The 57,671-nt window shown below is 42.2% G+C and carries 40 protein-coding genes and 2 pseudogenes (1 of these 42 running past the window's edge); 21 read left to right on the top strand and 21 right to left on the bottom strand.

Annotated features, from left to right (window positions below; translation table 11 throughout):
* Together prpR and PR800_RS16600 are read left to right on the top strand one after the other, a co-directional pair.
* Positions 1 to 716 carry the end of a propionate catabolism operon regulatory protein PrpR gene (gene prpR / locus PR800_RS16605; RefSeq protein ID WP_246501307.1) on the top strand. 874 nt of this gene lie to the left of the window's left edge, so only the last 716 of its 1,590 coding nucleotides appear in the window; the start codon falls outside the window, past its left edge; it ends in the stop codon at positions 714 to 716.
* Positions 717 to 1,306: 590 nt separating this feature from the next.
* Entirely contained in the window at positions 1,307 to 2,449 is a 1,143-nt protein-coding gene (locus tag PR800_RS16600; protein WP_102137449.1) for an MFS transporter, read from the top strand.
* A gap of 68 nt (positions 2,450 to 2,517) precedes the next feature.
* On the opposite strand, the gene PR800_RS16595 is transcribed toward PR800_RS16600, so the two are convergent.
* Entirely contained in the window at positions 2,518 to 3,462 is a 945-nt protein-coding gene (locus PR800_RS16595) for an ATP-grasp fold amidoligase family protein (protein ID WP_102137450.1), read from the bottom strand.
* A 371-nt stretch (positions 3,463 to 3,833) separates the two neighbouring features.
* Positions 3,834 to 4,931, bottom strand: coding sequence for a fatty acid desaturase family protein (locus PR800_RS16590; protein ID WP_102137451.1), 1,098 nt, complete (start codon positions 4,929 to 4,931; stop codon positions 3,834 to 3,836).
* 556 nt (positions 4,932 to 5,487) lie between these two features.
* Here PR800_RS16590 and PR800_RS16585 point away from each other — a divergent pair.
* The 5 genes from PR800_RS16585 (at position 5,488) to fghA (ending at position 9,333) form a co-directional block, all read left to right on the top strand.
* A complete protein-coding gene (locus PR800_RS16585) occupies positions 5,488 to 5,814 on the top strand; it encodes a DUF1090 family protein (protein WP_195697514.1) in 327 nt (108 codons plus the stop codon).
* Between the two features lie 185 nt (positions 5,815 to 5,999).
* Positions 6,000 to 6,917 (top strand): bestrophin family protein, encoded by a 918-nt coding sequence (locus tag PR800_RS16580; protein WP_195697513.1) that lies wholly within the window; start codon positions 6,000 to 6,002, stop codon positions 6,915 to 6,917.
* 168 nt (positions 6,918 to 7,085) lie between these two features.
* Entirely contained in the window at positions 7,086 to 7,358 is a 273-nt protein-coding gene (frmR, locus tag PR800_RS16575) for a formaldehyde-responsive transcriptional repressor FrmR (RefSeq protein WP_004261729.1), read from the top strand.
* Between the two features lie 15 nt (positions 7,359 to 7,373).
* A complete protein-coding gene (locus tag PR800_RS16570) occupies positions 7,374 to 8,486 on the top strand; it encodes an S-(hydroxymethyl)glutathione dehydrogenase/class III alcohol dehydrogenase (RefSeq protein ID WP_102137454.1) in 1,113 nt (370 codons plus the stop codon).
* A gap of 10 nt (positions 8,487 to 8,496) precedes the next feature.
* Positions 8,497 to 9,333, top strand: a complete 837-nt coding sequence (gene fghA, locus PR800_RS16565; RefSeq protein ID WP_166267940.1) for an S-formylglutathione hydrolase — start codon at positions 8,497 to 8,499, stop codon at positions 9,331 to 9,333.
* A 93-nt stretch (positions 9,334 to 9,426) separates the two neighbouring features.
* Here fghA and PR800_RS16560 read toward each other — a convergent pair whose 3' ends face one another.
* From PR800_RS16560 to hemP, 8 genes are all read right to left on the bottom strand, one after another.
* A complete protein-coding gene (locus PR800_RS16560) occupies positions 9,427 to 9,645 on the bottom strand; it encodes a HEAT repeat domain-containing protein (protein ID WP_102137456.1) in 219 nt (72 codons plus the stop codon).
* Positions 9,646 to 9,918: 273 nt separating this feature from the next.
* Positions 9,919 to 10,131: a HEAT repeat domain-containing protein gene (locus PR800_RS16555; RefSeq protein ID WP_102137457.1), complete on the bottom strand. Its 213-nt coding sequence runs from the start codon at positions 10,129 to 10,131 to the stop codon at positions 9,919 to 9,921.
* Between the two features lie 302 nt (positions 10,132 to 10,433).
* Positions 10,434 to 11,222, bottom strand: a complete 789-nt coding sequence (locus tag PR800_RS16550) for a heme ABC transporter ATP-binding protein (RefSeq protein ID WP_232368237.1) — start codon at positions 11,220 to 11,222, stop codon at positions 10,434 to 10,436.
* 2 nt (positions 11,223 to 11,224) lie between these two features.
* Positions 11,225 to 12,226 carry a FecCD family ABC transporter permease gene (locus PR800_RS16545; RefSeq protein WP_272531159.1) on the bottom strand — a complete coding sequence of 334 codons (1,002 nt, stop codon included), beginning with the start codon at positions 12,224 to 12,226 and terminating at the stop codon, positions 11,225 to 11,227.
* Positions 12,223 to 13,044, bottom strand: a complete 822-nt coding sequence (locus tag PR800_RS16540) for a heme/hemin ABC transporter substrate-binding protein (protein ID WP_102137460.1) — start codon at positions 13,042 to 13,044, stop codon at positions 12,223 to 12,225. Before PR800_RS16540 ends, PR800_RS16545 begins: the two co-directional genes overlap by 4 nt.
* A gap of 15 nt (positions 13,045 to 13,059) precedes the next feature.
* Complete coding sequence (locus PR800_RS16535; protein ID WP_166267934.1) at positions 13,060 to 14,109, bottom strand: hemin-degrading factor; 1,050 nt, start codon at positions 14,107 to 14,109, stop codon at positions 13,060 to 13,062.
* A gap of 25 nt (positions 14,110 to 14,134) precedes the next feature.
* Positions 14,135 to 16,150 (bottom strand): TonB-dependent hemoglobin/transferrin/lactoferrin family receptor, encoded by a 2,016-nt coding sequence (locus PR800_RS16530; protein WP_272531158.1) that lies wholly within the window; start codon positions 16,148 to 16,150, stop codon positions 14,135 to 14,137.
* A 430-nt stretch (positions 16,151 to 16,580) separates the two neighbouring features.
* Positions 16,581 to 16,754 (bottom strand): hemin uptake protein HemP, encoded by a 174-nt coding sequence (gene hemP, locus PR800_RS16525; protein ID WP_229597470.1) that lies wholly within the window; start codon positions 16,752 to 16,754, stop codon positions 16,581 to 16,583.
* Between the two features lie 209 nt (positions 16,755 to 16,963).
* Between hemP and PR800_RS16520 the strand changes: the two genes are divergently transcribed.
* Positions 16,964 to 17,593 carry an NAD(P)H-binding protein gene (locus tag PR800_RS16520; RefSeq protein WP_166267930.1) on the top strand — a complete coding sequence of 210 codons (630 nt, stop codon included), beginning with the start codon at positions 16,964 to 16,966 and terminating at the stop codon, positions 17,591 to 17,593.
* Between the two features lie 184 nt (positions 17,594 to 17,777).
* Positions 17,778 to 19,103, top strand: a complete 1,326-nt coding sequence (gene uhpC, locus PR800_RS16515) for an MFS transporter family glucose-6-phosphate receptor UhpC (protein ID WP_164455324.1) — start codon at positions 17,778 to 17,780, stop codon at positions 19,101 to 19,103.
* Positions 19,104 to 19,160: 57 nt separating this feature from the next.
* Here the strand turns inward: uhpC and PR800_RS16510 are convergent, their stop codons facing one another.
* The 5 genes from PR800_RS16510 to PR800_RS16490 all read right to left on the bottom strand — a co-directional run bounded on the left by PR800_RS16510 (position 19,161) and on the right by PR800_RS16490 (position 24,452).
* A complete protein-coding gene (locus tag PR800_RS16510) occupies positions 19,161 to 20,105 on the bottom strand; it encodes a DUF1177 domain-containing protein (protein ID WP_231068372.1) in 945 nt (314 codons plus the stop codon).
* A complete protein-coding gene (pepE, locus tag PR800_RS16505; RefSeq protein WP_210844667.1) occupies positions 20,105 to 20,830 on the bottom strand; it encodes a dipeptidase PepE in 726 nt (241 codons plus the stop codon). Before pepE ends, PR800_RS16510 begins: the two co-directional genes overlap by 1 nt.
* Positions 20,823 to 22,028, bottom strand: a complete 1,206-nt coding sequence (locus PR800_RS16500) for an aminotransferase class V-fold PLP-dependent enzyme (RefSeq protein WP_102137467.1) — start codon at positions 22,026 to 22,028, stop codon at positions 20,823 to 20,825. Before PR800_RS16500 ends, pepE begins: the two co-directional genes overlap by 8 nt.
* Before the next feature lie 17 nt (positions 22,029 to 22,045).
* On the bottom strand, positions 22,046 to 23,674 hold the full coding sequence (locus PR800_RS16495) for an OPT/YSL family transporter (RefSeq protein ID WP_206276075.1): 1,629 nt from the start codon (positions 23,672 to 23,674) through the stop codon (positions 22,046 to 22,048).
* Positions 23,675 to 23,738: 64 nt separating this feature from the next.
* Positions 23,739 to 24,452, bottom strand: coding sequence for an IclR family transcriptional regulator (locus PR800_RS16490; protein ID WP_102137469.1), 714 nt, complete (start codon positions 24,450 to 24,452; stop codon positions 23,739 to 23,741).
* Between the two features lie 494 nt (positions 24,453 to 24,946).
* On the opposite strand from PR800_RS16490, the gene galE reads away from it, so the two are divergent.
* The 6 genes from galE to PR800_RS16460 all read left to right on the top strand — a co-directional run bounded on the left by galE (position 24,947) and on the right by PR800_RS16460 (position 32,400).
* Entirely contained in the window at positions 24,947 to 25,972 is a 1,026-nt protein-coding gene (gene galE, locus PR800_RS16485) for a UDP-glucose 4-epimerase GalE (protein ID WP_272531157.1), read from the top strand.
* Between the two features lie 12 nt (positions 25,973 to 25,984).
* Entirely contained in the window at positions 25,985 to 27,037 is a 1,053-nt protein-coding gene (locus PR800_RS16480; RefSeq protein ID WP_272531156.1) for a UDP-glucose--hexose-1-phosphate uridylyltransferase, read from the top strand.
* An 80-nt stretch (positions 27,038 to 27,117) separates the two neighbouring features.
* Entirely contained in the window at positions 27,118 to 28,272 is a 1,155-nt protein-coding gene (galK, locus tag PR800_RS16475) for a galactokinase (RefSeq protein ID WP_272531155.1), read from the top strand.
* A gap of 34 nt (positions 28,273 to 28,306) precedes the next feature.
* Positions 28,307 to 29,347, top strand: a complete 1,041-nt coding sequence (galM, locus tag PR800_RS16470; RefSeq protein ID WP_210844672.1) for a galactose-1-epimerase — start codon at positions 28,307 to 28,309, stop codon at positions 29,345 to 29,347.
* Between the two features lie 154 nt (positions 29,348 to 29,501).
* The gene (locus tag PR800_RS16465) at positions 29,502 to 30,506 is read left to right on the top strand and encodes a substrate-binding domain-containing protein (protein ID WP_102137474.1); all 1,005 of its coding nucleotides are present in this window, start codon (positions 29,502 to 29,504) and stop codon (positions 30,504 to 30,506) included.
* A gap of 262 nt (positions 30,507 to 30,768) precedes the next feature.
* Entirely contained in the window at positions 30,769 to 32,400 is a 1,632-nt protein-coding gene (locus PR800_RS16460; protein ID WP_166267916.1) for a sodium/sugar symporter, read from the top strand.
* A 220-nt stretch (positions 32,401 to 32,620) separates the two neighbouring features.
* Here the strand turns inward: PR800_RS16460 and PR800_RS16455 are convergent, their stop codons facing one another.
* Both PR800_RS16455 and PR800_RS16450 read right to left on the bottom strand, forming a co-directional pair.
* Positions 32,621 to 33,424 (bottom strand): DUF4198 domain-containing protein, encoded by an 804-nt coding sequence (locus PR800_RS16455; protein WP_272531154.1) that lies wholly within the window; start codon positions 33,422 to 33,424, stop codon positions 32,621 to 32,623.
* 14 nt (positions 33,425 to 33,438) lie between these two features.
* Positions 33,439 to 35,412 (bottom strand): TonB-dependent receptor domain-containing protein, encoded by a 1,974-nt coding sequence (locus PR800_RS16450; protein ID WP_272531153.1) that lies wholly within the window; start codon positions 35,410 to 35,412, stop codon positions 33,439 to 33,441.
* A gap of 351 nt (positions 35,413 to 35,763) precedes the next feature.
* On the opposite strand from PR800_RS16450, the gene PR800_RS16445 reads away from it, so the two are divergent.
* From PR800_RS16445 to PR800_RS16435, 3 genes are all read left to right on the top strand, one after another.
* On the top strand, positions 35,764 to 37,368 hold the full coding sequence (locus PR800_RS16445) for a class I SAM-dependent DNA methyltransferase (RefSeq protein ID WP_166267910.1): 1,605 nt from the start codon (positions 35,764 to 35,766) through the stop codon (positions 37,366 to 37,368).
* On the top strand, positions 37,358 to 38,749 hold the full coding sequence (locus tag PR800_RS16440; RefSeq protein WP_272531152.1) for a restriction endonuclease subunit S: 1,392 nt from the start codon (positions 37,358 to 37,360) through the stop codon (positions 38,747 to 38,749). The genes PR800_RS16445 and PR800_RS16440 overlap by 11 nt, the downstream gene beginning before the upstream one ends.
* Before the next feature lie 122 nt (positions 38,750 to 38,871).
* Positions 38,872 to 42,150: a type I restriction endonuclease subunit R gene (locus PR800_RS16435; protein WP_272531151.1), complete on the top strand. Its 3,279-nt coding sequence runs from the start codon at positions 38,872 to 38,874 to the stop codon at positions 42,148 to 42,150.
* Between the two features lie 11 nt (positions 42,151 to 42,161).
* On the opposite strand, the pseudogene PR800_RS16430 reads toward PR800_RS16435, so the two are convergent.
* Positions 42,162 to 42,674 (bottom strand): annotated as a pseudogene (locus PR800_RS16430) (hemagglutinin repeat-containing protein); the annotation flags it as partial.
* Between the two features lie 86 nt (positions 42,675 to 42,760).
* On the opposite strand from PR800_RS16430, the pseudogene PR800_RS16425 reads away from it, so the two are divergent.
* Positions 42,761 to 42,913 (top strand): annotated as a pseudogene (locus PR800_RS16425) (SymE family type I addiction module toxin); the annotation flags it as partial.
* A 42-nt stretch (positions 42,914 to 42,955) separates the two neighbouring features.
* Here the strand turns inward: PR800_RS16425 and PR800_RS16420 are convergent.
* From PR800_RS16420 to PR800_RS16410, 3 genes are all read right to left on the bottom strand, one after another.
* Complete coding sequence (locus PR800_RS16420) at positions 42,956 to 43,405, bottom strand: hypothetical protein (RefSeq protein ID WP_102137482.1); 450 nt, start codon at positions 43,403 to 43,405, stop codon at positions 42,956 to 42,958.
* On the bottom strand, positions 43,405 to 54,207 hold the full coding sequence (locus PR800_RS16415; protein WP_272531148.1) for a hemagglutinin repeat-containing protein: 10,803 nt from the start codon (positions 54,205 to 54,207) through the stop codon (positions 43,405 to 43,407). The genes PR800_RS16420 and PR800_RS16415 overlap by 1 nt, the downstream gene beginning before the upstream one ends.
* Before the next feature lie 81 nt (positions 54,208 to 54,288).
* Positions 54,289 to 55,929 (bottom strand): ShlB/FhaC/HecB family hemolysin secretion/activation protein, encoded by a 1,641-nt coding sequence (locus PR800_RS16410; RefSeq protein WP_272531163.1) that lies wholly within the window; start codon positions 55,927 to 55,929, stop codon positions 54,289 to 54,291.
* A gap of 616 nt (positions 55,930 to 56,545) precedes the next feature.
* Here PR800_RS16410 and PR800_RS16405 point away from each other — a divergent pair.
* Both PR800_RS16405 and PR800_RS16400 read left to right on the top strand, forming a co-directional pair.
* Entirely contained in the window at positions 56,546 to 57,145 is a 600-nt protein-coding gene (locus PR800_RS16405; RefSeq protein WP_102137485.1) for a hypothetical protein, read from the top strand.
* Between the two features lie 134 nt (positions 57,146 to 57,279).
* Positions 57,280 to 57,671, top strand: a 392-nt coding sequence (locus tag PR800_RS16400; protein WP_369128067.1) for an AbaSI family restriction endonuclease, incomplete at its 3' end; no start/stop codon positions are given.

Here is a 57,671-nt window from a genome sequence, read left to right as displayed (position 1 = left end):
TTGGTTATGAAGAAGGCGCCTTTACTGGCTCTCGTCGCGGTGGTCGAGCAGGACTATTTGAATTGGCGAGTGGGGGAACTCTGTTTTTAGATGAAATTGGTGAAATGCCTATCGCATTGCAAACAAAGTTGTTGCGGGTTCTCGAGGAACGCTCTGTAGTACGAGTCGGTGGGTATAAACCGCTACAAGTGAATGTTCGAGTCATTTGTGCGACCCACTGTGATTTAGACCGTTGGGTGAAAGAAGGGCGTTTTCGAGCCGATCTATTTTATCGGCTCGGGGTGCTGAGAATGCGCGTGCCTGCGCTCAATGAACGTGGTGATGATATTTTAGTATTAGCGGAGCGGCTACTTAAGTTAGCCTTTGCTGGATTGGTCTTGCCACTCCCTGCTTTTCGCGTGCAACAGCTGTTAAGTTGTCGTGACTATTTTCTCAATTACGCGTGGCCAGGAAATGTTCGTGAGCTGCGAAATTTAATGGAGCGGGTGGCTCTCTATTGTAGCGCATACTCCGAAAAAGCCATCAGTGAGGAAATGTTAGCGAGTTTGTCTCCTGAGCGCAAATGGGAAGCAACTAGTCATGAGGTTGTTATTGATAAAAGTAAGGAATCACTCACTGACGTGATGGCTAGGTTTAATGGTGACCGCAAAGCTGTAGCTCAGTATTTAGGTATTAGCAGGACAACCCTTTGGCGGCGACTTTCTTCACATTCCTAATCATCCTTTGAAAGGTCTGGGAGATCCGCTTATTGGCGACCAATCAAAATGGGCTTAATTTTTATTATTAGAAAATTTATTTCTCTATTTTAATTAAAAAGTGAAATAAATTGTTTTAGTAAATTGAGCAAGGTGAATTTGCTTCATCGATCAGCTTATGCAGCAGGAGAAAACAATAAATAGTTTTTTTTGTGATTAAGCACTTTTTAGGCATTTTATATTTAGTTTAAGTTGTATCTAAAAGTAACAGAGGTGGCTTTATTTGCGGTTTTTATAATTTGCTGTTTTTTAAGTGATTACCTTCTTTTTACTGCCGTTTTTGATCTGGATTCGCTGAGATAAAAAACGTGATTTTTCTCACATAAATTATTTTGTTAGTCACCATTAGATTTTCTCATTTTAACTTCATGATTGAACGTTCTATATTGCGCTCAAATTAGTCTTATCTTTGTTTTTTTACTACTGCACTAATCGCCGAAATGTGTTCTTTAATTAGGAACACAATGTTGTCGTATTCTACGATGTAGTTGCAGCGCATATTATTTATTTTGTTAGTTGGAGAGTGGGGCGTGAATCAGTCCACTACTATCATGCGCAAACGCGACAATGCATTCGTTCCTGTTGCAGGGTTAACGATTTTTGCTATTGCATCGGGTTATTTAATGAGCTTAATCCCATTATCGATGGGAAGCTTTGGTATTGATACGCAATATGCGGGCTGGTTAGCGAGCGCGTATTATATTGGTCTATTAATTGGCTCAATGTTAATTGAACCAGTTATTGCCAAAATAGGCCATCGCCTTGCATTTATAGGTTTCTTATTGATGCTTGCCGCGACAGTTATCGTACTGCCATGGGCACCGACCATTGAATCTTGGTTACCGAACCGCTTAATTGCGGGGGTAGCAGTAGCGGGTATTTTTGTGGTTGTCGAATCTTGGTTATTGATTGGTGATAACCCGAAAGAGCGCGCTAAACGTTTAAGTTTTTATATGACGTCATTGTATGGCGGAACAACGCTTGGGCAGCTTGCTATTGGTGTCATTGGAACCCATGGTGCCTATCCGTTTATGGTGGTATTAGGGCTATTATTATTAGCGGTAATGCCACCGTTATTGGTACGTCAAGGCCAGCCAGATAGTGGTTCACATCAAAAATTGTCATTGAAGAAAATTGCTCGTTTAAGTAAACCTGCAATTATTGGTTGTATGGTTTCTGGTATTACCATGGGGACTATCTATGGGTTAATGCCGTTATCATTGAAAAAAGACCAGTTCACCACCGACCAAGTGGGGGTGTTGATGGCTTCAATTATTCTTGGTGGGATGTTAATACAGCCAGTTGTTAGCAAATTATCTATTTTAATGAGTAAAACCTTATTGCTTGCCATGGTTTCATTATTAGGTGTTTTTGCTATGGGGGTTATTTATATTTCGAGTGACTACTTGGTGATGATTGTCGCTTTAGCGTTACTCGGTATGTCAACTTTTGCCTTATACCCTGTAGCGATAACGTTAGCGTGTGATGGCTTAGACTCCTCCTATATTGTTGCTGCAACCCAAGTGATGCTGTTTAGTTACAGTATTGGTTCAGCGATGGGACCTATCGCTGCGGGGACGTTTTTAGGCCAATATAATGGGTTAGTGAATTTCTTCTTTATTGTGCTGTTAGTGACTGCAATTTATATGTTAATTGCTAGCTTACGCCGCAAAGCCAGTGTGTTAGCAAATTAATTTTGTCGACATAAAACTGATGAATAAAAGGCTCTGTGAGTTATCTCAGAGCCTTTTTTACGTTTTAATTATTTCTTTTTACTTGCAGCTGAAGGTGCAAGTTGTGCTTCGATGGGTAAATGCCTTGTGTTACGTACAATACGTTGTTCCCAAAGTTCTCCCAATTTGAAATCCCATGACAGGGGTGATATTTCTGTTCTGCCTGCATTTGGTGCGAAAGTGAGTTCACTGAAATACAACGTATTTTCATCAGACATCAAAAAGTCAGCTCGGCAATAATCAAAGGGTGTGACGAGTATTTCTGCTAACCGTAACATTTCTTTGAATAATGGTGGCTCAGATACGGGTTCCATCATGTTTGGATAACCAAAAGTCACGGGTTGCAATTGCCAGTTGGTATCGTAAATATTAATAAATTCATTGCCAAATTCATCGGAGTAGTCAATCTCTGCATAGACAGGCTTGCCAGAGAAGCAGTGGATCCTGCATGTTTCAGGCACTAACTTTCGGTTTTTATTAGCGAATAAATCAATATATTCTTCACACATAATCTGTGCGGGAATCGTTTTATAATGGCGCTCTCGAGTAATATAGTAAAGATTTTTAGTTAAGTGAAAATCCAATTTGCTTTTAGCTTTTGGCCAATCAAATTGCGCTTTATTGCGACAAATAATGCTACTGCCACTATCATGATTGCATTTTAAAACAAAACGCTCTGGCAGTTTATTTATATCAATTTCATCGACATTTTTATAAGTAGCTATAATAGGAACTAAATATTCATTTCCTATTGTTCGGGAAATATATTCTCTAACGGTGAGTTTATCCGCAAATTGTGAATATAATGGATTTTTATCTCGTAGCATTCTAAAGTTGACCTTCTCATTAAAGCTTTTTGGTGCTTTAAAGTCAGGGCGATAATTGAGTTTTTTAGTGAATTTATTAGAGAGATAGATATTATCACTCATAATGAGTGTGCGTAATTTTTTTATAAAATACTCTGCTTTTTTCATGCGAGCACCAACCATTCTAATATTGTAGTGTGTAAATGAAATCTAATTTTTATTTGATTATATTTTTTATAACTTAAATAAAGCATCAATAAATGTAACGACCAATTTAATAATCTCTTAATCAATAAATAGTAAACAAAAGATAAATAACGGCCATTTTGTTAATAATAGCCGGGAATCTGTCTGCTTTTATATCAATAATTCAATCGATTGTTTTAATTATTCGACATTAATAATGTGGAAATTGCTATTTAAAGTGTAACAAAGGTAAGGAAGATAAACCTTAAGGGTTTATTTAGATATTATCTCTAAACCCGTGGGCTCAGAGATAATAATTGAGAAGGTTATTATTTTCAAAATGACTAATATTCTTACTGTAATGGCGGTTGCCCCATTTTTTTTAGGAATCGTATTTGAGCCGCAACGAGTTGTTTGTAATCAATACAGCGGTATGGCATATCATATTGTTGCGCCAGCTTAGCTAAAATTTGAGCTAAAGCAGGGTAGTGACGATGATGCCAATGAGGAAAAATATGATGTGTAAGGTGGTAGTTTAATCCCCCTGTTAAACGCCATAAATAATGGGGGGTAGGTAGCCAGTCACAAGCCGTGACAAAATTATGGTGGTACCAGCCATGCTGAATTTGTTTATCTTCAGGCGCAGTGAAAAACTGTGTCTCTGCCCAATGTGTGCCTAGTAATAAATAAATTACAAAAATGGATGCGACCATTTGGCTCAATAAGTAAGTGATAAATATTGTTGCTAAGCTGATCCCATGGCTGTGAGCTACGAACAACGGGAGGCCGAGCATCAGTATTAAATGGCATATTTTGCTGCCTAAAAATAGCCCCCAGCCCAGTTTACCCTCGAGTACTTTCTGCGTCTTTAAGCGTGTTTTCCCAGTCCTATCGGACCAATCAAATACGAGAGCTATCCATGTGAGTGACAACGATGCAATGAAAGGCCAATAAATATGCTGATATTTCATAAAAGGCCGCCACCGTTGAAATGGCGTTTGGCGGAATATACCATTTTCTTCAGTGTCTAAATCGTAATGTTCGATGTTGGCGTAGTGATGGTGATAATGAACGTGACGTGTACGCCAAAACTCCGGTTCTAAGCCTAATGGTAATGTCACCAAACGGCCAAATAACCGATTTTTCCAGCCTGATTTAAACAGGGTATTGTGGCAGGCATCGTGCTGGCCAATTACATTTAATAACATGATAAGTAAAACAAATACAAAATAGGACAATATGTAAATTGAGGTAGATGTTGTCATGAGTGTTGGAAGATAACTCAGAAGGGCAACAATAAATAAGACCCCAATTATAGTAAGGTCAGCTAGGCTGGCATACACGTGATCTTGTTTAGCTTGCAGATATTCCTGACTTGCTTGTTTTAATGCGATATGAAATTGTTGTTCGTTAGCATTTGAGAACGTGAGTTCGAATTCAGTGTGATGCATGCGACTCTCATTTGATGTGATCTTCTTTTAATCAAAGAGTATATCCATACTAAGTTAATCGTCGCAAAATAAATATGACAGGGGAAGAACGTTTCGACCTATTCTGAATCAGATTTCATCGAAAGTAATAAATTTCGACAATTTAAATAAGTGTTTTTGATGGAAATAAATATAAATGAATGATTTCCGCCGTATAAACGGTAAAATGTGAGTTATGGATTAATTAAACTGATATGTTTTTTTATGGGCGACTCAGTAAAACATGTATTATCAACCTATTGAAATACGAAAAACTGGCTACATCCTTGTAGAGAAATCCTTTAGCTGTAAAGTATCAGGGAAAAATATGTCTGTCTGTAATAAATCATGTGAAAAAATGATTTCATTTGCTTTCCTATGTTAACAATAAATTACGGTTATCATTTTTAGTTGGTTTACTTGAATTGCTCGTTATATTTATCTTGCTTAAGCTAAATTAGGAGCTTGCCTATATTAATAATGTGTCAAAGTGATGAAATAGTTACTGGTAAATTATTTCTTGAATTAGGAATGTAATATGAAAAAAATACTGTTAATAATTTTATCAACACTGATTATTCCAGTATTCGCTCAAGCAAGTTATAAATACTATGGTTGTGATAAAAAAATCTATCAACTAGAGAAACAACTAAAATATGCCAAAATGCATGGAAATCGAAATAGGGTTGCAGGATTAGAGCGTGCGATTTCAAATGTACAAAATAACTGCTATGACCATTATTCTGGAGCGACAGGCCCAACTAAACTAAATCATCGATATAGTTTTACTGAAACTGATCATTTAGAGCGGCAGATAGAGGCGTTACAAGATGAAGTCGAACGCTTAAAAGCCGCTAAAAAATAACGTAATATTTAATATTAAAACCCAATATTATTTATAGAATAAAACCGTGTTGGATGAATTTAGCACTATTGCCGCTTGTTATAATTAGAGTAACTTTCACTTTAATTTTTGTTTGGCGCTAGCGTATTGAATTAATCAATGAAATAATAAGTTAATGTCGTTTTCTTAACACAATATGTCTTCTTATGGTTATTCGCCCTCATCAACACTGGTTTTTTCGGTTATTTGACTGGCATGGTTCTGTACTGTCAAAAATAACATTTCGGCTTTCTCTAAATATAATGATATCCATCGTGGCTGTACTCAGTTTTCAATGGTACGAACGATTAGGTATACACTTAACGATAGCCCCTTTTAGTTTGCTAGGGATTGCTATCGCAATATTCCTAGGTTTTCGTAATAATGCATGTTATAGCCGCTTGATTGAGGCTAGGACGCTTTGGGCTTCGTTATTGATCAACCAAAGAAATATTCTAAGAAATATTAAAGGATTATTACCCAATGACCCATCAGCTCAAAAGGAATTTGCTAATTTATTGATCGCTTTTGGTTGGAGCCTTAAACATGAATTAAGAAAAACCAGCCCAATCATTGATTTGTATAGGTTGCTACCCCGAACTATTTTTGATGAGGTTATCCAAAGTCCGTTTCCCACTAGCCGAATATTATTGCAGATTGGCCTAAAAGTGGGGGAATTACGCGATAAAAAAGTCATCAGTGATGTGCTCTTTCAAGCCATTAATAAAGATATTAATGCGCTATCGGAGGTACTTGGTGGCTGTGAGCGGATTTCGAATACACCAATCCCATTTGCTTATACACTCATTTTGCAGCGAACAGTCTACTTATTTTGTTCATTACTCCCTTTTGCATTGGTCGTTGACTTGCATTTTATGACGCCATTTGTGTCTGTTTTTATTTCTTATACCTTCTTAGCGTGGGATGCATTAGCAGAGGAACTTGAGGATCCTTTTGGGATTGCTGCAAATGATTTACCGCTTAATGCCATTTGTAATAGTATTGAACGTAATGCATTAGATATGTTAGATATTAAACCGCTTCCCCCTCAGTACCAGCCAGATAAATACTTCAACTTGTTGTAGCGTTGATCTATTCCTAATTGGAGACAGTAAAGCTTGATATTGGTGTTTTACTGTTTCACTTTTCCACTGGGTATTATTTTGTCTTTTTTGGTCATAAAAATAAGGAATTCTGTACAGATAATCTGACTAATACTATACTCCCCCTATGTATATCAAAGGGGCTTAAATATGCCACATTCCCCAAAAGAAAAAAAAGCAGTCCTTACACGGGTCAGAAAGTTGAAAGGGCAATTGCTTGCCTTGGAGTCGGCCTTGGAAGATGAAGTTGAATGTGCAGCCATTTTACAACAAATTGCTGCTATTCGCGGTGCAGTTAATGGCTTGATGGCTGGGGTATTAGAGAGTCATTTACGAGAAGGGCTTCAGGAGTCTGCGACAACACAGTTGCAAAAAGACTCTGTAGACGACGCTATCTCATTAATTCGAACATATTTGCGGTAAAAAGAAGGAATAACGATGAAATCACGTGCAGCAGTCGCATTTGGCCCTGGTGAGCCATTAAAAATTGTCGAAATTGATGTTATGCCACCAAAAGCCGGGGAAGTGTTAGTTAAGATTAGCCATACAGGTGTTTGCCATACTGACGCTTTTACATTGTCAGGTGATGATCCTGAAGGCTTATTTCCTGTGGTATTAGGACATGAAGGTGCAGGTGTTGTTGTGGAAGTCGGGGAAGGTGTTACCAGCGTTAGCGTGGGTGACCATGTCATTCCTCTTTATACGGCAGAGTGTGGAAAATGTGTTTTTTGTGAATCAGGTAAAACAAACTTATGTGTCTCTGTTAGGGAAACACAAGGTAAAGGTGTGATGCCAGATGGGACAACCCGTTTTTCTTATAATGGGCAGCCGGTTTACCATTATATGGGCTGTTCAACATTCAGCGAATATACGGTGGTTGCTGAAGTTTCTTTGGCGAAAATTAACCCTCAAGCTAATCATGAAGAAGTGTGCTTGTTAGGTTGTGGTGTGACCACGGGTATTGGTGCTGTACATAATACGGCTAAAGTACAAGAAGGCGACTCTGTTGCTGTTTTTGGGCTAGGTGGGATAGGCCTCGCAGTTATTCAAGGGGCAAGACAAGCAAAAGCTGGCCGTATTATTGCCATTGATACTAATCCGTCTAAGTTTGAATTAGCGCGTCAATTTGGTGCGACAGAATGTTTGGATCCTAATGACTTTGATAAGCCGATTCAACAAGTGTTGATTGAGAAAACCCAGTGGGGAGTTGATCATACCTTTGAATGTATTGGTAATGTTAATGTTATGCGTGCAGCACTTGAAAGTGCACATCGAGGATGGGGCCAATCAATTATTATTGGTGTCGCAGGGGCTGGGCAAGAAATCTCAACTCGCCCATTCCAATTAGTAACAGGGCGATCATGGCGCGGCACGGCATTTGGTGGTGTGAAAGGTCGTAGTCAATTACCAAAAATGGTTGAAGATGCCATGAAGGGCGATATTGAGCTGTCTCCATTTGTGACGCACACATTGCCATTAGAGAGTATTAATGACGCATTTGATTTAATGCATGAAGGTAAATCAATCCGCACCGTTATTCACTATGATTAAGGAGTCTTTGATGGAGAGAATTGAACGCCATGCGTGCTTTGGGGGCTGGCAGGATGTTTATCAACATCAATCCACCGTACTCGGCTGTGAAATGAAGTTTGCCGTCTACCTACCACCACAAGCGAAAACAGCGGCTTGCCCAGTGATTTATTGGTTATCAGGGTTAACCTGTAATGAACAAAACTTTATCACTAAGGCGGGAGCCCAACAATTTGCGGCAGAATATGGCGTGATCTTAATTGCACCAGATACCAGCCCTCGTGGTGCTGAGGTCGCTGATGACGAGGCATATGATTTAGGGCAAGGTGCAGGTTTTTATGTGAATGCTCAGCAAGCGCCATGGCGCAATCATTACAAAATGTATGATTATATCGTATCTGAGTTACCCGCTTTAGTTGAAACGCATTTGCCTGTAACGGATAAACGCTCTATTTTTGGCCATTCAATGGGAGGGCATGGGGCTTTAATGATTGGCTTACGTAACCCAGGTCGATATTGTAGTTTATCTGCATTTTCTCCGATTGTTGCGCCAACCCAAGTTCCTTGGGGACGAAAAGCCTTTACGGCTTATTTGGGGGAAGAGACGAGTAGTTGGTCCCAATATGATACAGTTGAACTGATTGAAAAATCTGAGGCTATCCCACCTATTTTAGTGGATGTAGGCACTGCGGATCCTTTTTATCAAGAGCAATTAAAACCTGAGTTATTTGCTGGTGTTTGTGACAAAAAGCAATTTGAATATCGATTGAATCTTCGTGATGGCTATGATCACAGTTACTACTTTATTAGTAGCTTTATTGGTGAGCATATTGCATTTCATGCTCGCTATTTAAACGATAATCGCTAAATATAACTAGGTGGGACCAATAATAGCTAGGTGGGACCAATAATTGGTTTCACCTAACTATTTCTATAATTTTACCATAATAAGACTAAATCACTATTCGAAGCCCCCGTATGAGAGCTTGCTTATTGCTTTAATGGCGCTGATTGCGACATCTTTATTTGGGTCATTACATAATTCAAGCAGCCGATTAATCGTACTATGTTGTTTTAGCCGTATATTACAATCACCTAAAGCGGATATAGCGGCTATTTTCACATCATCATTTTTTCTTTTTGTTAAATCAAGTAATGTATTGATGACTTTGCTATCCATTTATTATCCTACTTATGGGTATTAATAAATAAGCTAATTAAAACTCATTTTTTTCAAATATTAATCTCAATGTTGGGAATGCTACTAAAAGAAATGGTTTATTAATATCAAAAAACACAACTAATATGAGTGTTGGTTGATATGGAGGGGAGCTAACGGATGAACAAGTGGAAATATCACTATCTATTCATCCGTTAGCTACTAGAGAGGTGGTGAGATTCAATTAAAAGCTTTTGGTTTTAAAAAGTATTAATGAAAGATATTGGTTTTAGATTAAAAATGTTCAGAGAGTTTACTTAATGCTTTTATTGCAGACACTGCGACATCTCTATTAGGGTCTTTACAGAGTTCAAGTAAACGATTGATTGCATTTTGTTGTTCAACGGTGACTTTATAATCACCTAAGGCTGAAATAGCTGCAATTTTAACATCATCATTTCCACGATGTGTTAACTCAATTAATGTTTCAATAATGTTATTTTCCATGTAAACCCTTTGAAATACCTACGCGATGCCAAGGTATTCTAAGTGAAAGTACTTGAGATTTATTTTTGAAGTTTAAGGTTTTATTAATAGATTATATAGATTTTACTCATTTTTAGGCTAATAACTATTTTATTAACTGAAGTGCACTAAGGGAGTAAAGGTTATTGATATAAAAATTAAGATTATTAAATCTATTAGTTAAATATTAAAATAGATATGACTTGATGATTTTTTAATAAGATCTAAATAACAAAGCACCTTACCTTTAAAATGGGTTAAATAAAGTGCTTATTAAGCCTAAGTTAGTGACGCAAATAAATGTGAGGCGTGTTATTTTCAGGATGTTGAGTTACACCGAGGTCAGCTTGGTACCAACGTGTTAAGTTTTCAGTCGTTAAAACATCGGTAGGGGAACCTTGGGCGACCAACTTCCCATCATGAATTAATAACACTTTATCTGCATATAATGCGGTTAGATTAAGGTCATGTAATACACAGCAAACGCCTAACGGTCGTTGACGTGTAAGTTGATGTAGTAGCCGTAAGCTATGTTGTTGGTGATATAAATCAAGCGCTGAAGTGGGTTCATCGAGAAACAAACAAGCGGGTTGAGCTGTGGGTTGCCATAATTGCGCTAATACTCGAGCCAATTGAACGCGTTGCTGTTCCCCCCCTGAAAGTTGGCGGTAGTCTCGCTGCCGTAGTGATTGGCAACTGGTTTGTGATAAGGCTTCATCGATGGCGGTGTGTTTGTGCTCTGAGCCGTAGGGGGTTCTCCCCATCGCAACGACATCTTCAACAGTAAAAGCAAATTGTAAGTGACTATGTTGTTTCATGACGGCACGTTTTCGCGCTAATGCATTATGGTCCCAGTCAACCATCGCTCGGCCCTCAATAAAACATGCGCCATGAGTTGGGGTGTTATAGCCAGTTAGCAATTTTAATAGGCTGGATTTCCCTGCGCCATTGGGACCAATAATCACCACGAATTCCCCTTGCTCAATAGATAAACTCACATTATCTATAAGCGTTTTTTCACTGATTTTATACGATAAATTTTGGGCTTCTAACAAGAACGGTTTTGTTTGCATATTTAGATCCTCCCTGCAGGCTGGCGTAAAATAAGCCATAAGAAGTAGGGGCCACCAATCAAACCTGTCAGTAAACCAACAGGAATTTCAGCAGGTGCAACCGCAGTCCTCGCGACAGTATCGGCAATGAGTAATAACCCCGCACCGACGATAGCTGAACCTGGAATGAGCCAACGATGATCAGGCCCGAGCGTCATGCGAATGAGGTGCGGAACCACGAGGCCAACAAAACCAATAACGCCGCTCATAGCAACAGCACAACCGACTAACATGGCACTGAGGAATAATAAAATAAATTTGGTTCGTTCAACATTAAGCCCAAGGTAATGTGCATCTTCATCGCCTAATTGCAGAATATTGAGTTTAGCGCCCTGCATTAGACAGATAGCACAAATAGGCAGAATCACTGAAGCTGCAATGGTCAATGACGTCCAGTCAACATTACCGAGTGTGCCCATCATCCATAAGCTGAATGTTCTTAGTTGTTGGTCATTGCTGATATAGCTAAGAACGCCAATGAATGACATGCACAGTGCATTGATAGCGATGCCTGCGAGAAGTAACTTTGCGAGGTTGCCATTTGATGAGCGATTTAAGCTAAAAATAATAAAAGAAACGGCTAGGCTACCAATAAAAGCGGCAGCAACATGGCCATACCCTTGCATCACGGTAGGTAATGAAACCGAGAAAACAATAAATGCAGCAACGGATAGGGCTGCACCGCTGCTGATACCGAGTAAGCTCGGATCTGCGAGAGGATTACGAAATAACCCTTGCATAATGGCACCAGACACCGCCAAAGCAAGGCCGACTAAAATGGCAATTAACACACGAGGAAGGCGGATATTCAGCCATATCTGCCAATCCGAGTCTGTGGTAGATGCCTGCCACAGTGCTTTTAATGAAAAGTTCATTGCGCCTGCATTCGACGCGATGAGAACTAAACCACCAAGTGCGAACAATAAAACGATAATCACCAAAAATGGGTTTTTAAAGCGACTCATTGGGATTTTTCTAATGCCTCACGTAGTTGTTTCATGACTTCAGGCGTACCTAAACTGAAGGTGAGCATGCCGACATCATCAACAACCAGAAGCGCTTTATTTTTCCCAGCGGGGGTCATTGACATTCCTTGTAATTTCCACACTTTTTCTATTCCTCCTAATGATTTAACCCCTTCTTTGGTGAAAATGATTAAATCGGGTTGGCTTGATAGCAAACCTTCTTGGGATAGAGGACGATAGCTGTCGAAGCTGCTCATGGCATTTTTTGCACCGACTGCGTTAATCACGCTGTCTGCCGCTGTGTGCCGTCCTGCCGCTAAAGGCATAACACCACCGTGGCTCATAATGAACAGGACTTTTTTATCGATAGGAGTTGTATTTACTTGGCTGAGCTGTTGGTTAAATTGATTAACTAATTGCTTTCCTTGCTCCGTTTTACCGACCACGTTAGCGATGGTGGTAATTTTTTCTGGAATGGCTTCTAAACTGGGTTTCCCTGTCACCTTAATAATTTTTACGCCACTTTTTTCGATTTGCGAGAGAGCCATTGAGGGTTTGGCTAACTCACTCGCAAGTACTAAAGTCGGGCGCATTGACAGCACGCCTTCTGCGTTAAGCATACGCATATAGCCTACATCAGGGAGCTTGGTGGCTTGCTCTGGGTGAAGGCTGGTGCTGTCACGGGCGACGAGCTGTTCCTGTGCTCCGAGTTCATACACAATTTCCGTCACATCACCCCCTAAGGTGACGATACGTTCTGCTGCATAAGAACCAAAAGAGATAAACAGCGTTGATAAGATTAGAAGCCATTGTTTCATAATAAGTTACCTATTTTAAATGCGGGGTAATGCGGTGACTTGTTGGCGCCATTGCTCTTGCTCTGGAGTCCCTTCCGTACGCTGCCCATACATTTGTGCGATTTGATTTCCTTGGTTATCGAAGACTTCAAGGCTAGTTACATGGCCATCTTGTGTTGGTTTACGTGTAACCCAGCATTCGGCAATCCCATTTTCAATCATGTGCAAGGTGAAATCAGGGTTGAAAATATTTAGCCACTTTAAGTCTGAACCTTCACTTTGATATGGCATGATTTTTTTGATTTCACCAGTAAAAATTTGCACACATCCGCGGTTGCCCACAAAAATCATAATTTCGTTTTGATCTTTGAACGCCGTGTTAATCAGCTGATTGAAGGAATCATTAGGCACTTTCCACGCTAAATCATCGCTAACCGCAGCGAAAACTTGCTGGCGGCTGAGGTTGTTTTTCTTGAGCAGAACAAAGAACTGGTGAACGTCCGTCATGTTGCGCCACTCTTGCTCTAACTGTTGTTTCAGTTCTTCGCTGACGGGCTGATTAGTAAATGCAGCCGCAGGTTCGTGGGTTAACTCGGCATTGTCTGGCGTAGCGTATTTTTCAATCAGTGCTTGCCATGCCGCCATGTCCGTTTCATCGGTGGTGTAAACTTTATGTAGTGCATCACCTTGTTTATCAAAGAATTGGACACTATGACGTTCACCGTGCTTGCTGTCTTCTGTCAAAGCAAAGATAGCGTCCCAATGGCTGAAAAACATCCGTAAATCAAGGGCACGAGGGTTTAAAATCAAACCGCCATGGGGGCTAAATGTCGCATTGTCATAACGGCCAACTTGCTCATGAACCACGTACTCGTTACGGGTAATCGCTTTCACTTTTCCAACAGTGGCTAATTCTGTCAATAAAGTGGGGGCATCGACGTTTAAACGAACCGCTTTGTCGTGGCCAACACGACTATGCAGCAGCTGAGCTTCAGATACATTTAAATAAGCGGCGAGATCGCGAGCGTATTTGGCTTTGTTATCTGCTTTTGCTTGTTGGTAACGCTCGTAAAGTGCTGAATTCACGTTTATCTCCTTAATATTGTGTGAATTACCATTGGAAGCTGACAAGCAGCTTGGCATTACGTCCATCTTGAGGAATGCCTTGTGATGAGTAATATTCTTTATCAAAAGCATTGCCTAACACGACACTGGTTCCTAACCCTTTGAGTTGCCCGTCACCTTGGTAGCTGACGTAGAAGTCATGCACGGCATAGCCCGCTTGTTGTTCTGCTTTAGAGGCTTTATTGAATTCAGTATGGCGCGTAAATTCCCCTAACCAGCCCACGGAAAAACCGCTGTCTGAGATAGGCACGGCCAGATTACTGGTGACAGAATCAGGTTTAATTGATGTTATTGATTTTCCATTAGATTCATCTTTTCCTTCAGTATGGTTATAAGCCAAACTCCAGTTGAAATAGTCTGTTTTATAATCCATCGAGGCATCCCAACCCCAAATTTTGGCTCGTTTAGTATTGATTGATGTGGTGTAGTTATTTTTAGGATTTCTAAAATCAGGTGTTGTCACGTAAGTATTGATATAGTCTTTGGCTTTGGTATCAAAATAACTGGCTTTAAATTGCAGGTTGTCACGATCCATCAATAGGTCATCGAAACGCAGGCCAAAACCATATTCTGCAGTACGGGTTGATTCAGGTTTCAGATTAGGGTTTGGCTTCCATCTATTAACGATTGGCCCCATTTGGAAATGGACCTCGTCGTTATACATTTCCATCATAGAAGGTGCTCGGAAGGCTTCTGAATATGACGCAAATAGCATTGACCACTCTGTTGGTGTAATGCTAACGGCACCTTTAGATGACCATTTACCTTTTTTCACATCTTCATTGCCATCCGATGTGGCTTTATAATGGTCATAGCGCGTACCGACAATAAAGGAAACAGGTAAATCTTTTAGGCTAATTTCATCTTGTAAAAAGCCGGATGCAAAGGTGATGTCCGCATCGGGGAATTGGGTGGTGTTTGCATGAGGAGTTTGTTTTTGCTTATAAGCTTCACTGCCGTATGTCAGGTTGTGTGATGCTAATGGCAAGTCATAAAAGTTAGAGCGGTTATCAGCTTTTATGCCATAAGTTTTTTGTGTACGACCTTCATAGGGGGTTCCTTGGCCTTTTGCCGTGATATTAATATCGGAGTAATAAGGCGTGACTTTAAAATTTAGCCATTCCTGTGAGCCCGGTTTAATTTGATAAGTTATCTGAGCATCTCGTTGGCGAGTAGTACGGTTAACTTTTAGATTGTCACTCCCTACATTAATTTCTTGCGGGTTTTTAGGCTCATTGGCATCGTTGTTGTAGTAACGCATTTGGCCTGATAATTTCTGTGCATCATCGATTTGCCATGTTCCTTTTGCGAGCAAGTTACCGATAGTTTCTTTGTTTTTCATGTCATCGCCATTACTCATGCGGACATTACCGGTTTCTTTTGTCACAAAGCTGAATAACCCATCAAGGTTATCACTACGACCAAATGCGGTACCGCCGAAACCGAAGCTATGATCGCCGGTAGCAGCTTCGGTAAAGACACGGAAACCGTGGTCTTGGCCTTCACGCAACAAGTCTTTGGCATCAACAGTTTCCCAAGCAATCACACCTCCCATAGCACCACTGCCATAGAGCAGAGCAGAAGGGCCACGGATGATTTCAACTTGCTTAATCAGAGCCGGGTCAATAAAGGTGCCATTGACATGGCCTGTATCTGTGCCTTGGCGTACACCGTCCACAAGGGTCAAAATCCCTTTACGATCGAAGCCGCGCATATAGATATCTTGCCCATTCGTTCGACTGGTTCCCGTGACACCAATCCCTGGTACTTTGCGTAAAATATCATTGACCGTATTGGCCGTTTGCGTTTCAGGTGAATCGTTTTTAATCACAGTAACCATCATCGGGGCTTCAAAACTGTCTCGTTCGCTACCTGTCGCATAAACGGTCATCACATCATGATGGTTTTTTTTGGGTGTTGGCTCTGTCGTTTGTGCTTGAGCACTTGCTATCACGCCTAAGATGGCGCTGGTCAGGACTGACATTCGCAAAACAGGGGACATAATTGTGATACTCCATATAGTTTTTATCTGTATTAAGCAGAGTGAATTCGTATTAATTGATGACGATGCGTTGGTCTGGAGGACCTGAATTCGGTATGACACAGGAAAAATTGCATGTAAGTAGTGTCTGAACATAGCAAGAGGAGTAAACACATAATGAAAGTATAAAGCTGAGGTAATAGCAGACTACTGGTTTGTGTTCAGCAGGACTATTTAGGGTTTTGCACATGAAAGCGACCGCTGTGCGATAGTAAAGTATCGAGTGGCTATCCTTGCTAATTCGATATTTAGCGGTACAAATGTGGAATACAGACGTCAGTTTAAACTCCATAAGAAACCTTTTCCTATGTTTAGATTAAGCTGGCTGCCTGGATAACTGCTCTAGGTGGCTTGCGAATTAAGTTTTGGTGCGACTTACTTTGGGTATGGCTTACTTAGTTAAGATCAATTTACCGGTACGTGTTTGTCTCAATTGATAAAGCTCGCCATTATGTTGAATTGAGACCTTACCGGCAGGGCCCAATAATTGTTGGCTTTCTATCACGTCAGTTTTTACGGTGTGTTTTGCCGTTTCGACGGTATTTTCTGCAACTGGGGCTGTCATATTATTTACCATACTAAGTTTGTTGATAATCGAAATGATATTGAGAATGATTATCTTTAGAATGATTGCTAATATCAAGCAATTTTCACAATCAAACAACAAAAGAGCCACAAAAAACTAAGTTAGTACGAAAAAACAGCATTAATCTAGTGGAACCCCACTGACAAGGCTATAATTGAATTTCTCCATTCATTGCATGGGTGAATAAAATGAAAATATTACTTTTAGGTGCGACAGGCCTTGTGGGCAGCCATGTTTTATCATTGGCTCTGGCAGACTCTCGTGTGACTCAGGTGATAGCGCCAACACGACATGCATTAGTAGAACATGAGAAATTACAAGCACCTATTGTTGATTTTAATCATTTGCCTGACGAGGCTGCATTATGGGAAGTCGATGCTGTGATTTGTGCGCTGGGCTCAACCCTCAAAGCGGCGGGCTCGAAGGCGGCATTTCGCCAAGTAGACTACACCTATCCTTTAACCTGTGCGCAGCTGGCCAAAAAATGGCGTTGCCCAACATTTGTATTGACTTCTGCGTTGGGGTCAAATGCGAAGTCACCATTTTTCTATAGCCGAGTCAAAGGGCAGCTTGAACAAGATTTAATGTCACTGGGTTTTGATTCTTTAACTTTGGTTCGGCCGAATGTGATTGGTGGTGAGCGTGAACATACGCGTTTGGGGGAAGTCGTTGTGATACGAATTATTTCTTTTCTATCATCTGTATTGCCCGCCAGTTGCCAAGTTAGCCCTGCAACACATATTGCGAAGGCATTATTTGAATCCGCAGTGAGCCCCACTAAAGGGGTTCATGTTATTTCATCTAAACAGCTTATATAACACTGGGTAGTTCATTTTTCTTTTGAGTGTTATAGGGAATAGATAAAAATATTCATTTTTTGATGAAGGTAACATTTTGTAATAAAACTGTAATAAAAATGTAACAATCAGGTGTTTTTACTTATTGTTGCCACTAAATTATTGTCATATTTTTGCCTGCTTGTACTTTTAGCCGGGGTTGAATATGTCAATATTTAAAGAACAACCAGATATACCAGTAACAATGTCGAAATCTGAAATCGACGCTAAATATAAATACTGGCGATTACACTTAATGATTGTCAGTTATATTGGCTATGCCGTTTTTTATTTCACACGCAAAAGCTTCAATTTTGTTATGCCTGAAATGCTAACTGATTTAGGTATTACAAAGGCCGATATAGGGATGGTTGGAACCGCATTTTACCTGACTTATGGGGCATCTAAATTCCTTTCTGGCATCATTGGTGACCGTTCAAATCCACGTTATTTTATGGGGATTGGCTTGATAGCGACAGGGGTTGTAAACATCCTGTTCGGGCTAACCTCCTCAATCAGTATGTTTATCGTGTTGTGGATGGTAAATGCATTTTTCCAAGGTTGGGGTTGGCCGCCTTGTGCAAAAATACTTAACACATGGTATTCACGTAATGAACGTGGGCTCTGGTGGGCCATTTGGAATACATCACATAATATTGGTGGCGCGATAATTCCAATTCTATCGGGCGGTGTCGCATTAGCCCTTGGTTGGCGCTATGGGATGATCATACCGGGAATTATTGCCATTGTGATTGGTATTGGATTATGTATTTTATTACGTGATAGGCCTCGGACAATGGGCTTGCCGACGGTTGGTGAATGGCGAAATGACCTTGAAGAATTAAAATATGAAGCCAAAGGGGCGGGTTTACCTTTAGGCAAAATATTGAACGAATATATCTTTAAAAATAAAGTGTTATGGGTTCTTGCTATATCATATGCAGTGATTTACATCGTCAGAACAGGGATAAATGACTGGGCAAACCTGTATTTAATTGAAGAGCACGGTTTTAATTTATTGTCGGCCAATGCTGTCGTCATGATGTTTGAAATTGGCGGTTTCTTTGGTGCAATTGTTGCAGGATGGGGCTCCGATTTAATCTTTAAAGGAAACCGTGCGCAAATGAATGTTATTTATGCGCTCGGAATTATTATCACGTCATTCTGTTTATGGATTGTTCCTGTTGATAACGAATATGTATTTTCTTTCTTATTCTTTATGACAGGGTTCTTCATTTTTGGTCCTCAATTCTTGATTGCGATGGCAGCCGCTGAAAACTCGCATAAAAATGCCGCAGGAGCATCAACAGGGTTTGTTAGCTTGTTTGCGTATATAGGGGCATCAATCGCGGGGTATCCATTGTCAATCGTCATTGAAAAATACCAATGGAATGGCTTCTATTCCTTGCTATTAGTCTTATCCATTTTCTTAATTTTAATGTTAATTATTGCAATGATAATGACGAAGAAAAAAGTCAGTGTAGAAGGCTAGTACAGCGTGATTTATGAATGACAGAGCCCACAAATGTGGGCTTTTTACTTTCGAAGGTTACCCCTGAATCTGCGCTAATGAACCATATAAATCATGAAGCCTCTCATATTCATCTTGCTGATAAAATCGAATTTTATCCCAGCAAAATTGCTTAGCGACTTCTACAGTAAACCGCATGGCATCGATTAACTCGCTTTCATAACTTGCGCCTGTTTCACTGCCGGGAACAATCGACTTAGCCGTAATGGCAAGGCCAACAACAGGTGCCTGTGTTGCAATATGCGGTTGCATTATAGAATTAAAGTGATAAACACCGTTATCATAAGGAGAAATGTCTTGTGTGGTGATAGGAAACGTCTTTGCCACATCTCCTGTTGCATACTCCAGTAAGCGTACTAAATCAGGTGCGACGCGTAAAATATAGCCTTGCTTAGCCGTGGGAGAAATAGCAATCCCTCGCTGCTTAATGATGCTGTTTCCCTTTGATGTATCGATGGATAAAATAGCATCCATCTGTTTATCGACTTCATATTGGTTCATGGTATTGGATGAAACTGGCATTCCCATAAAATCGACAGGGTCATGAGGCGTAATCGAAACATGCGTGGCGATATGAGAGCTAATTATTACGTCCCCTTTGAGGGTTTGCCCCTTTGCTGCCATATCCAACAACTTCATCGCGCTGGCAAAAGCGACAATTGACCCATCTGCATCAGAAACTATCCCAATACGACTCGGCTGTGCCTGCTGTGCACCTAAACGACCGATAATGCCTAAAGTCGGGTAAGCGCCTCCACGGTGTTTGCCCTCAGAGCCTGGGATCAATACTTTTATAAAATGGCATAACTTACTCGTATCCTCTGGGGATTCATAAGGAATAGAAATAACAGTGATGATGGCATCACTTGAGCCAACAGAATGAAGTAGCGCTGCCATTTTTTCGCCATCAACATCAGGGGTGTCTAATAAGTCATAAACTTGGCTTAGATAATTCAAAGACATTATTGCACTCCTTTAATCATATTTAATTTGAATGGCTTGTTGGTAGCAATTTCTTCAATCTTATTAGGTCCCCGTAACCATAAGGCATTTTGCTCACCTAAAATGGTGCCATGGTCGTTTTCAATAAATAATGCAGTACCTTCATACAGTGCGATCAACTCTTCCATGGGGTTAATCGTTAAAAACTCATTTAACCGCTCTTCACGGCTTTCTCCATTATGGCCAACCGGTTTACCAGAAATAAAATGCGGATTAATTTGAAATGGGCAAATATTCAGTGCATTAAATGTAGGGGGTTGGATAATTGGCATATCATTGGTGGTGCGAATACTCGGTGTTGCAACATTACTGCCTGCACTCCATCCCATATAGGGAATGCTTTCGTATTTAACTCGTTGTGAAATCAGCTCTACTATGTTTGCATCATATAGGCGTTTTAATAAAGCAAAGGTATTTCCGCCACCAATAGCAATCGCTTGTGCTTGTTTAACTGCCGCAACAGGGTCGCTAAAGTGATGAATTGATGTTAACTCATAACCTAAAGCATTAAATACTGGTTTCACAATCGCTTCAAAATCATCAAAACTGAATGTAACTGCAGCATAAGGAATAAATAAAATACTTTGTTTTTTGTGTTGTAATAAACGATGGATTTGTTCGTCCGCATGTTGTAAATAATTCATATTCCCCATACGTGAGCTGCTCATTAATAACGCATTAGTCATTGCTATATTCCTTTTTGATTTCTTTTATTGAGTTAATTAATAAATCAATCTCTTTTTCACTATTAAAATAATGAAGTGATAAGCGAGCCATTTTTTCTATTTGATAGAACTCTAATATCGCGGTTGCCATAAAGTGACCTGATTCAATAATGATATTTTTAGCTTCTAATTTTTGCATTAATAAGTCAGAGGGAATTCCGTTAATATTAAATGGAATTATTCCTATTCTCTGGTGGCTATTATTAGGGCCATAAATTTCGACACCAAAAAGTTGAGATAATTGCTGCATTGCATATTGAGTAAGTGTTTGGTTACGTTCCTCAATTTGCTCAATACCGATATTTACTGCATAGTCTAAAGCCGAATCTAAACTAATAATAGCCGGAATATTTGGGCAACCCGCTTCAAAACGTTTTGCCGTTTGAGGCAGAATAATGTTCCCTGTTTGTGGGTCAATTGAGCTATTCCACCAACCGACCAGTGTGGGGGATAATGATGGGACCAGTGGTTCACGAACAAAGAGAATGCCACTGCCTTCTATAGCTCTCAACCCTTTTCGGCCACATGATGACATAAAGTCACATTGCCATTTTTGAACATTAACGTTATACATTCCAATGGCTTGTGAAGCACTAATATGGCTAAGTACACCATGCTTTCTGGCTATCTCACAAATAGCCTGCACAGGTTGAATTACCCCAGTTATGTTAGATAGCGCAACGAAACTGATGAGCTTTGTCTTAGAGGTTATCGCTTGCTCGATAGATTCAGGTGAAAGGACACCATAGCTATCCGCACTCACCTTAATAATTTTTATTCCTTTTTCATGCGCTAACAGTTGCCAAATTGCAATATTGCTGAGCATCTCAGTATCAGGGATTATCACTTCATCGCCAGCTTTCCAAGAAACACCTCTAGCAATCAAACTGATAGATTCTGTACCATTTTTGGTAAATGCAATTTCACTGGGCTTTGCTCCGATAAATGCGGCCAACTTTTTTCGACAAATTTCAACTTGCTCATAAGTTTGCTTGCGGAAGCTCGGTAAATAAATCCCTTGCTCTGCGGTTTTATCAAGATAGCGCTTTACTGCGTCTATTACTGGTTTGGGCGGTGGTGCCGCGGCTCCCGTATCAAAATAAGCGTAATGTTGTGAAACTAGCGTGTCTTTTTGCACTTGCGACCAGATATTCGTCATTATTATTTCCTATAAAATTATTTAGCCCAGAAGGAAAGTAGCTTCGCTTTGAGGGTTGGCAGGAAAGCTTTAGCCGTGGAGTAAAGAGCATCGCCGGCAATAAGCCCACCAGCGAAAGTTGAAATTTTATCGGAACTGATATTGAAGAAACGCTCAATGATAATTCGAACTGCGAGTGCGGTAAGAACAGTCCAACCTGCAATAGGATAGTTAATCATTAAGCCAGTTGAGAAGAGTACGCCAATCTGATTTTTAGCACCGCCAATCAACTGAATGATGGCTCCCGGTATGGCCCACAATAGCAACATCATCGCCACATTTGAGGAGCTTCCTGCTTGGATAGTAGCAGCATAAAGCCTTGATGCAGGAACGATTTTGTCTTGTTCGAAATAAAAATCGTAGGTAAGCGCAACCACCACCAAGGCGCAGAAAAAACCGATAATAGCGGCAAAATATTGTTGTTTTCTTCCATAATGTTCTGCAGATTGGTTTTTACCATAACCGCGGATCATAAACCCCGTTTTTAGGTCAAAACCCATATCGGCAAAAGCAGGGCCTGTCGCGGCACAAAAACCGACTAAAACAGCTAATGCTTCAGGAGGGAACCCCAGTAAAATGCCAATCATCAATGAGATAAGAGCTGCTGCAGTTGCAGGAAACCAGCCAGAATGCATTGCAGCCATACCCACAATCATCTCTTGGATTAAAGCGGCTAAGGTCGCAAAAATGAGGAACCCAATAAGTTGCGGCAATGTCATAGTGGCAAATATCTGGCTAATAAATGTGAGTGCTAACGCGGTTAAAAAGTAGAAAATTGCCCCTTTGATTAAGGTTGACTTGATACGTTTGCTACTTTGGCGTAATTCATCACTCTCCTCGTTTTGTTGCTGACTATCTTTCTTGTTGCGAAATACAATGGCTCCGATTTGGATTAAGGCGACGATACCTGCACCAATCATCACACCATGTGGGACATAGTTTTCATATAAATTATAAGTAATTAGCCCTGACTCAGAAAAACCACGAATAAGTAGTCCAACAGCAAACATGAATAACGCGAAAATACTGCCAATCAACGCGATCCCTGCGGATGCCATTGGGATACCAAAACCTGCACCGATGGCTCCAGCAGCAAAGCCTGTCAGCAATGCGCCAAGACGCTTTCCACCTTTATTTCCTGCCCATAAAGTTTCTGCGGTGGCAACACCAGCAGGCCAAGAAGCACTGGCAGGATAGGCGCGGGTATTAAACAAACCATATAAAATCGTGCCATCAATGATAATCGCAACGAAAGCCCCAGCCATCATCGGATAAATTAATTCAGGCATACCCAACACCCAAGGTACACCGATGGCAACCATTAACCCATTTGCTGCAGCAAAGGTTGCTGCAGAGATACTGGTTTGAATTAAATTTTGTGCATCTATAAATTTAAATGATGCGAAAATAGAAAGCGGGACACGAGATAATAAAATGGCGAGAACAGCTCCGATAATTGATGTGTTTGCGGAGATACCTAGTGTGACAATAATCTGAATGCCAATAATAGCACCAACAAAAGATAATATAATTATTGCGATGAGTAGTGCTGGGGAAAAAATAGATACACGTACCTCAGTATCATTTTTATCATGAGATATATTCATAGAGTTACCTATTTTATTTTAATAATTAATAACTGCTTTTTATTTTATTAATTTCACCATAGGTTTAAAATATGGCAGATAATTTACTGGCTGTGGATTTTAATAATGGGTAATACTCGGTTAAATTTTTACTTTGGCTTGATGCTGCAATGCATAACGAGCCTAATACTCCTTTTTCAAAAGAAAATATAGGAACGGATAACCCTTGTGTTCCTGCTAAATAAGCTTCTTTTGAATATGCATATCCTTCTTCAGCATAGAGACTTAATTGCTTTCTTAATAAGGTGTTATTTTGCAAATTATGTTTAGAAATATATTCATCGATATAAGAAATATCCATTGAGCTTAAAATTATTTGTGTAAATGGGGCTTCATGTAAGCTCAACGCTTCTCCTTCTTTAGATGTAAAGCGGATAAGATGGTCACTTTCTAAAATGAAATTACAAATAGCGATATCATTGTAACGGCGATAAATAAATATGGTTTCATGTGTTTTATCAGCGAGAGGGCGTAGGTAGTCACTCGCTAATTGTGAAAAATGGCGTGTGTTATTGGCTAAATGACCGATTTCAATACACCGCAAGCCTAATAAATATTCTTTATTCTTATTTTTTTGTAAGAAACCTTGCTCTTCTAAAATATTAAAACCCCGCTGTATGACGGAAGGGCTCTTATCAAGATGACGAGCTAACTCACGCACTCCCCATATGGGCTTGTTGATTGAAAAGCAATCTAACAAGGTTAATACGAATCCAGCAGATTGTAGTCGGTTATTCATAGCTTCCCCTGTTTGTAATCAATTGACTTAGCACTATTGTTATATTTTTGTTCCTGATGCAGGAACAGTGTGCCGCTTTGTAATACAAACATATTTAGATGAAACAATATGCAAAGTAAATGATTTGTTGCATCCGTGTTAAGTTGGTCACTAAAACAGTTCTTATTATTTATCTTTTTTTCTTGGTTTTGCTGTAATTATTTGAAATTAATCTATTTTTTTTGGTTTTTAGCTGTTCCTGTTAGCGAAACAATGGAAAAGACGCAAATAGATAAATAAGTTATTGGTGAGAACAGGAGAATTTGTTTAGCTTGAATGATCTTTTCCTGATGCGGTTCATTTTATGTGAGAAATAGGCTATTTTATAATTTTGTGTAAACGTTTACACTAAGTCGAGATTGATCACAGAATCTTATCCCAACTCGTTGTTATACTCCGTAGCAATGACACGTTGGAAGACAGAATGTAATTTAGGCTGTATTGGGGGGAAAGAGATGCAACAGGTTGAAATACTCGTTACAGGCGGGCTTGGATATATCGGTAGTCATACTTGTGTTCAATTAATAAAGGCTGGGCTATCGCCAGTTATTATTGATAATTTGTGTAATGCAAAGCGAGAAGTGCTTAATCGTATTGAGGCATTAACCGGTGTACGTCCGGTGTTTTATCAATGTGATGTCCGCAACGAGCAACAACTAGCATCTGTTTTTTCTTCTCATCAATTTCATTCAGTTATTCATTTTGCAGGGCTAAAAGCGGTTGGAGAATCAGTAGAAAACCCCCTTAAATACTATGATGTTAATTTTAATGGAACATTGGTATTAATGCGCTGTATGCAAAAAGCGAACGTGAAAAGTTTGATTTTTAGTTCGTCAGCCACGGTATATGGCGAACCCAGTTGTTTACCTATCACTGAAACGTTTCCAACGGGTAATACACAAAGCCCTTACGGCACGAGTAAATACATGGTTGAGCGTTGTTTATCTGATGTATTTCACTCAGACCCGTCATGGTCATTAACATTATTACGCTACTTTAACCCTGTTGGTGCCCATCCATCGGGTTTGATGGGAGAAGACCCGCAAGGGATCCCAAATAACTTAACGCCTTATATTACCCAAGTTGCGGTGGGAAAAAGAGAAAAACTGGTGATTTATGGAAACGATTACCCTACGGTAGATGGAACGGGGGTTCGTGATTACATTCATGTCATGGATTTAGCAGATGGCCATGTTGCCGCCCTGCAAGGGGTTGGAAATCAAGCTGGATTACATTGCTACAATCTAGGCACGGGTAACGGCACCAGTGTTTTGCAAATGTTACATGCATTTGAAAAAGCAGTTGGAAAAACCATCCCTTATGTGATTGAACCCCGTCGTGCTGGGGATATCGCAGAATACTGGTCCACACCGGAAAAAGCGTACCGCGAACTCGGATGGCAAGCGGAGCGAACCTTAGAGGATATGGCGGCTGACAGCTGGCGTTGGCAATCAAAAAATCCCAATGGTTATGAGGTTTAGGAGATAAATAATATGAATACAATGCCATTTAACCCTTCGGATTGCCCTCATCGTCGCTATAACCCATTAACGGGGCAGTGGGTGTTGGTGTCTCCTCATCGAGCAAAACGGCCGTGGAGTGGTAAAGATGAAAAGCCATCAATAGAGGATTTACCTCAATATGATGAGCATTGCTTCCTTTGCCCAGGTAATACACGGGTTTCCGGGGAAGTGAATCCTAACTACCAAGGGACTTATGTCTTCCAAAATGACCATGGTGCATTATTAGCACAACCCTGCGCCCAACCTGATAATCAATCTGAATTGTTTCAATCACAATCGGTGAGTGGCGTTAGCCGGGTGATCTGTTTTTCACCTGACCACAGTAAAACGCTGCCAGAGCTGTCTGTATCTGAAATTGAAGGCGTTGTCGAGACATGGCAGCAACAAATCGCTGAGTTAAGTGAGCATTATGCTTGGGTTCAGGTTTTTGAAAATAAAGGGGAAATAATGGGGTGCTCTCAACCTCATCCTCATGGACAAATTTGGGCGAGTGATTTTTTACCAAATGAAATTGCACGCAAGGACCATTTTCTTGCGCAATATTACCAACGCCATGGCCGTAATTTATTGATTGATTACATTAAAGCTGAACAACAAGATGGCTCACGTATTGTTGTCGAAACTGAAGAGTGGATTGCACTTGTCCCTTATTGGGCGGCTTGGCCATTTGAAACCATGCTATTACCGAAACGACACATTCGCCGTATGGATGAAATGAGTGAAGCCATTCGCGCAGACCTTGCTGTTGCGCTAAAAAAACTCACAAGCCGTTACGATAATCTATTTCACTGTTCTTTCCCATATTCAATGGGATGGCACTTTGCGCCTTTTATGAATGAAAGCCAAGGCATTGAACATTGGCAATTACATGCCTTGTTTTATCCACCATTATTGCGCTCAGCGACAGTAAAAAAATTCATGGTGGGGTATGAAATGTTAGCGGAAACCCAGCGAGACCTCACACCAGAACAAGCCGCACAACGTTTGCGTGATGTGAGTGACTGCCATTATAAGCAAAGCTAAACCGCTAAATAATTTATCAAATTACAATTAACTTAGCTGTTTGCTGGGTTAAGCAAATTATGCATTAAGGATAATTAAAAATGGAAACGTTAAAGCAAATTGTTGCCACGTCGTTTGAAAAAACCTTTGGCTATCAACCTGAAGTTTATGTTCAAGCCCCAGGGCGCGTGAATATTATCGGTGAACATACGGACTACAATGATGGTTTTGTTTTACCTTGTGCCATTGACTACCAAACGATGACCGCAGCGTCAAAACGTGATGATCGTATAATCCGAGTCGTTGCAGCTGACTACCATAATGAGTGCGATGAATTCAGTTTGGATAGCGAAATTGCATTTTTGCCTGAAAAAATGTGGGCAAACTATATTCGCGGTGTTGTGAAGTTTCTGTTACAACGCGGGTTTTCATTTAACGGTTGCGATATTGCTGTGAGTGGAAATGTACCGCAAGGGGCTGGTTTAAGTTCTTCTGCCTCACTCGAAGTCGTGATTGGGCAAACACTGAAAGCATTGTATCAATTAGATATTAGTCAACAAGATATCGCACTTAATGGCCAACAAGCTGAGAACCAATTTGTCGGTTGTAACTGCGGCATTATGGACCAACTTATTTCAGCGTGTGGTGATGAAGGCCATGCTCTATTGATTGATTGCCGCAGTTTGGCACTATTTCCTATTTCCATACCTGATGACTTAGTTGTGATGATAATTAATTCAAATAAACAACGCGGCTTGGTTGGAAGTGAATACAATACGCGTCGCCAACAATGCGAAGAAGCCGCTAATTTGTTTGGGGTGAAAGCGTTACGCGATGTCACTTTTGATGAGTTTTTGCAGAAGCAACATCAATTATCCCCTATCGTTGCCAAGCGAGCTAAACACGTGATCAGTGAAAATGAACGTACTTTGGCGGCAGCAAAAGCATTGACACAGAATGACTTATTGCAGCTAAGCGAGCTAATGGCGCAATCACATATTTCTATGCGTGATGATTTTGAAATTACAGTTCAAGAAATTGATACTCTAGTGGATATCGTTAAGTCCGTTTTAGGTGCTCAAGGCGGGGTGCGAATGACTGGCGGAGGCTTTGGTGGTTGTGTGGTGGCATTAATGCAGCAACAATGTGTGCAGCCTGTGATTGACGCAGTAGAAGCGCAATATCAGAAAGCGACAGGTTTGCAAGCCGATATTTATGTTTGCCAACCAAGCTCAGGCGCGAGTGTGGTGCGTTAAAACTAAACTAATATATTGAAAAAGTTGAGATAAAATGCCGTTTACTCAAGAGAAAGACCCGACATTAGGTACGCCCAAAGTCATCGCGTTGACCAATAAAAATGGAATGGAAATTACCCTGACAAGTCTAGGGGCAAGTTGGATGAGTTGCATTTTGCCGCTAGCGAGTGGAAAACGGGATGTCGTTTTAGGCTCACCGAATGTGGATAAACACACAGAGCAGGACGTGTACTTGGGCGCAACAGTAGGGCGTGTGGCTAACCGTATCGCAAATGCACGTTTTTCCATTCACGGTGAAAATTATTCAGTATCAGCCAATCAAGGAGCGCATTGCTTACATGGTGGGAAAGATAATTTTAGTTATCGGATTTGGGCGGTTTCGCAACTGAGTGCTCAACAGGTTATTTTTTCACTCACCTCACCGGATGGTGACCAAGGTTTCCCCGGGGAATTAAAGGTTGAGGTGAGTTATGAATTAACGGATGAAAATCAAGTGATTATCCGTTATAAACACCAAACCACGAAGGCCTGTCCTGTAAACTTAACCAACCACACTTACTTTAATTTGGCGGGGGAAGGTAGCGAAAAAACGGTGTTAGATCACGCTCTTACTATACACGGCGATTATTATTTACCTACAGATAAAGCAGGGATCCCGAGTGGAGATTGGCGTGATGTTACGGGGAGTTATTTTGATTTTCGCCAAAGCAAACTCATTGGTCGTGATTTTCTACAAGATAGTGACCAAGTTGCGGCTGGGGGCTATGACCACACTTTTGTGCTTGATTCAGCCTGTATCGATGGGCGCAAATCAGTGGCATCGTTGAGTGCTCCTGAGGGAGACGTAAAGATGAATATTTTTACAACGATGCCCACCATGCAGCTTTATACAGGGAATTATTTAGTTTCAGTGGCAGGTAAAACCAAATTGTATACGCCTTTTTCCGGTGTGGCATTTGAAACGCAGTTTCCACCCGATGCCGTTAATCACCCCGAATGGGGAGAGCGATACAGCCCAATTTCACAGCCTAATCAAATTTATTGCAGTGAAACCTGTTATCAATTTATTTTCTAAATCTATATATCATTAACACCGCATTTAAGCGGTGTTTTCTTTTTTTGCACCATAAACCCATTATTTTAATTTAAATAATTTTAATATGCGTTATGCCATTGTTTTTAATTCTAGCGCATTGTTTAATAAGCCATCCTAATTGTAGAGGTATACGATGGCGACAATCAAAGATGTGGCAAAAGAAGCAGGTGTTTCGGTTGCAACTGTTTCTCGAGTGATTAACCAATCACCGAAGGCGAGTCAAGCTTCTATTGTCTCAGTAAAGAGTGCAATGAATAAGCTGGGTTATCGCCCCAATGCCGCTGCTCGTGCTCTTGTGAACCAAAGTTCAAATACCATTGGGGTGTTAGTTAACGATGTTTCCGACCCTTTTTTTGGCGTTATGGTCAAAGCCGTTGATGGCGTAGCGCATAAAAACGGTAAACATATTCTGATTTGTAATGGTTACCACAATGCCAAGGAAGAGCGCCAATCTATTGAGCTATTGATCAACAACCGCTGTGATGCCTTGGTGATCCACTCGAAAGCCCTTGATGATGCAGAACTGCTGCAATATGCGAAAGAAGTCCCAAGTATGGTACTAATAAACCGCCATATTGATGAAATTGCAAACCGTTGTATTTCATTAAATAACTACAAGGGTGCCTATTTAGCAACAGAACATCTCATTCGACATGGACATACTAAAATTGCGTACATTTCTTCAAATCACCAAATTGAGGATGCCGTGCAGCGTTTACAGGGTTATCGAGATGCGTTAAAAAATAATGGCATTCAACTGTCTGATAGTTATATTGAATATGGTACGCCTTATGGAGAAGGCGGAGAGCAAGCGATGACTAACTTGCTGATAAAATCACTCGAAATCACAGCGGTCGTGGGTTACAACGACTTTATGGCTGCGGGAGCCATCGCGGTATTAGATGAAAATGAAATTCACTCACCAGAACAGGTCTCAGTCATTGGTTTTGATGATGTGTTGATTGCCCGCTATATCCATCCACGCTTGACAACTATTCGTTATCCTATCCAAATGATGGCAGAAAAAGCCACTCAACTAGCGCTCTCTTTAGCAAGAGGGGAAAAAACGACAGGTGAAAGTTTGATTTATTCTCCGACATTGGTTCAACGTAATTCAGTTAGGCCTTTGCACGCCTAATTATTTTATAGTCCATAGAATGACGAAAAAAATGTAAACGTTTTCATTTGTGTTTGATGAACTTCACGAATTTATTATAAAACAGGTTTGTTTTCGCCACTTTCTCTCTACTTCTCGGTGATTTTTTGTATTGATTCCGGCTATTTAGCTTACTAAGTTAATATTTTAGATGATATTGTGAAAATATGTGATTCATTTAACGGTGATATTTTGTGGTAACGTTTACACTTGCTTTGTTATCACTTGGCGAAGGAATTTGACTATGCAAACTGAAGGGGTTGGGTTAAGCACATTAGATTACGGAATATTCATTCTGTATGTGCTTGTCATTATTAGTGTTGGTCTTTGGGTTTCTCGAGATAAAAAAGGGCAAAAGAAAGGTACAAAAGACTATTTTCTAGCAGGAAAAACATTACCTTGGTGGGCAATTGGTTCTTCATTGATTGCGGCAAATATCTCAGCAGAGCAGTTTATTGGTATGTCGGGCTCTGGCTTTTCAATAGGTTTGGCTATCGCGTCCTATGAATGGATGGCAGCACTAACACTGATTATTGTCGCAAAATACTTTATGCCAGTGTTTATTGATAAAGGCATTTTTACTATTCCAGAGTTTGTTGAAAAACGTTTCAATAAAACGTTAAAAACGATCTTAGCCGTGTTCTGGCTGGCATTATTTATCTTTGTTAATTTAACTTCAGTTCTTTATTTAGGGTCGTTAGCACTACAAACAATCCTAGGTATCCCAATGCATTATGCTATTTTCGGCTTAGCATTGTTTGCAGTGATTTACTCTCTTTATGGCGGGCTGTCTGCGGTTGCGTGGACGGATGTTGTACAAGTTTTCTTCTTAATTTTAGGCGGCTTTTTAACCACAATAATGGCGGTAAGCTATATTGGCGGTGATGCGGGGTTATTCGCAGGTATGAGCCGTATGGCAAGTGAAGCACCCGCGCATTTTGAAATGATTTTAAGCCAAGACAACCCACAGTTTAGTAATTTACCCGGTATTGCAGTGTTAATTGGTGGTTTATGGGTTGCCAATTTATATTACTGGGGCTTTAACCAATATATTATTCAACGCGCATTAGCCGCTAAGTCTATTAATGAAGCGCAAAAAGGCTTGGTTTTTGCCGCATTTCTTAAACTCATTGTCCCAATCCTTGTTGTCGTACCGGGTATTGCGGCATTTGTGATTGTTTCTGACCCTGCATTACTGGCGGGATTAGGAACGATGGCACAAGAACATATACCAACACTGGCCCAAGCGGACAAAGCTTACCCATGGTTAACTCAGTTCTTACCAGTAGGCGCTAAAGGGGTCGTGTTTGCGGCATTAGCTGCGGCTATCGTCTCTTCTTTAGCTTCCATGTTGAACTCAGTGGCAACTATTTTCACCATGGATATCTACAAAGAATACATTGCTCCATCAACCGCGGATCATAAATTAGTGAATGTCGGGCGGATTAGTGCAGTCGTTGCGTTAATCGTTGCATGCTTTATCGCCCCATTACTGGGTAACATTGGACAAGCTTTCCAATATATTCAGGAATATACGGGGTTAGTTAGCCCAGGTATCTTAGCCGTATTCTTATTAGGTTTGTTTTGGAAGAAAACCAATGCGAAAGGGGCGATCATCGGTGTGCTGCTCTCAATTCCGTTTGCATTATTCTTAAAACTGATGCCGTTAGGTATGCCATTCCTAGACCAAATGATGTACACCTTCTTCTTTACTGCGGTTGTGATTGGCTTAATTAGCCTGACAACGGCAAAAGAAGATGACTGTGAGGGGGCAATTATCCTAACGTCCGAAACGTTTAAAACGTCGAAAGGTTTCAATATTGCGTCATACGCAATTATGGTTATCTTGTGTGTTCTATATGCACTGTTCTGGTAACGAAATACATCGAACAAGCTGATAAGTAAAATGATAGCATAAGGCGGGAAAGGTAACTCCCGCCTTATTTTTTTGCGTTTGTTAAGCGCAATAATGGCTTATCATAAACACTGAAATCAGACTAACTATCTATTGCCCCGAACCCCACGAGAAAAAGCTATCTCACCTATAATTCAATTTTATCTATGAGAAAGCTTTCAGAGCAGTAAAAAGATTGCGATTAACGTTTAAATGACAACGTTGCTACCGCCACACTTTCATCACATTGCTCACTATTTTCAAATGGTTGCTTATACTTAGTTAACAACATCCATTCACCGGCAGGTAAATGTTTAACGGAAATAATGCCATTATTATTACTCGTCACTGAATACTCCGCTGTATGTGGCGGGTGCTTTGATTCGTTATTAGCGGTATGACTATGGTTATGACTATTTTTAATATACTCAGCAGAATCTATTTCAACTTGACTATAACTAAGTGGCTTACCACGGTAAAAAACCTGAAATAAATCTACCTGCTCATTTTTAGAAAAAATATTATTAATTGGAACTATTTCTAATTCTTGCCCTATTGGTTTAAAGATATAACTATCTAATTTGATATTACCGTCACTCACTATCGTTTTAGCGAATTTAACGCTAAACTGGCAATAGCTCGCTTGTTCTGCTTGTTGCTTATTTAATGGCCGCCACCCCTTCTTAGTTCTAGACCAAAACATCGGTTTCATATTTGTTGATATAATGAAATTATCGGGATTCTTTAGATTTTGCTTATATTCATAAACATAATCTGCTCCTGTACTTTCTAATGGTTCACTTCCTTGTTCTGTCGTTATTTGCGGTAATACAAAGTAATCCTGCCGATTAGGTAAACGTCCTTTCGACGGGAAATCATGGCCATAGCCAATCTCAGCAATAATACGGTCACTTATTGGCTTAGCAGTGAGCCAAACATCATGAGCGGACGCTATAGATGTCATCAACAATGTGGATAAACTAATCGTAATTAATTGGTATTTCATTTCAGTATTCCTATTTACCATTGATAACTAACAAAAACATTAACAGAGCGGCCCGCAATAGGAGCACCTTGAATTGAATTCGCTTGCTTATTTAATGCATTATCTAAAACTAACGCAGCTGTTACGCCTTTTAGATTTTCGAGAGGTTGATAATCCACAGAAAATGTATTTAAAACATAGCCTGCTTGAGTGTCTGTGCCTGTTTTCACATGGCGAGCTGGGGCGACAAAAGTGCCTCGCCAACCGACGGATACTCCACTGAGTGATGTGGGTATTTCTAGAGAAGTGATCACCGTATCAGGACTTAAATTTCCTAACCATTCACGATTATTTGCATCAATTCCTTCAGTATGGTTATAGGATAGGCCTAATTTGAAATCACGATGTTCATAACTTGATTGGATATCCCATCCCCAAATTTTTGCTAACGCGACATTATTTGCATAGGTAATTCCCTTTTTTCTATCGACATGCGTTGCTATATAATTTTTCGCATGGGTATTAAAGTAGCTGCCTTTCAGTTCGATGTTATCTCCATCAGAGAAAATAGAATCAAATGTCAGTCCTACCCCAATCTCTTGTGAATTATTAGTTTCAGGTTTTAAGTTTGGATTTGGTACCCAATAATTAGGTTTCCCTCGTGAGTAAAAATGTAATCCATCACGATACATTTCTTCCATTGTGGGCGCCCGAAAGGCTGAGGATGCGGAACCAAATAGCATCAGCCAATCGGTTGGATTTAATACAATTGCGGCTTTTGGCGAGTAGTTGCTAGCAGTTAAATCACCATATTTTGAATTGCTACTTTGATAGTGGTCATAACGAGTACCAATGATAAAAGTCATTGGTAAATCACGTAATGTAATCTCATCTTGGATTAGCCCTGAGTAAAAATTGATTTTCCCATCAGGGTAGACGGTTTCAGCACCTGAAGGCTGGTGCTTTTGATGATAAAATTCGCCACCTACAATAATTTGTTGACCAAATAACGGCGATTGGATCACACTCGTATTCGTTATTTTTGTTCCATAACTTGTACTATTGCGGTGTTTACTTTTTTGTCCCGCAGGTGTTGAATGAACATCCACTTCAGAAGAATAAAGCCGTGTATTCAAATCAATTAAGCCTGAATAAGTAGGGTTAAAATGATAATTCATTTGTATATCACGCTGAGTAATATTGCGGTGATAGTATTCTGAATTATCAACACTGGGGCTAGTGACTGTTGGGTTTCCGGGTTCTTTTGATTTACTACTATAGTGTTTGATGCTGCCGCTTATACTTTGGTTTTCGTCAATCGCATATTCACCTTTGGCAAACAAACTATTATTTCCCTCATCATTTGGTGCGGAGTATCCATCTCCTTGATAAATATTACCTCGCTGGCGTTGACTCAGCGAAAGCAAACCATCAAATTGTGCTGTTCGCCCATATGCCATCACACCTGTCCCATAGCTATGGTCCCCTGTTGCCCCTGCGGTAAATACGCGAAAGCCATATTTTTCGTTACTATTCAGAAAATCTTTTGCATTTACAGTACGATAATCAATGACTCCCCCAAGTCCACCGCTACCATACAAACTTGACATAGGTCCCCTGACAACCTCAACTTTTTGGATTAAAAATGGGTCGACAAATGTCGCACTTCCCTTATCCATTCCAGTGTCCTGTTTCACGCCATCAACCAGAACTAAAACCCCATTTTTGTTATAACCTCGTAAGTTAAATGTTTGCCCATTAGTACGACCTACGCCAACTTCACTGAGCCCCGCGATCCCTTTTAACAGTCCCCCCGCAGTCATTGAGGTATAAGTTAATGCCGTATTGTTGTGTACTACATTAACGATGGAAGGTGCTTCAAATTGTTCCGTTTCTATACCTGTTGCTGTGACAGTAATTGTTGAGTCTTTTGCAGTAGAAACGGCAAAACTCGAATTATGGTTCCCTAGAAATAAAATAAAAAAAGTTGCTAATGCTGTTGTTCTCATTAATAAACCCAATATAGATCCGATACGTGAAAGTTATGTTATAACATAACAATATAACTTCAAGTTTTTCTCTCTAATTATTTTGAAATTATTATTTTGGATTTTGCTGCCGATACCACGCTAATTCTCTAATTTTGTTGTGTATCAGCTAATTATGGGTAAGATCTCATTGGACATTAAAGCGAATGTTTCAAAAAGAATTTCAGCGGTAGCCGCCCAAACCCATCTGATTTTATGAGATAATCTTCTTCATACCTATTTTGTATACATTATCGGCAGTTGGCGTAAAAACAATCAACACTAACTCAGTGCTCTCCGATAATAACTGATAAGAAAAGAGAATCTATCGACATGGCAAAATCACCCGCGAAAAAACCAACCAAAGGCTTTGAAGAAACCCTTTGGGATACCGCTAATCAACTGCGTGGTAGCGTTGAATCCTCTGAGTATAAGCATGTGGTACTCAGTTTGGTGTTCCTGAAATTTATTAGTGACAAATTCGAAGCCAAACGTAGCGAATTAATCAAAAATGGTCAGGAAGCCTTTGTTGATATGGATGTTTTCTATCAACAAGATAACGTTTTCTTTTTGCCGCAACAGTCCCGCTGGTCTTATGTGCAAGAGCGTGCGAAACAAGATGATATCGCGGTGATTATTGATACTGCGTTATCCACCATTGAAAAAAGCAACGCATCACTGACAGGCGCATTGCCGGATAACTATTTTTCTCGCCAAGGGCTTGAACCGAAAAGGCTCGCCTCACTTATCGACAGCATTGAAAACATCGATACCCTTGCCACGGAGTGTGGGGTAGGGGAAGAAGATCTCGTCGGCCGTGTTTATGAGTATTTTTTAGGGCGCTTTGCTGCGAGCGAAGGTAAAGGCGGGGGCGAGTTCTATACCCCAAAATCGGTAGTAACCCTACTTGCTGAAATGTTAGAGCCTTACCAAGGCAAAGTGTATGACCCGTGCTGCGGCTCAGGCGGTATGTTTGTGCAGTCGTTGAAATTTGTGGAAAGCCACCAAGGGAAAAGCAAAGATATTGCGATTTATGGGCAGGAGCTGACCAGCACCACCTATAAACTGGCGAAAATGAACTTGGCGGTGAGGGGGCTGACGGGCAATTTAGGGGAACGCCCAGCGGATACCTTTTTCGCAGACCAACACCCTGACTTAAAAGCCGACTTTATTATGGCGAACCCGCCGTTTAACTTAAAAGATTGGCGTAATGAAGCCGAGCTGACCAACGACCCACGTTTTGCGGGGTTCCGTACCCCACCGACGGGAAACGCTAACTATGCGTGGATTTTGCATATGTTATCTAAGCTCAGTGAAGACGGGGTTGCGGGCTTTGTGTTAGCCAATGGTTCGATGAGCTCGAATACCAGTGGTGAGGGCGAAATTCGCCAAAAACTCATCGAAGATGACCGTATTGAGTGCATGATAGCTTTGCCCGGTCAGCTCTTTTTTACCACGCAAATCCCCGTTTGTTTGTGGTTTATCAGTAAAAGTAAACACGCGAGCGCCAAATATGGTTATCGTGACCGCCAAGGGGAAACCTTGTTTATCGATGCCCGTAACCTCGGCACCATGATCAGCCGTACCCAAAAAGAACTTACAGGTGAGGATATCGCCACTATCGCTGATACTTTCCATGCATGGCGCAGTAGCGAAAGTGAACTGAAACGTCGTGTTGCAGCCAATGAAATCAGTATTGAGCAGTATCAAGACCAAGCCGGTTTTTGCAAAGTTGCCTCCTTTGACGATATCAAGGCCAATGATTTTGTACTCACACCGGGGCGCTATGTCGGTGCTGCGGAAGTTGAAGATGACGGTGTGTCGTTTGAAACCAAGATGCAGGAACTAACCCAAACTCTTTATCGCCAGATGGATGAAGCGGCAGAGCTTGATAAAGCTATCCGTAAAAATATGGAGGCGCTGGGGTATGGGGAGTAAATTTGAAACGAGGTTACTTGGTGGACTTTGTCATGAGATAACGGTTGGTTTTGTTGGTACGATGACGAATGAATATATCGAAAGTGGTATTCCATTTTTACGTTCAAAAAATATTGATGAATATGATGTAAAATGGGATGACATGAAGTATGTATCATCTGAGTTTCATAAAAAACTTTCTAAGTCTGCTCTTAAACCGGGCGATGTTGCAATTGTGAGAACGGGGAAACCAGGAACTACATGCGTTATACCAAATGACCTTCGTGAAGCTAATTGCTCAGATATAGTAATTGCTCGGGTTAATAACGAGCTACTATGCCCACATTATTTATCGTATTTCATGAATGCAATGGCCCATGGGCAAGTAAATGCTCATATTGTAGGGGCTGTGCAGCAACACTTTAACGTCAGTTCAGCTAAAAAACTGGAAATACCGCTACCCTCTAGAGATAAGCAAGCTCAGATTATTCATGTACTTAAGACTCTGGATGATAAATTAAAGCTCAATAGTCAAATCAATCAAACTCTCGAGCAAATGGCGCAAACGCTATTTAAATCATGGTTTGTAGATTTTGATCCTGTTATCGATAACGCACTAGATGCCGGTTTTTTTGAGCAGGATTTAGCCTTTTCAGAAGAATTACTGCGTCGGGTTGAATTGCGTAAAACGGCGCGTAAAAGTGATAAGTTTAAGCCGTTATCAAAAGATATTCGTCAGTTATTTCCTGATGCTTTTGAAGAAGGTTCAGAGCCTGCGTTAGGGCTTGGGGGATGGGTGCCTAAGAGTTGGTACTATTCTTCAATTTATGAAAGTATGGATATCATTTTTGGTGCTCCATTTAAGTCAAATCTTTTTAATGATTTAGGTGAAGGAAAACCAATTATTCGTATTCGAGATTTAAAAACAGGCACGCCACAAGTATTTAGTGTAGAACTGCATCCAAAGAAAACACAAATAATAGCTGGGGATATCATTGTTGGAATGGATGCAGAGTTTAGAGCGACTATTTGGTCTGGGGATGATGCTTATTTAAATCAACGATTATTTCTTGCAAAACCCAAAGGTACTAACATCAGTAATCTTTTTGTTAAATATTCTCTTTCTCCTCTTTTAGCTATAGAAGAAATGGCTCAGGTTGGAACAACAGTTGCTCATTTAGGAAAAAAAGATATAGATAAATTCAATATTATTTTACCTAATTCAAGTGTATTAGAAGCTTATAAAAAACAGAGTGATGATTTTTTAAGAAAAATAGTTGTCGGAATGAGAGAGAACAACACGTTAACAAAACTCCGTGACACGCTCCTCCCTAAACTGATCTCCGGCGAGCTGTCTTTAGACGATATCAAAATAGACATTCCAGAAGAAACACTCATCTAATTTATTCGACCGCTTCACATTTTTCTTATTGTGCAGCGGTTTTTGTTATCTAATCAATTAAACTAGCTTAATTAAAAAACACGATAAAAAACAATTTATAAAACAGACAAGAAGCCACTGACATGAGCCATATCTTCACCGAAGCCAAATTGGAACAGGCAATTATTGAACTGCTAGGACAACATGCAAACAATGCAGGAAAAACCTGCTATCCGCATTATGTCGGCAACACAATTCCACGCAAAGACAATAGCGAAGTGTTGATAGTGGACGACTTACGTCAGTACCTTGCTAACCAATATCAAGCTGATGGCATCACTGAAAGTGAAATCACCACGATTGTTCTGCAATTACAATCTTTGCCAGCCAGCGACCTCTACCAAAGTAATAAAACTTTTTGCCATTGGCTCAGTAATGGTTTTTTACTCAAACGCGAAGACCGCAAGCAAAAAGACCTGTATATCGAACTGATCGATACCCAAACATTGCCTGCTCAATTGGTTAAATTATTTGCCGGGGAAGATATCGTATCGGAGGCAGATAATAACCGCTATCGGTTAGTTAACCAGCTCGAAATAGAAGGGCAAGCCCGTGATGGGGGAGTCCAACTGCGTATCCCTGATGCAATTTTATACGTTAATGGTTTACCGCTGGTGGTCTTCGAATTTAAATCAGCGGTGCGAGGTGAAGAAGCTACCCTATTTGACGCATGGACACAGCTTTGCGTTCGTTATAGCCGCGATATTCCTAAGCTGTTTGTTTATAACGCCTTGTGTATTCTTAGTGATGGCGTGAATAACAAAATGGGTAACCTATTTGCCCCTTATGAATTCTACTACGCATGGCGCAAAATCAGCGGTAACGAATCAACGGAAAAACAAGGTATCAATGGCCTATATACCCTGATCGAAGGGCTATTTCATCCCGTTCGTTTATTGGATGTATTGAAAAATTTTATTTTCTTTCCTGATACCAGCAAGACCCCAGTTAAGGTTTGTTGCCGTTATCCGCAGTATTATGCGGCTCGTAAGCTGTTTTACAACATCGAAAAAGAGCGTAAGCAGATAAACTCGGGCGGTGAAAACATCGGGGGTAGCGGTAAAGGGGGCACCTACTTTGGTGCGACTGGCTGTGGTAAAAGCTACACCATGCAATTTTTAGCGCGTTTATTAATGAAAAGCGTCGATTTCGCTAGCCCAACCATTATTTTAATCACCGACCGCACCGATCTTGATGAACAACTGGCAAAACAATTTTGCAATGCAAAAGCCTTTATTGGCGATGAAATTATTGTACCGGTCACCAGCCGACAAGATCTACGCGACAAGTTAGCAGGGCGTGCCAGTGGCGGGGTATTCCTCACCACCATTCATAAATTCACAGAAGATATTCAACTGCTTTCTGAGCGCAGTAATATTATCTGTATCTCTGATGAAGCTCACCGCAGCCAAATTAACCTCGACCAAAAAATCAGTATTAACCAAGAAGACGGCACGGTTAAAAAGACCTATGGTTTTGCTAAATATCTGCATGATTCACTGCCGAATGCCACTTACGTTGGTTTTACGGGAACGCCTATCGACGCCACCTTAGATGTATTTGGTGAAACTATCGATAGCTACACCATGACCGAATCGGTGAATGATGAAATTACCGTGCGCATTGTGTACGAAGGACGTGCAGCTAAAATCGCCCTTGATAACAGCAAATTAGAAGAAATCGAACGCTATTACCAAGAGTGTGAAGCGCAAGGCACCAGCGAATATCAGATAGAAGAAAGCAAAAAAGCCACAGCGAACATGAACTCCATTTTAGGGGATCCTGACCGTATTGATGCGCTAGCGAAGGATTTTGCGCAACATTATGAAAAACGTGTTGAAGAAGGCTCGACCATCAAAGGCAAAGCGATGGTGGTTTGCGCTAGCCGTGATATTGCCTATGCATTTTATCAGAGCCTGAAGTTACAACGGCCAGAGTGGTTTGAGGCGAAACTGGCAATAGAGGGTGCTGAACTCACTGAGCAAGAGAAAAGCGAATTGATGCCTTTACCAATGGTCAATATGGTGATGACTCGTGGAAGAGATGACCATGAGGCCATGTACAATTTGCTGGGAACGAAAGATTACCGCAGAGAGTTAGATAAACAATTTAAGAACCCGAAATCCAACTTCAAAATAGCCATTGTGGTTGATATGTGGCTGACCGGTTTTGACGTGCCAGAGCTGGATACTATTTACATCGATAAGCCATTACAAAAGCATAATCTTATTCAAACCATTTCCCGCGTGAATCGCCGTTTTGAAGAGAAAAAAAAGGGGTTAGTGGTTGATTATATTGGTATTAAAAGTCGCATGAATATGGCGTTGGCCATGTATTCGAAAGCGGATAAGTCTAATTTCGAAGATATTCAGCAATCTATCGTTGAAGTGCGTAATCACTTGAACTTATTGGCGCAAGTATTCCATAAATTTGATAGCGATGATTACTTTTCAGGTTCGCCAACACGACAGCTAGACTGCCTTAATCGAGCGGCTGAATTTATCCTGCAAACCAAGAAAGTTGAACTGCGTTTTATGGGGTTAGTGAAGCGGTTGAAAGCCGCTTATGATGTCTGTGTGGGCAGTGAAGATATTACTCAAGATGAACGGGAACACATTCATTTTTATCTCGCGGTACGCTCCATCGTTTACAAATTAACGAAAGGGGACGCACCGGATACAGCGCAAATGAACCAAAAAGTGCGAGAGATGATAGCCGAGGCCCTTAAATCCGAAGGTGTGGAAGAGATTTTCACGTTGGGTGATGACAAAGCGGAGACCATTGATATTTTTGATGATGAATACATGGCGCGCATCAATAAAATCAAGCTGCCAAACACAAAAATGCAGCTGCTACAAAAGATGCTACAAAAAGCCATTAGTGATTTTCAAAAGGTCAACCAACTCCAAGGGATCAACTTTTCCAAGCGTTTTCAAGCATTAGTTGAGCAGTATAATCAACGCAAAGAGAACGATGTGCTCAATGGTGAAGAGTTCGATGATTTCACACAGCAAATGGCAGATATGATTTACAACATCAAAACAGAAATGATGTCATTTAAAGATATTGGTATTGATATGGAGGAGAAAGCCTTCCTCGATATTTTGCAGCATATGTGCCAGAAATACGATTTCACCTACGATGACGCCAAAATGTTGGTGCTTGCTAAAGATATGAAGCTGATTGTCGATGACAGCACGCAATACCCTGATTGGAGCAACCGGGACGATATTAAAGCGAAGCTGAAAGTTGACCTGATTTTATTATTGCACCGATATGGCTTCCCACCAGTGGCCAATGACGAGGTATATAAAAGTGTGCTGGAACAAGCCGAGAATTTTAAAAAATATCAGCTGGGGTGATTGGCGACCGCTAGCGCATCGGGGTCTTTCTGCGCTTTCAGACCTGCAATATCGCCTTCGGTACGAATGATATCCATGGTCTGATTGCCGATTTCGCCAATCAACTGGGACTGTTTTAAGCGGTTTTGTTCTTTCTCTTTATCGAATATCGGATTGATGCTGCCGTCATTGGCGTGCTCGGTATCGCGATTGAGCTCATTAACATCCTGTTTTTGCTTGTCTTCATCGCGAACAATCACGGAGCCTTCGCTGACCGCTGATTGTGTGGTGCCTTCCGCATGGCCGCTGTTATTGGCATTGGATAATAATCCTCCTGCGGTATTGGTGAGAAGTTGACCTCCAATTGGGCCACCGGTGCCAATCGAACCGCCCGTGTGCTCGGCGGAAAAATCGGCTTTGTTGTCGATATCTTTCCAGCCCAACGTACCGGTATCGAGGCGATTTTTGTCTTTATCCGCCGTTGAGGCAATCACCGCACCATCAAGCTGATTGTGCTCTTTGACGTTGACATCAAAGCCGCCTTTTGCTTTTCGACGATTGGCATTAGTGCGCAGTTGTAAGGCAAAAAGTTAGACAGCTAAAGAAGAAGGGGGGCAAAACCAGACAATATACAGTGGGTTACGCCCCCAATCGAGGTAACTCCAGCCCACAACTCACCTTAAGCGGTAAGTGGCTGAAAGAGATGGGATTTGAGGTGGGGAGTCACTACCCCCTCACTCGCCAAACCGGACAGTTGATTATCCAGCAGGTTGAGAACGAGTAAGATATTTAAGGACGATCCCAGCAAATAACTGGGATCGTCTCATTAATTAATAGAGTAAAGATCTTGAATGTAACGCTCAACAAATAGTTTTAATTCAGAAGATGGATAAGGCTCTTTAGCTTGGATTAAATAAGCATCATCATAAATTACTCTTGAATTCAATGAGCTAGATATTATATACAAAATTAAAACTGAAAACTTTAAGTTGCTCTCACCTCTTGTGGAGACACTTACCATGTATGGGTACTCTATATCATCTATATCACGTAGATTTTCTTCAATAAAGTTAAAACTTATCCAACAAAAATAATCATATTGGTGGTCGTGTATATAGATAAACTTATCAAGTAAATTCAGTCCTTTTTTAGCTGATATACCTATAGTTAATTGTTTTGTAGACAAAGAAAAGTCATTAAACCCATCGACGATACTATTGAGGATATCTTCAAATTGAGGAAGCTTTTTAATTGGAAATAAAATTTCGTTAGACATTATTTTCCTCCATTGGTACTAATTGAGCCACTTGTAACATTAAGCCAGCCATCTTGGGTTTTAATGTAAATATTATTTACCGTGCCTTCTTTTGTGATATTGCTAACTGGAGAGCCAGATTTAAAGTGGTCAATCATTTCTTTCATGCTTACACCTGTTTTAGATGCATCCACATATAGATCCCCTTGATAGCCAGCTTTTTGCATATCTTTGGCACCACTCACAATATTGCGCCTAACAGCGTTGATGCTCTGCCCTTCTACTAATTTTAATTGGACCGGAACACCATCTAGCCATCCATCTATTCCTTGGAAATTTTCTTTTTCAACTCCTTTAAAATTACCGCCCTTATATTTAACAATATCTAATGCTTGCTGGTATTCATGAGGTTCTAATGCATTCTGTATGACTGTCCCTTGTTTTCCATTAGGTAATTTAAGGATATCTTTACCTGAGTTTATTACTGTTGACTCCGCACTCGTCAACTGATTCAAGTTAATCTTACCAGCCTTGGCTTCTGACTGTATTACTTGTTTAACTGTCGAGACTTCTTGTGCTGTTTTACCAATAATCAATGCACCGCCGGCACCAGTTCCTCCCGGTGTTACTACCTCTGCTGTAAATATACCCACTTCATTTAAGCATATTACAGGTGCTGCTTTACAGCCTGTTAAAGCAGTTCGAACAGTTGCTATCATTTCTGGTGCTATAACTAATGAGTAGCCAGCTGCAACGACGCCCATCGATGCTCCAGACACAACTAAATTACCATTATTAATGCCTTTAGTTATGTCTGCTTTACAGCTCGCATCACAATCTGGGATATCAGCAAATAAGAACCCAAGGTTTCCACCAAGTGCCATTGAGTTATTCTCAACCGCATTCTTCCCAGCTTGCGAGCCGGTAATTGCCCCAGCCACATCACCGGTAGTCAGTCCACCAGCAAGGCCTGAAGCCAGTTGGCTTAGTGCGCTGACTTGCTGTTTCTCACTTTCACTCAGTTCCCAAATCTCTTTGCCCGGGAAGAGGGTGTTCAAGATAACATGAGCCGACAACTCACCGCCACCAGCACCTAATCCACCCGCAGCGGCGGATTGGTTATTTAGCTCAGCGACGACGGCGCCTAACACAGCATGTGCCATGGCATTCGCGGCTTTATTATCTTCGCCAACCTGCTGTTTTATCAACGTTGCTAAGTAAGGGGAAGAGGCATTTGCCAATGCACCTGCTAAATTATCACCCGCAAGCCCTTGTAGCAAGCCAGTGACGGCTTGGGCGGCTTTTTGGAAGTCGCTGCCCGTGCCGTACTGTGCCATGGCGTTGTTGTAAGCTTGCTGTTTAATCGCGTCATCAGTGAGTGTTTTCCCCTCTAATTCCAGTTGTTTTTTGGCGATGGCTAGCGCATCGGGGTCTTTCTGCGCTTTCAGACCCGCAATATCGCCTTCGGTGCGGATGATATCCATGGTCTGATTGCCGATTTCGCCAATCAACTGGGATTGTTTTAAGCGGCTTTGTTCTTTCTCTTTATCGAATATCGGGTTGATGCTGCCGTCATTGGCGTGCTCGGTATCGCGATTGAGCTCATTAACATCCTGTTTTTGCTTGTCTTCATTGCGCACAATGACAGTGCCGTCACTGACTGCCGATTGCGTGGTGCCTTCGGCGTGCCCGCTGTTATTGGCGTTAGAGAGTAACCCGCCCGCGGCATTGGTTACCAGCTGGCTGCCAATTGGGCCACCGGTGCCAATCGAACCGCCCGTGTGCTCGGCGGTAAAGTCGGCTTTGTTGTCGATATCTTTCCAGCCCAACGTACCGGTATCAAGGCGATTTTTGTCTTTATCCGCTGTTGAGGCAATCACCGCGCCATCAAGCTGAGTGTGCTCTTTGACGTTGACATCAAAGCCGCCTTTGCCTGCAAAGATACCGGTTTGTTCTTTCACACTGTCGTAGTTACTGTGTATCTTATCTTTGCTGGCACTGATATTGATGTTTGGCGTGCCACCTATCGTGTAACCGCCACCGATGCTGACCTCTTGCTGTTTCGCATCATAGCGGTCGCTGTCTTGCTCACTTTGCAGGGTGAGGTCACGACCGACATTGACAGTGACTTGCTCACCACTGACTTGCGCCCCTTTGAGGGTGGTATCTTGTCCACTGTTTAAGGTGAGTTTGTTGCCTGCATCCAATGTGGTTTCCGTGTGGGTGAGGCCATTGCCTTTTTCATGGCCTTTGCCTTGGTTGACGGAGGCTGAGATATTGACTCCATAGCCACCTTCACCAACGCCCACACCAACCCCGACACTGCTACCTTTGCTGCTATTTTTGCTGTTTGTCTGCTCGGTATTTTGGGCAGAAACGAGGTTGATATCTTGCGTGGCAGACAGTGATAAGTCTTTGCCTGCTTTGAGCTCACTGCCGACGACCGTGATATTACCGCTGTCGGGGTTGGTATCTTTGTTTTTACCTGTTGCGGTAATCGACAGGTTTTGGCCTGCGTTTAAGGTGCTGCCTTGCGACTGGCGACTATCGGTATGCGTTTCGCTTTTCGACGATTGGCTGCCGTAAGACACGCTGACGCCAACCGTATTGGTCGCGCCTTTTTGGTAGCCTTTATCACCTGGCTTGAGGTTGTTTGCCGCATTGTAGTTATTGGCGGCCTCAGTTTTAAGGCCATCTAATTCAACGGCTTGCTGGGCTTGAACACCCGATAATACCGCTTTGGTGTTTTGCAGGGCACTTAAACGACCGTCACTTTCTTTGCGAGCTTGCTGTGCAGTGCTGACGGCGGTATTGAGGGCGCTGCCTGCACTGCCAGAGAGAGAAATACCAAACCCACTTTGCTTGGTTTCAAATGTCTCAGTGCGAGTCCGTTCATCATAGCCCGGGTCGATTTGGACGCTGTCGCCCGTGAGGTTTAAGTCTTTTTGGGCAATCAGGTCAGCTCCTCCCACATGCAGTTTGTTGCCGGCGGTGATGTTGACATTGCCTTGTGTGCTGCCAATGGTGCTGACACTTTGGCTTTGAGTGGTGCCTTTTTCATCTACTTCATGGCGGGAGGATTGTTTACCGACACTAAAGCCAATGCCACCGCTACTCATTAGGCCGCTTTTTTTCTTCTCTTCGAGCAGATAATGTGAGTCGGTTTCGGTCGCAGCGGTGATATCCACATTGTTGCCAGCGGTTAAGCTGACATCATTCTCTGCAACCACGGAAGAGCCTTTAACGGTCAGGTCGTTCCCTGCGGTAATGGTGACTTTTTCGCCACTGAGCAAGCTGCCTTTTTCTCGCGTGGTTTCATCGTTTTGGATGGTGTGCTCACTGCTGGCGCTTAAGAAGCCTTTACTGCTACGCTGCTCTTCAACATATTTTTTATTTTCTTCCGTGGCGGTATTGAGTGTCACATTCTGTTTTGCATCAAGGGTGATTTCGCCTTTTTCACTGTGGATGGTGCTACCCGTGACGGTGATGTCTTTATCTCGCGCCGTGATTTCGATGCCGTTTTGCCCGCTGAAGGTGCTGCCGACCACCTCATGGGATGAGGTTTCATCGACTCGGGAGCCTTTGCTGCTGCCATTGCGCGTTTGCTCTTGGTCTAGCGCGTGGGTGTCTTGAGTTGCTGCCGTGATAGTCACATCTTTCGCTGAGACGCTGATTTTACCTGCTTGGCTATCGACTTGGGCGCCTTCTGCCACCAAGTTGTTACCTGCGTTCAATGAAACGCCTTTGTCGCCACTGAGCGTACTGAGCACCAAACGGTCTTCTTCACGGGTGTTGCTGACGGAAGAACCGTTGCCTTGTGCATCGAGTTGGCTTTTATTGGTGGTTTTATCCGATAGGATATTGATATCGCTACCCGCGTTGACATCTAATGTGCCGCCAGCTTGCGCTTGGCTGCCTTTGACGGTGACATCTTTTCCGGCATTGAGGCTGAGATTGCCACCAGCGCTGAGTTCACTGCTTTGTGCGAGTTGCCATTCGCCGCTGATATGCGCGAGGCTACCAGTCGCATCCATGCCTTCATTACCGCGTTCACCCATTGCCCCCGCAATCACATCAATACTGCCAGTATGGGTGCTTTTCACTGCGGTAATGGATAAATTGTCACGTGCATTGAGCTTGATATCGCCTGTTGCATCCAGTTTCGCGCCTTGCAGTTGAACGTCATGCCCACTTAAGGTGATATCGGTGGCGCTCATTGTCGCTTGACGCAGTGCATCTTGTAAGTTGGTGCTTAACGTGAGGCTATCGGCTTGGATATTGATAGTATCCGCTTTGATATCCCCATCACGGTGCATAAATTGTTTCGCATCGACCTCAAGGCCTTTTTCTGCTAATAAGTTCCCTGCATTATCGATGCTGTCAGCGGATAAGTTCAGTGTCTTACCGCTGATCATCGCCCCTTGCTGTGTCAGGCTAAGTGTCGTGTTAGCTAAATAGACTTTCGGAACCCAGACCGTTTGTGGGCCTTGTGGGGTGTTGATGGTCTCGCTGACTAGCCATACGATGTCCTGTTGCAGGGCAGCGATTTGTGCCGGGGTCAAAGCAACACCGGGACGCAAGTTGAACTCTTCCGCGACTTTAACACCATTATTCATCAGGTATTGATACTGTGCCATGGCATCTTCTTCACGCAGAGAAGGGCGACCAGTAAGTTTCAGCACCTGCTCGCGGACGAGACGTTGTTCATAGAAACCATCCCCTAAACGCTTATGCACATCGGCAGGGGAGTAGCCAACCCGCTCAAGTAGGTAGTCGCTGCTGATAAACTTATTTCTGTCGGTAAAGCGCGGGTCGGTGACCACTAAGAATGGGCTGTCTGGGGTTAAGTTCGGACGGAATAAGCCATTATCTGGGATAGAGGTTGCCACATCGCCGATGTGCTGTTTTTCGGTTAACGCCAATTCGGCAGGGAGCAGAGGGCGGTCGATTGGCGAAGTGCCCTCAGCTTGATTGAGCTCTGATTTTCCCTGCTCATTGATGGTGGTATTGAGGTCTTGTTTATTCACGCCATCAATATCAAATGCCAGTGGATTACGTTCCCATTCAGCACGTTCCGCTTTGGCGGCATTCATCGCCGCTTCTAGCGTGGTGATTTGCGCGGCATTGACGGTGGTATTGGTGATATTGGCACTGGTGATGGTGACATTGCCATTACCCGAAATAATGCCATCGATGGTGGTGAGTGCCGTGGTTTTGTCACTACTGGACTGTGGATACCAGTGGCTTTTACTGACATCATAATGGTCGGAATAAAATTCTTTACGGCGCTCATTCACGGAATAGCCAGTATTCTCAATGTGCCCTTGACCTTTAATATCTAAGTCACCTGTTGAGGTAATGGTGCTGGCATCATTTTTGATTAAATCCGTGATATTGAGCGTCATATTGCCGCCCGACAAAATGCGCGCGCCAATTCCTTCGGAGATCAATTTGTCACGGGTGACAGAGCCTGTGACTGAACGTTCGCGTATCCAACTAAAATCATCAATACCGGTTGCAGTTGCCATATCAATGTGTTGATTTGGATCCCACACTTCATAGCGATATTGGTTATGCTTACGCCATACCGCACCATGGTAAGGGGTTGGCGGGTTTTGAATACGCCCCGGTACGCCACGTGACTCATAGAAAGTCATGGCATAACTGCCATCGCTATTGGGAGTGAGCGCCAAATAGTTGACCCACAGGGTGGTGACTTGACCATCCTGCTGTTTCACCTTCATTTGTGCGCGTTTATTTTTGGCATCAATGTCTAAGATTGTGCCATACTTGTTATCCAATGCGGCCTGATCGTTTTGAAAGGTCAATTGCTGCGTGGTCGGTGCCATCGCAGTTGGGTTTTTATGGGCCTGAGTTTCAAATGAACGCCAGTAAAAGTTATACAGTTGCTTTTTATAATTTTCGACCTCGGCCTCGCGCTGAATATCTAACCCTTCACGTAAGTTATTCAGTTGACGCGCGGTAATGGAAACGTCACCTTCCGCTTCAATAAAACTGGCGTTATTTTCAATTAAGTCATCACTGGTGAGTGTGAGGGTATCGCCACTGTAAATCAGCGCTTGGTCGCGGTTGATGAGTGTTTTTTCTGTTTGTAGGTCAATGTGTTTTGCTGCGGCAATGACGGCCTTTTTCCCCTGATTATCAAGGGTCTTAGCTTTAACGCGGATCTCATCCCCCATCAATGTCGCGCTATTGTTTAAAGCGTCGACGTCGAGCGCCATCTTATCGGCTTCTAACCGATTCAGGTTATTTAGTTTACCTGTTGTGATAGCGAGGTTTTTACTGACCAATGAGCCTTGGTTTGTGAAGTTTAGGCTCGACAGGGTAAAGTCACCCGGTAATAACCAGTCAGTGAGGTTAGTCAAAGTACCCGTGATATTCAGTGTGACCGATTGGTTGCTAGTGAGGGTATCACCTGCGCGGTGCGTGTAGTCCTGCGCCGCGGTCAGCGAAAGCGTTTTCTGACTTTTGATTGTCCCGCCCTGATTATTTATGGACTGGGTACTGATGGCAAGTGACGAACCACTTTGCAGGGTACCTTGTTGGTTTGAGAGGGCAAGCTGAGCCGAGGTGGAAGCGGCATCGGTATTCAGCGCAATATCCCCATTGGCTAACACCTGACCTGATTGGTTATTGAGAGTGTTCACCCCTGAAAACGTCAAGTTTTCATTACTTTGCAGCCGGCCTTGGGTATTTTCGATATTTTTAACGGTCAGCGTGGTTTCTTTACTGCCGTGAACCAGTCCATTTTCACGGTTATCTAAGGCATTGAGTAACAGGCTGAGGCTACCTTGACTGCTGAGAATACCGTTGTGTCGATTATCCAAGGTGAGCGCAATCAGTTTCAGTGCGTTGGTGGAAACCAGTTGCCCTTGTTGGTTTTGGATATCGGCAGCCGTTAACGTCAAGGTATCACCGCTGTGAATTTTCCCTTGTGTGTTATTGAGCTGCGCGATGTTGTAGGTGCCCGCGAGTTGGCTAATGAGGGTACCTTGGGTGTTATCAAGCTCTGTTGTATTCAACGCAAGCTTTCCGAGGCTACTCACCGTCCCTTGCTGGTTTTTAAAGGTTTTTGTTTCCAGTTGTTGGTTTTGATTACTGAGGATTGACCCTGATGTGTTATCAATCAGCGTGGTACTGGTGATATTCAGGGTTTGCTGGCTTTCTATTCTGCCAGATGTATTGTCTAACGCTTGGCTGGTTAACGTGAGGTTTTCACCACTTTGCAGCTTGCCGTGACGATTATTCAGCGCATTTTCAATGGATAACAACAGTTGTTTTTGGCTATACAGTAAGCCGCCTTGCGAGTTATCGACACTCGACGCGCTGAGCTGCAATGTGCCACCAGAGAGTAATTGTCCCTGCAGGTTTCTGACGGACTGCCCTGTGGCGGTGAGGTTTTGACTGGCACTGATTTTGCCTTGGGTATTATTGATTTCGTTGACAACCAAGAGTGATGCAGAGCCACCCGCTTGCAATGTGCCTTGCTGGTTTTCCAGGGCGTTTGCCGTGAGTTCAACATTTTTCTGGCTTTGGATTTCACCGTTTTGGTTATTCAATGACTGAGTCGTAGCCTGCCATGAATCTAAGCTGCCCATCCAACCCTGTTGGTTGAGAATATTGTGTGCGTTGAGTGTTTGCGCTTGCTGGCTGAAGAGTCGCCCATCGCGGTTATCAATCAGCTGTGCCACTTGAATATCTAAGCGCCCAAGGGCATTGAGTGCCCCTTGCGCGTTATTGACAAGATTAGCGCTAATTGCGGTATCACCTTGGCTGGTCAAAATACCCGCTTGGTTATTAAAATCGCCACTGAGGGTGAACGATAGTGCATCTTGGCTGAGAATTTGGCCTTTTTGCTGATTACTCAGTTGGTTACCGGTTAACGTTAATGTGCCACCACTTTGTAGCAAGCCCGCGGTATTATTGAAGTGATTACCTTGCCACTGCAATGTTTTGCCAGCGCTGACTTTGCCTTGGCGGTTATTGAGGTCATTTTGCGTGTTTACGATGAGCTGGCTACCCGACAATAACTGGCCTTGGGTGTTATCAATATTCTCTGCGTTGAGGTTCGTCTGTTTTCCTGCTTGCAGCGTGCCTTTTTGGTTGTTGATATCCCCTTGGGTATCGAGGGTTAATTGATTGCCTGCTTCTAATAAGCCAGACTGATTATTCACATCGCTCTGACTGATAAGGTCGAGATTTTGGGTCGCAATCACTTTACCCGTTTGGTTATCCAAGTGAGCGGTGTGGATATTGACGTTTTGGCTGCTGATTTCGCCTTTTACATTGTCAATTTGCGCGGTGGTTGTGATATCCAAGGCTTTGCCTGATAGTACTTGACCATCTCGGTTATCCAGTGCTTTGGTAGTGATGGCAACCTGCTTACCCCCTTGCAGTAAACCTACTTGGTTGGCGAGTTGCTGACCGATAGACGCGGTTAATGTCTCATTGGCAATCACTTTACCTTTGGTGTTGTCTAACGCATTTTTTGCAGTGATATCAACGCTATTTTCACCAACGACTTGCCCTTGCTGGTTGTTAATCTTGTTTGCATTCAGCGTAATATCTTTGCTGTAAAGTGTTCCGCTTTGGTTATCAAGGCCAGTCGTTGCATTAAGAGTAAGTTGCTCCCCAGACAGTATTTTTCCGCTTTGGTTATCAATACGTTGTGCATCTACCGTGAGCTGAGTGTCACTTTGCAGCGTGCCTTGTTGGTTGTTAACCACATCTTGAGCGGTTAAGGTTAATTTATCACCTGAGCCAATAAATCCGTTGGCGTTATTCATCTGTTGGCGAGCGACAATATCGAGGGTCGTCTGGCTAATCAGTTTACCCAGTGCATTATTGAGATTGTCCGTGGTGATAGTCACTTTTTGGCTGTTGATAGTACCGGATGCGTTATTCAGCGATTTGCCTGCTTGCAGGTTGACGGCATTCCCTGCGACAAGGTTACCCGCGCGATTATCAATCTGCTCTTTGGCATTCAATACCAGTGTGGTTTGGCTTTTAATGGTGCCCGATTGGTTATCAATCGCATTCGCTGTTAGGCTTAAATCGCCATTCGCCCCGATTTCACCTTGCTGGTTTCTAACGCTATTTTTCACCAGCCAATCTTGTTTGGTATTGCCTAACGCAACCAGCCGGCCCGCTTGGTTGTTCAATGAGTCGGCATTGAACTTGAGGCGATTGGCTTCAATCGCGCCGCCTTGGTTATTCAGTTGCCCAGAAAGCGCAAATTGGCTCTCATTTTGCCCTGTTTGTACCCATGTGCCTTTCTGGTTAAACAAGTTGTTAGCGCTGACGTTCCATTGCGCGGCTTTGACTTGCACTTGCTCGGTATGAATATCGCGTGCGCTGTTGAGTTTGACGTTGTTGGCGTCAATTTTGCCTTGGGTGAGGGCGATATCCCCTTGTTTGGCGGTGAGTGCCAACGTCGAGGCGGCGACTTGTGTTTGGCTTAAATCCAGTGACTGGCCTACTACTGTGACGTTTTGTTTACTTAAAAGTGTACCTCGGGTATTAATTTTACCGTCGCTGTTTAAGGTGATATTAGCATCTTTAATAATATTGCTTTTGTTATCACTGCCTGCGAGCACGTTGCCTTGGCTGCGGATATCGCCTTTCGCATTGATATTGACATCTTTTAGCGCAGCTAGTGTGCCGGTATTGCTCACTGAGCCTGTTTGGCTTTCAATGTTTAAGGTGCCGCCGCTGTGCAATTTACCTTGGTGGTCGATGGCGTCTTTAGCGGTCAGGGTAATATCACTGCCGGCTTGGGTGGTGGCTTGCTGCGATGCACTGCCCCAAATCAGCTTACCGTTGCTGCTGACTGTTAAGGTTTTATCCGCTTGGATGTGCCCGCCTTGGTTACGCACGCCCACGCCTTTTTCGGTGCCTACCATGTGGATATAACCGCTGTACATGCCGCCCATTTGCCCCATGTCGATAGCAAACTCAGGTTGTGGGGTTTGGCTCTCTATCGGGGTGGGGTTATTTTGCGTATCAACCTTATTTTTACCCGCGACAACCGCGATTTTTTCTTTCGCCCACACGCCGGAGTTGATTTCAACGGCGCGGGCGAGCAAATCCACATATTGGGTATCGTGGCGGCTATCGGCATTCAAGCCACCGCCTTCAACACGAATAACACCACGCTCGACTTGATACCCCGCGAGGCTACCATCTTGATTAAATTGTGGTTTACCTGTGGTGAGGGTCATGCGCCCAGCGTTGATGGTGCCGCAGCCATTACAAATAATTCCCGATGGGTTGGCGACAATCACTTGTGCTTTACCGCCAGCCACTTCGAGGAAGCCTTTAATTTGGCTAGGGTTATTACTGTTGACTTCATTCAGAATAACACGCGCAGGGGCTTTGTTTAGGTCAAGGTTCGGGTTGCCTTGGATCATCCCCGCGGTTTGCGTTGAAGTCATCACCGCCGAGTTATTGAGAATGGCGCCACGGTTATCGACATCAAATTGTTTATATTGGTTATGGGATATGCCCGAACCATTCGGTGCCGCAATATTGACTTGTGGAATGCCATTTTGCGTGTTGATCACATCAGGACGCTGGTTTTTAGGGGCATTGTTATCGGCAATAATGCTGCTCGCCATGGCTGAGCCACCCCACAAGGCTAACCACAGCAGCAGCGAGGTGCGGCGCAGAGTGACCCACAGGCGGCCGCCATTTGAACCGCGCGTTTGGCCTGATTCGGTACTACAGCTTTTAGCTAGCTCGGATACAACACGTAATTCCCCGTGAGTGCGGCTGAAAATTAAACGATAACAATGCTTGTTCATAATGGAGTTCCTTCAAAAAAAACAGTGCAGACACGGGTAAAACTGAAAATGTCTATCGATTATCAAATCAATAAAATGCGATTAAATTTCAAGGTTGAGGCTAAAGCCTGCTGTCGCCCCTGATGTATCGAATTTTTTCGGCTTATATAACGGCACGCCGACAAACAGGTCGTAGCTTAAACGTGATGAAATTGAGCCGCGCAGCCCTAATGCGGTACCCGCGAGTTGATGCCCCACAAGGTATTTAGTGCTCTGGCCTTCAACACGCCCGTAGTCAGCGGCTAAATACAGCTCTTGCCCTTGAGAAAAGGCATTCCACGCCAGTTCGTTGCGCCATAACAGGCCTTTTTCTCCTGACAGCACTTGCTCACCGTCAAAACCACGGACGGTATAACGTCCACCAATAGACATGCGCTCTTGCGGTGTTAGGGCGTGCTGAGTCCATTGACTGCGTAAAGTGGTATTCAAACGCCAAGGTTGTTCACCCAACGTGAAGGGTTGATTGAAACTGATGTCTCCGAGCAAAATCCCCACGCGGGCACTGCCGCTGTGGGTATCTTCTTCTGGCGCACGGCGAGCTCCATACGCACCTGTACCGCGACGCCAGTTGACATTGGCATCGAGTGTGGCATTGCCTAAGAAGCTGCGCTGATTAATACCGACTTCCCAGCCAGCAGTACGGCGACGTTGCTGCTCAATATCAATGTCATTGACCGCGTTACTGGCCGTTTTTCGGTAGGTACGTAAGTTAAGCGTGGTTTTATGGGTTTGATCGCGAAACAGCAACCGTGACACGGTAAATTGTGCGGTATCACTCTTACCGCTATAACGCAGCACTTCGTTGGCATTGGGAATATTTTGGTGATAATTATATTCATTGTAATTGGCTGCAAAGCCCCAATTGCCAACGGGAATAAAGTAGTTCAGGGTATAAGAACGGTTACCAAAAGGGCCTTTATCAAACAAGTCTTTGCTGATGTTGGCGTAAAACATGTCATTTTGGGCAAACGGCGCATCAATGGCGAGCGTCGCAGAGCCCAAATAGCGCCCCGTACTTTTTGAGCCACTATCATCCAAACCCAAGCTTAATCGCACAGGGCGTTTTTCTTGCCAACTGACCACTAAGTCACTGGTGCCATCAATCGGGCCGGGTTCGATACGAATATCGGCAGTGACATTCGGTACGCGTTTAAAGTTTTCCAGCCCTTGCTCAATATCACGCAGATTCAAAATATCGCCCGAGGAAGCAGGAACGGCATTCCACAAGCGACCACGCCATGAGGTGCCTTCATCAAAACGAATGGTGTTAATGCGCCCCGGCTGGAGCGTGAGGACTAATTCACCTTGATTCAAGTCTTGTTCCTGAGCCATCACGCGGGTAGTCACATACCCTTTCTCTAAAATGGCATTTTGGACTTTATTGAGGACCAACAAAATCCCTTGGCTACCCAAGCACTGGCCTTTGGCGTCGTTAACGGCCTTTAACGCCCATTGAAAATCGGCGGCGGATTCACCATCAAGGCTAATAGTGGAAATGGTAAAGCAGGGTTGCTCATTTTGCGGATAATCCGGCAGTGACAAATCAGGCTGTTGAATACGTGTATCCACAACGGGGTTGTTCTGCTGTTGTAGCATACGTTCACGTTCTTGCTGGCGTTGCTGTTCACGGGCATCGATAGAGAGTGCTTGGTTGACGGGGTCAGCCAATAAGGGGGCTGACATAAAACATAAGCTTAGCAAACTCCATTTTAATGAACGGTGTTGCTCACCAACGTGACCACGCGCGGAGGGTAATGCTTTTTCCTGCATATTTTTGCCTAATTCATAAATCAATACATGTAGTTATCTAACCCAATGAATTAAGGCGGTGCCAGTGATGAAATATCGGTTCAGGGCATCCTTGCTAATACATCCACAAATCCGTTGTGACGCTGATTAAGCGTGAGTTTAAAGTGCGGAATTTAGGGAGTCGCTAAATTTCATTGAGAACGTTATCTTAAGTTAAATTTACTGTTAACATTTACATAAATTGACAAGAAGGACAATAAGATGAAATCGCATTTTTTGGTAAATAAAATTTAATATCAGCTTTTAATTCCGTGATGGGTATTTATTAGTGATTGGAACTGGATTTTCGATTTATACAGAATTTAAATTTAATGAGTGTAGGGTGTTTACTATTCGACATACACAATAATACTTATTATTTTATAATAAGCTCCATTTTATCGTGACATAGATAATTAATTCATTGTTTTTATCTAATTTTTGTTGCTGTATACGTGTGATGATAAGGTTATTTTCACCTTATAGCGATAAACAGATTGGGGGAGATGGTATGGCGAAAGGTTTAAAAATGTTTTTTGCTAGACAATCTAAAAACGATGATCAATTGGTTTCTATTTCTGCGATTACAAAAGACAGTAAAGATGGGCTTATTTGCGAGTATTGCGATGCGAATGTGACTTGGGTGGATTCTTTTGTGCGTTTAGGTAGAACGATTTCGCCATATTTACGCTTAGGTCCTAATCAAGAACATTCTGCATCATGCAAAAATAATGTTAGAAGGGCGGTAGAAGTATTGGTTGCAAAGTCTACAAATATTGAAGATACCAAAGATATTTTTCTTTCAGAACAAGGCACATTCATATTTCGGATGAATGTATTGTTAGAGGCTGAATCAGATTTCAAACGAGCAAAAAAAGCGTATGAAGATGAATATGATAGTGAAATTCGGGAGCGTAAAAGTCGAGAGTATAAGGCATCTGAGAGAAGGCTTTCTAATTATTTTAACTCAGCAGCGGGCATAGCAAAAATTTGGGAAAGAATAGAAGAGAGTTCAGATAAAAAGCTGTTATCTGAACTTGTCGTTATCGAATTTAATGGCAAAAAAATCAAATGGAATAATTTTTTTTATGATGAAAGTCGATGGAATTGAGCATCCCGTCGCTATTTACAGTGCTAAGTATTATGGTGATGATATATTTACTATTTTGATACTACGCTTGCGAATACAGGCGTCTTAGTTAAGTCTTTTGTCTGGTTATTTATTTGTTTTTAAATGGTATTAACATGAGTAAAGATGACTATATTCTTCGGGCACTATCAAAAATCTCTCATAAGCGCTGGGAACACTACATTATCAATCGCATTTTTCACAGGTTGAATGACCCTGACCTTGAGTTCGTTTGCCAGCAGTGTATTCGAAAGGAAGGGCACTCTGGAAAAATTTATCTCGCAGACCTGCTTTTTCCACAGCTAAAGTTGTATCTTGAAATAGACGAGGCGCACCATGATAGCGATGAAGCTAAAATGGCTGACGGAATCCGCCGTTTGGACATCATGGAAGCGACTGGATTTATTGAAAAACGAATTCCAGCTAATAACACGACACTGGACAAGATTAATCATCTCGTTGACGAATTCATCCTTCTTGTTAGGGATAGAAAAGCCCAACAGGAAGT

The organism is Providencia sp. PROV205 (assembly GCF_028479505.1).
Lineage (GTDB): Bacteria > Pseudomonadota > Gammaproteobacteria > Enterobacterales > Enterobacteriaceae > Providencia > Providencia huaxiensis.
Note: the sequence above shows the minus strand (reverse complement) of the source record. Positions and strands in the feature narration are given on the sequence as shown.

Coding starts and splice junctions, on each gene's coding strand:
- PR800_RS16410 (WP_272531163.1), bottom strand. CDS start 55,929: ATGTCAGCCCCCTTATTGGCTGACCCCGTCAACCAAGCACTCTCTATC.
- PR800_RS16480 (WP_272531156.1), top strand. CDS start 25,985: ATGAATACAATGCCATTTAACCCTTCGGATTGCCCTCATCGTCGCTAT.
- uhpC (WP_164455324.1), top strand. CDS start 17,778: ATGTCAATATTTAAAGAACAACCAGATATACCAGTAACAATGTCGAAA.
- PR800_RS16570 (WP_102137454.1), top strand. CDS start 7,374: ATGAAATCACGTGCAGCAGTCGCATTTGGCCCTGGTGAGCCATTAAAA.
- PR800_RS16415 (WP_272531148.1), bottom strand. CDS start 54,207: ATGAACAAGCATTGTTATCGTTTAATTTTCAGCCGCACTCACGGGGAA.
- galE (WP_272531157.1), top strand. CDS start 24,947: ATGCAACAGGTTGAAATACTCGTTACAGGCGGGCTTGGATATATCGGT.
- PR800_RS16510 (WP_231068372.1), bottom strand. CDS start 20,105: ATGTCTTTGAATTATCTAAGCCAAGTTTATGACTTATTAGACACCCCT.
- PR800_RS16495 (WP_206276075.1), bottom strand. CDS start 23,674: ATGAATATATCTCATGATAAAAATGATACTGAGGTACGTGTATCTATT.
- PR800_RS16555 (WP_102137457.1), bottom strand. CDS start 10,131: ATGGAAAATAACATTATTGAAACATTAATTGAGTTAACACATCGTGGA.
- PR800_RS16600 (WP_102137449.1), top strand. CDS start 1,307: ATGCGCAAACGCGACAATGCATTCGTTCCTGTTGCAGGGTTAACGATT.
- PR800_RS16460 (WP_166267916.1), top strand. CDS start 30,769: ATGCAAACTGAAGGGGTTGGGTTAAGCACATTAGATTACGGAATATTC.
- frmR (WP_004261729.1), top strand. CDS start 7,086: ATGCCACATTCCCCAAAAGAAAAAAAAGCAGTCCTTACACGGGTCAGA.
- PR800_RS16500 (WP_102137467.1), bottom strand. CDS start 22,028: ATGACGAATATCTGGTCGCAAGTGCAAAAAGACACGCTAGTTTCACAA.
- PR800_RS16595 (WP_102137450.1), bottom strand. CDS start 3,462: ATGAAAAAAGCAGAGTATTTTATAAAAAAATTACGCACACTCATTATG.
- pepE (WP_210844667.1), bottom strand. CDS start 20,830: ATGACTAATGCGTTATTAATGAGCAGCTCACGTATGGGGAATATGAAT.
- PR800_RS16455 (WP_272531154.1), bottom strand. CDS start 33,424: ATGAAATACCAATTAATTACGATTAGTTTATCCACATTGTTGATGACA.
- galK (WP_272531155.1), top strand. CDS start 27,118: ATGGAAACGTTAAAGCAAATTGTTGCCACGTCGTTTGAAAAAACCTTT.
- PR800_RS16545 (WP_272531159.1), bottom strand. CDS start 12,226: ATGAGTCGCTTTAAAAACCCATTTTTGGTGATTATCGTTTTATTGTTC.
- galM (WP_210844672.1), top strand. CDS start 28,307: ATGCCGTTTACTCAAGAGAAAGACCCGACATTAGGTACGCCCAAAGTC.
- PR800_RS16590 (WP_102137451.1), bottom strand. CDS start 4,931: ATGCATCACACTGAATTCGAACTCACGTTCTCAAATGCTAACGAACAA.
- PR800_RS16405 (WP_102137485.1), top strand. CDS start 56,546: ATGGCGAAAGGTTTAAAAATGTTTTTTGCTAGACAATCTAAAAACGAT.
- PR800_RS16550 (WP_232368237.1), bottom strand. CDS start 11,222: ATGCAAACAAAACCGTTCTTGTTAGAAGCCCAAAATTTATCGTATAAA.
- PR800_RS16530 (WP_272531158.1), bottom strand. CDS start 16,150: ATGTCCCCTGTTTTGCGAATGTCAGTCCTGACCAGCGCCATCTTAGGC.
- PR800_RS16450 (WP_272531153.1), bottom strand. CDS start 35,412: ATGAGAACAACAGCATTAGCAACTTTTTTTATTTTATTTCTAGGGAAC.
- PR800_RS16445 (WP_166267910.1), top strand. CDS start 35,764: ATGGCAAAATCACCCGCGAAAAAACCAACCAAAGGCTTTGAAGAAACC.
- PR800_RS16520 (WP_166267930.1), top strand. CDS start 16,964: ATGAAAATATTACTTTTAGGTGCGACAGGCCTTGTGGGCAGCCATGTT.
- hemP (WP_229597470.1), bottom strand. CDS start 16,754: ATGACAGCCCCAGTTGCAGAAAATACCGTCGAAACGGCAAAACACACC.
- PR800_RS16490 (WP_102137469.1), bottom strand. CDS start 24,452: ATGAATAACCGACTACAATCTGCTGGATTCGTATTAACCTTGTTAGAT.
- fghA (WP_166267940.1), top strand. CDS start 8,497: ATGGAGAGAATTGAACGCCATGCGTGCTTTGGGGGCTGGCAGGATGTT.
- PR800_RS16540 (WP_102137460.1), bottom strand. CDS start 13,044: ATGAAACAATGGCTTCTAATCTTATCAACGCTGTTTATCTCTTTTGGT.
- PR800_RS16465 (WP_102137474.1), top strand. CDS start 29,502: ATGGCGACAATCAAAGATGTGGCAAAAGAAGCAGGTGTTTCGGTTGCA.
- PR800_RS16435 (WP_272531151.1), top strand. CDS start 38,872: ATGAGCCATATCTTCACCGAAGCCAAATTGGAACAGGCAATTATTGAA.
- PR800_RS16440 (WP_272531152.1), top strand. CDS start 37,358: ATGGGGAGTAAATTTGAAACGAGGTTACTTGGTGGACTTTGTCATGAG.
- PR800_RS16585 (WP_195697514.1), top strand. CDS start 5,488: ATGAAAAAAATACTGTTAATAATTTTATCAACACTGATTATTCCAGTA.
- PR800_RS16580 (WP_195697513.1), top strand. CDS start 6,000: ATGGTTATTCGCCCTCATCAACACTGGTTTTTTCGGTTATTTGACTGG.
- PR800_RS16560 (WP_102137456.1), bottom strand. CDS start 9,645: ATGGATAGCAAAGTCATCAATACATTACTTGATTTAACAAAAAGAAAA.
- PR800_RS16420 (WP_102137482.1), bottom strand. CDS start 43,405: ATGTCTAACGAAATTTTATTTCCAATTAAAAAGCTTCCTCAATTTGAA.